The following is a 57671-nucleotide window of genomic DNA, read 5'->3' as shown; positions in this document are numbered from 1 at the left end:
GTCTTATTTTTTAGTTGCATGCTTGAGAATGTCTATCAAATGATCCCAAACCATCTGTACGCTTGGAATATAGAGGCGTTCCTCGGGTGTATGGACGTAGCGAAGAGTTGGGCCGAAGCTCACCATATCTACGTTAGGATACTTCTCTGAGAACAGTCCGCATTCCAAACCTGCATGGATACCCAGTACTTTCGGTTCTTTACCAAATAATCTCTTGTAGCTTTCTACAGCGGTTTTGGTCAATTTACTGTCTGGATTCATCTTCCAAGCAGGGTACTTATCGGTGACGGTAAGTTCTGCACCGGCCAATTGGAATGCCGCTTTGACAGTATTGGTCATATTCTCTAAGTTGCTCATTACGTTACTACGCTGGCTTGCAACGACGTAAATCTCGTTGTCAGAAGTCTGTACACTCGCAACATTGCTTGATGTTTCGACCAACCAAGAGATGGCTTCGTCTTGGCACATGGTGAATATTCCGTTGTCAATGGCTTGCATGGCCAAGATGAACTTATTGGAAATGTCCTGAGGTAGCACCTTTACGGCGTCTGTACTTGACATGGCAAACTGCATCGCTTGGTCGGTTACGTGGAACTCTTCTTCCACTTCCGATACGAAAACATTCCAATCTGCCTTTACATTTTCCTTCATATCGCTCTTGACAGCGAATATAATCTTGCCGTCACGAGGGATAGCATTGTGCATTTTTCCTGAATTGAAAGAAGCTAAACGCAGTCCATATTTCTCGTTGGTAAGGTATAAGAAGCGAGTTAAAATTTTGATGGCATTAGCTCGTTTCTTGTTAATATCGTCCCCGGAGTGCCCGCCTGTCAGTCCCTTTAGCGATGCCTCTAGGAAGAAGTAGCCCTCCGGAGCATCCTCACGGTCAAACTTAAACTTGGCATGTGTGGTTTGGCCACCCGCGCAACTGACGAATATCAATCCCTCGTCTTCTGAATCCAAATTGATTAATTGGGTTCCAGTCATGAATCCGGCAGCCAATCCGTGGGCGCCGGTAAGACCGGTTTCCTCGTCACGAGTAAAGAGACATTCTAGTGGACCGTGCTCTATTTGGTCGTCTTCTAGCACTGCTAACTGCATAGCCACCCCGATACCGTCGTCAGCACCGAGCGTTGTGCCCTTAGCTGTGAGCCAATCTCCATCGACATAAGTCTGTATAGGGTCGGTCAAGAAGTTGAAGTCTACATCCACCAATTTATCACATACCATGTCCATGTGGCTTTGTAGGATGATGGTGTCGCGGTCTTCGTAGCCCTTGGTTGCCGGCTTAGATATTAGCACGTTGCCTATCTCATCGACCTTGGTAGCTAGTCCATGACTCTTACCAAACTCTTTTAAATACTCTATAATTTTCTCCTCGTGTTTCGAGGGACGCGGAATCTGATTTATTTTTGCAAACTGTTCAAAAATGTGTGCAGGCTTTAATTCGTTTTTATTCATTTAATTATGTTATTTTATTTTGTCCTTTTATGGTTTTATATTACCTTTGCGACGTACTAAAAGGGTACATCTTATTCTGCAAAAGTAATAAAAATGGTACAAACATTATTAATGAGCGTGTTAATAATTGCTATCTCTATAGCTTTGTTGAGCGTGAAATTGATATTTAAGAAGAACGGAAAGTTTGCTTCTCAGCATATCCATGACAGTGCTGCCTTGCGTAAACAAGGTATTCATTGCGTCGTAGATCAGGACAAAGAGGCTAGAGCTGCGAACAAGGCATATTAAGAATCATAATTAAATAAAATACAAATGAAAAAGAAAAACATCTTTCTCAATATGGCTCTTGCTGCTACAGCAATTCTTGCCATGACTTCATGTAATCAGTCAGCTCCTAAAGTAGATAACAAAGCTGAGGCTTCTCAGCCTGCTCCTACAAGCTTGAAGATAGCTTATGTAGAAGTAGATAGTATCATGACACAATATAAGTTCTGCAAAGAATTCTCTCTTATCCTTCAGAAGAAGGGGCAGAATATTCAGAATACATTGGCTTCCAAGAACCAGCAATTGCAGGCTGCGGCTGCCAACTTCCAGCAAAAAGTACAGCAGAATGCTTACACTCGTGAGCAGGCTGAGGCTATCCAAGCCGGTCTTCAGAAGCAGAACAACGACTTACAGGCTCTTAATCAGCGTCTAAGTAGTGAGTTTCAAGTAGAGACCGATAAGTATAATAAGGCTTTACGCGATAGCATTCAGAACTATCTGAAGACTTACAATCAAGATAAGAAGTACAGCATTATCTTGAGTAAGGCCGGTGATAACCTACTCTATGCAGACAAGGCATACGATATTACCAACGAGGTAATTGCAGGTTTGAACAAAGCTTACAAGTCTACAGTAAAGGCTGGAGCTGATAAAAAGTAAGAAACAATTTCTAAATATTAAATACCTTCTCGTTTCGAGAGGGTATTTTTTTTTTGTCTATAATCAGTGCTTGCTGTCATTTGTTTTTGTACTTTTGTATTATGACAAGAAAAGAACGATACGAGTATATACTCGATTATTTTCGTCGCGAGAAGCCTAGTGTGGGCACAGAATTGCAATTCGGCAGTGCTTTCCAACTGCTCGTTGCCACATTGCTCAGTGCACAATGCACCGATAAACGTATCAATGAGGTGACTCCGGAACTCTTCCGCCACTATCCGGATGCCCGCTCCATGTCGCAAGCCGAGCCCGAAGAGGTGTTCGAATATGTGCGAAGTGTGTCTTATCCCAATGCCAAAAGCAAGCATTTGGTAGAGATGTCGCGTATGATAGTGAGCGATTTCGGCGGAGAAGTACCTAGCGAAATGACTGATTTAGTGAAACTTCCGGGAGTGGGGCGTAAGACTGCTAACGTGCTTCAAGCCGTTTGGTTTGGTCGTGCAACAATGGCTGTTGATACCCATGTCTATCGGGTGAGCCATCGACTAGGGCTCGTCCCCAAGACGGCTAACACTCCTTTGAAGGTTGAGCAAGTCCTCATGAAGAGCATACCCGACGAGGATATACCCAATGCACATCACTGGTTGTTGCTGCATGGACGCTATGTGTGCCAGAGTGCACGTCCTAAATGCGAAGTGTGTCCATTCGATTCGTTCTGTCCTAAACTGTTGGAAGGAAGTAAATTAGAATAAATAATGTATGGATATAAGGAGAATCAATAAGTTTTTGCAGGCCATTGCAGCCAATAATAATCGCGAGTGGTTTCAAGAACACAAAGCAGAATACGAGGCCTGTAAAGCTGATTTCGAGCAGAGTGTAGACCAACTTATTTTGGCAATAGCCAAGTTTGACCCTTCAATTAGTTATCTGACGGCTAAAGATTGTACCTATCGCTTCTATCGAGATACACGTTTCAGTGAGGATAAGAGTCCGTACAAGACTCATTTCGGAGCTTATGTCAGTGCCAAAGGAAAGAAGAGTCTCCATGCCGGTTATTATCTCCATATAGCTCCGGATGGCTGTATGCTTGCCAGTGGAGCATATTGGTTGCCTACCAATATACTTACCTCGTGTCGCAATGAGATTCTTGGTAATACCGAGGCATGGCTCAAGTGTGTGGAGAATGGTGCCTTTGTCAAGACCTTCGGCTACGCCAATGAGGGTGATATGGAGGTGAAGTCGGGCAAAGGATTCGGCATGACTCGTCTGAAGACTGCACCGAAAGGATTTCCTCGTGATTCGGAATTAGTACCTTATCTACGCATGAAAGATTATGTGTGTTGGCAATATGTGCCGGCTACCCTGTTTGAAAAGGAGAATTGGATAGCTGAGAGTGTGAAGGTATTCAAGGTTGCCAAGCCCATGATGGACTTTATGAACAGCGTCATAGATGACTACGAATAAAATGAAAATGGGAGTTAAACGAGTTTAGTCTTTTCTTTTTTATATGTAGACAAATTCGTTTAATCCCCAATAGTTTTGTAGCTTAGTATTTTAGCTAAATTACGATAATGCCCTTATAATTCTGCATCCGACTTATCAAATGTAGTCGTATTCATATCACCGGTCTCAATACCGAGTTTCAACCATTTCATGCGTTGCTTGCTAGTTCCGTGGGTGAAACTCTCCGGTTGACTATATCCACGTGCTTTTTCTTGCAAGTAGTTGTCTCCAATTACCTGTGCACAGTTAATAGCCTCTTCTAAATCACCCTCTTCCAGACTGTTGTATTCTTCGTTGTCATAGTGTGCCCATACGCCCGCATAGTAGTCTGCCAATAGTTCCAGTCGTACGCTTACCTTATTGGCATCGGCTTTACTCATCGAGTTCATGGCTTGATGGGCTTTGCCGAGTGTTCCTAATAGGTGTTCTACGTGGTGTCCTACCTCGTGGGCTATGACATAAGCGTAGGCGAAATCGCCCTCAGCCCCTAGTTGACTCTTCATCTGTGAGAAAAACGAAAGGTCTATATAAAGCTTTTGGTCGGCCGAACAATAGAACGGACCTACCGATGCCGATGCGTTACCGCAAGCGCTTTGAACTTGTGAGGTGAACAGTACAAGCGTAGGAGGTGTGTATTTACGCCCCATCTTTTGGAACACTTCGGTCCATACATCTTCTGTTCCTGCAAGGATTTGGCGTGAGAATTTAGCTAATTCCTGCTCTTCCGGAGCGAACGATTGTTCCTCTCTTGGTGAGGTCTGATCTTGTAATTGTTCCAATCCTCCTTGTTGTACGACGTTGTTAACGACATCGCCAAGGTTGCCACCCGACATGAATGTGATGATGGCAATGAGGATAATACCTCCTATACCACCTATACCAGCCTTGGCACCTCCGCTCATTCCTCTGCGATCTTCAACGTTGTTGCTCTCGCGTCTACCTGATAATCTCATAACTCTTATTCTAAAACTATGTTAATGTATTTTGTAAACTTACGCAAAAAATCCGAATACAGCATCGTAATGGTGTGATTTTTCTCTCTTTGATTATCGTGCTTTTATTTCTTGTCTCTTTACTTTTTCCCTTTCAACTCATCACTTCTCACTCTTAACTCATCACTCTTTACCATGCTGCAAGGCCTTGGCAGTCTTGCTGTTTGGCTTTTGCAGCGATGTTGAAGAGTCGATGCAGCGATGCTGCGAAGCCCTTGCAGTGAGGTTAGTTTTTAAGTTTATGGATTTATAAGTTATTGAGTTCTGTGGTAAATACAATTTGTTTACACATGGAAAAATAGAAACTTGAATCGTAATCGTTGCATTCTAACGATTTATTCGTTATATTTGCGTAGAGCAACCGAATGTGGAACTAATACTAAAAGCTATGGATAAGAACGAAAAATTTATTATTACGATAAATCGAGAGTTTGGTAGTGGTGGGCATGCTATTGGTGAAGAGCTGGCTCAAAGGCTCGGAGTGAAGTTGATAGACAAGCAGCTGTTACAGGCTGTGGCCGATAGGTTCAGCCTGTCTAAAGAAGAGGCTGAGGCTTTGGAGCAGCGCCGCCCATCTTGGTGGGACGACTTTACACACTTCTATCAGTCGTTTATGGCTATGAACGAGTATCATGTTACCCCTCGCGATATCACGTCTCGACAATTGTTTTTTGCTCAAGGTAAGGCCATGAGCGAGATAGCTAGTCGTGAATCTTGCGTGATAATAGGTCGCTGTGGATTTGATATTTTCAAGGATACGCCTAACGTTTTGAAGCTGTTTGTGCATGCTTCGCGTGATTATAGAGTTCGGCGTATCATGGAACGATATGGTGTAGACGAGCAAAAGGCTATGCAGATGATAGACGATAACGACTATACGCGACAACTTTATACCAAGATTTTCACAGGGCACGAGTGGTATGATGTGCACAACTACGATTTGACATTAAACGTAGGAAAGTATGGGCAGAGTGGTGTCGTAGATTTATTGATGCGATTTATTGACTCATAAAAATGTTTTTCGGGGCAGTATTACAGTAGAAAACTTTTTGCAAAGTGCTGATTTTTTCGTATTTTTGCAACGTTTTTGAGTATACATAAAAATCATTATATAATGAATATTTCTTATAAATGGCTTAAAGAATATGTCGATTTTAATCTCACTCCTCAAGAGACAGCGGACGCGTTGACTTCTTGTGGACTTGAAGTCGGTTCACTAGAAGAGGTACAAACCATCAAAGGAGGGCTGAAAGGCTTGTTTGTTGGTAAGGTGTTGACCTGTGAGGCACATCCAAACAGTGACCATTTACACGTTACTACAGTAGACTTAGGCAAGGAAGCGCCACAGCAAATCGTATGTGGAGCAGCCAACGTGGCAGCCGGACAAAAGGTTATCGTAGCCGATTTGGGGTGCGTGCTTTACGATGGTGACGACTCGTTCACCATCAAAAAGAGTAAATTGCGTGGTGTAGAATCATTGGGAATGATTTGTGCTGAAGATGAAATCGGAGTGGGAACATCTCACGATGGTATCATCGTGTTGCCCGAAGATGCACCGGTGGGTATGCCTGCTGCAGAATATTATCATCTAGAAAGTGACTGGTTAATAGAGGTAGATATCACTGCTAACCGCAGCGACGGGTTGAGTCATTATGGTGTGGCTCGTGATTTGTATGCTTGGTTGTTGCAGAATGGGTATGAAACCAGTCTGCATCGTCCTGATACATCAGCTTTCCAAGTAGACAACCACGATCTGCCCATTGACGTGGAGATACAGAATACGGATGCTTGCAAGCGTTATGCTTGTGTGAGCATCAGCGACTGCGAGGTGAAGGAAAGTCCAGAGTGGTTGAAGAATAAATTGAGCGTGATAGGTCTTCGTCCTATTAATAATATAGTAGATATTACCAATTATGTCATGATGGCTTATGGCCAACCCATGCATTGCTTTGATGCCGACATGGTAAAAGGGCACAAGATCGTAGTTCGCACGCAACCAGAAGGTACTAAGTTTGTGACACTGGATGGCGAGGAACACGAATTGGGCGAGCACGATTTGAGCATTTGCAATGCCGAAGATCCTATGTGTATAGCCGGAATCTTTGGTGGAAGGGGTAGTGGAACATACGAGACAACACGCAATGTGGTGTTGGAGAGCGCTTATTTCCATCCTACATGGATTCGCAAGAGTGCACGCCGCCATGGTTTGAGTACGGATGCCAGCTACCGTTTTGAGCGTGGTATAGACCCTAATGGAGTTATTTATGCACTCCAACAAGCTGCTATTCTTTGTAAAGAGTTGGCTGGTGGCAAGGTGTCTATGGAAATTAAGGATGTTTATCCTGAACCTATCAAGGGCTTTGATGTAGAGTTGAAGTATGAATATTGCGATCGTCTCATCGGTAAGCAGATTGGTAAAGATACCATCAAGCGTATCGTTACAAGTTTGGAAATGGAGATTGTGTCCGAAGATGAAGAGGGCTTGAAGCTTCAAGTACCTGCTTATCGTGTGGATGTACAGCGTCCTTGCGATGTGGTAGAGGATATTCTCCGTATTTATGGCTATAATAATATCGAGATACCTACTCAGTTGAAGAGTTCGTTGACAGTTGCCAGTGATGGCGATACCAAGCATAAACTGGAGAATTTGATAGGCGAACAGCTTGTTGGATGTGGTTTTAACGAAATCTTAAACAACTCGTTGAGCAAGACTGCTTACTATACAGAGCAGGAACTTAACGCTTATCCGGAGGCTCGCACGGTGAAGGTGATGAATCCACTAAGTGCGGATTTGGGCGTGATGCGCCAGACATTGCTGTTCGGTGGACTCGAAAGTCTCGTGCGAAATGTGAATAGAAAGCAGACTAATCTGAAATTCTTTGAGTTTGGTAATTGCTATACATTCGAGAAAGAACGCCAAACCGAGGATGCTCCTATTCGTGGTTATGTACAGCGTTCGCACCTTGGCTTGTGGCTGACAGGTAAGCATGTAGAAGGCAGTTGGATTCATCCGAATGAAGATATGTCGTTCTATGAGTTGCGAGCTTATGTACAGAATATTTTCAATCGTTTGGGTGTACCGGCTGGTAGTGTCGTAATGAAGAAGAGTGAGAATAATATCTTCTCTCATGGATTGCGTCTTGAAAACCGTGGTGGTAAGGTGCTTGCAGAGTTAGGTATCCTAATCAAGGCCTTGCAGAAGAAGTTTGGTCTCGATTCGGAAGTATATTATGCTGATATAGAATGGGATGCAGTGGTGAAAGCCGTGAGCAAAAACAAACTTGAATATCAAGAGATAAGCAAGTATCCTGCTGTAAGTCGCGACCTCGCTTTGTTGGTTGATGCCGGCGTAGAGTTCTCTCAGATAGAGCAAATTGCCCAACAGACAGAGAAGAAACTATTGAAGAAGGTAGAGCTCTTCGATGTATATGAGGGTAAGAATCTGCCTGCCGGTAAGAAGAGTTATGCTGTTAACTTCATCTTACAAGACGAGCAGAAGACACTGAACGATAAGCAGATAGAGGCTATCATGAGTAAGTTGATACATCAGTTGACAACAAAACTGAATGCAGAATTGAGATAATCAGAACATTATAAAAACAATTATATTATAGAATTCCAATGGGAAGAGCATTTGAATATCGTAAAGCTGCAAAGCTAAAAAGATGGGGCCATATGGCTCGAACGTTCACGAAGTTAGGTAAGGAAATCGCTATTGCTGTTAAAGCCGGTGGTCCGGAGCCTGAGAATAATCCGCGTTTGCGTGCCATCATCGCTACTTGTAAGCGTGAGAACATGCCTAAAGATAATATTCAGCGTGCTATCAAGAACGCTATGGGCAAGGATACCAGCGACTACAAAGAGGTGACTTACGAAGGCTATGGACCTCATGGAGTAGCTGTTTTTGTTGATACTTTGACAGACAATACTACCCGTACCGTAGGTGATGTACGTTCTGTATTCAATAAATTCAATGGTAATATGGGGACACAGGGCTCTTTGAGCTTCTTGTTCGACCATAAGGCTGTGTTCTCTTTCAAGAAGAAAGAGGGCTTGGATATGGAAGAATTGATTCTCGACTTGATTGACTTTGGAGTGGAAGATGAGTTCGATGAGGATGAAGAAGAGAACGAAGTAACCATCTATGGTGAACCAACAAGCTTCGGAGATATTCAGAAACATCTGGAAGAGAATGGCTTCGAGATTACTTCTGCCGAGTTTACTCGTATTCCAAACGATTTGAAAGACGTTACTCCGGAGGAGCGCGAGACAATTGATAAAATGGTAGAACGCCTCGAAGACTTCGATGATGTGCAGAACGTTTACACGAATATGAAACCTGCGGAGGAGTAAAATACAACTCTTAAGGTATGAAATAGGAAAGGGAAAAGGCTTAGATGCTTTTTCCCTTTTTATTGTTTGAGATTATTTATATTCCTTTGTGGTGAAGTTATGTTGGTATAATACCGTGTTTGGAGTTTGTGCCGAGTGAACCACATATTGGAAGTTGAAGCCGGCTTCTTTATATATTTTGATACCCGAATTGTCTTTGATGGCTTTCAAGAGTCCGTCGGTGATGTTCTTATTGTTATCTTGAATCACCTTTGCATTGTCAAATTTATCCGTGAACGAGCAGTAGTAAGTATAAGTTTTAGACTGCTTATTGAATACAACACTGTCGGTACGAGTGTTGTTGACAACCGGAGTAGGGCAGTATTTACGAGTGTATTCACTCGCTTCTCTGGCTGCACGGTCTTCTAAACTCTCATGGCATGATGCAAGAACTACGATGGCACCCATGATAAACACACATCGTCTGATGACTAAATATGTTGAAACTTGCATATCGTTTCGTTTGTATTTCTGTACAAATATACGAATAATCTAATGAAATCTTTGTATATTTGCACTTTAAAAGCGCACTTATTAAATGGGTAATATCAACAACATAAGGAATTTTTGCATCATTGCACACATCGATCATGGTAAATCTACGCTCGCTGATAGAATGCTTGAGTATACGCAGACCATTAAGATTACAGGTGGACAGATGCTCGATGATATGGATTTGGAGCGTGAACGTGGTATCACAATCAAGAGTCATGCCATCCAGATGGACTATCGTGCAAGCAATGGAGAGCAGTATGTATTGAATCTTATAGATACTCCGGGACACGTAGACTTCTCTTATGAGGTGTCTAGAAGTATTGCGGCGTGCGAAGGAGCATTGTTGGTTGTAGATGCGACACAGGGTGTTCAGGCTCAAACCATATCTAATTTATACATGGCGATAGAGCATGATTTGGAGATAATTCCTGTTATCAACAAGATAGACATGCCTAGTGCGATGCCCGAAAAGGTAGAAGATGAGATTATAGACCTTATCGGTTGCAAGCGGGAGGAAATCATTCGTGCCTCAGGAAAGACCGGTGAAGGAGTCAATGAGATATTGGAAGCAGTCGTAGCACGTGTTCCTCATCCCGAAGGAGATGCTCAAGCACCACTCCAAGCATTGATTTTCGACTCTGTATTCAATAGTTTTAGAGGTATTATCGCATACTTTAAGATAGAGAATGGAACCATTCATGCAGGCGATAAAGTGAAGTTCTTTAATACTGGAATGGAGTATGTGGCCGACGAAGTAGGTGTCCTCAAGATGGATATGGTGCCTCGCAAGGAGATTACATGTGGTGAAGTGGGCTACATCATCAGCGGTATCAAGGATGCCAAAGAGGTGAAAGTAGGTGATACGATTACCCAAGTCAGTCGTCCATGCGAGCATTCTATCGCTGGTTTTCAGGAGGTTAAACCGATGGTATTTGCCGGTGTTTACCCGATAGATCCATCGGAATACGAGAATTTGCGAACTTCTTTGGAGAAGTTACAACTCAATGATGCGTCGCTGACATTTATGCCTGAGAGCTCCGTTGCGTTGGGGTTCGGTTTCCGTTGCGGCTTCTTGGGACTTCTACACATGGAGATTGTGCAGGAGAGATTGGATAGAGAGTTCAATATGGATGTCATTACGACGGTGCCAAACGTATCGTATATGGTGTACGATAAGCATGGAGAGAGTCGCGAGGTGCACAATCCTTCAGGCTTACCAGACCAGACTTTAATTGAACATATCGAAGAACCGTACATTCGTGCGACCATTATTACAGATACAAACTTTATCGGTCCTATCATGACCTTGTGTCTTGATAAGCGTGGCGAGCTCCTTAAACAAGAGTATGTGAGCGGCAATCGTGTGGAATTACATTTTCTGTTGCCACTCGGCGAGATAGTGATAGACTTCTATGATAAGCTTAAGAGCATCTCAAAAGGATATGCTTCGTTTGATTATCACATCGATTCGTTCCGACCATCTAAATTGGCCAAGCTCGATATATTGCTTAATGGTGAGCCTGTAGATGCTTTGTCTACACTGACACATCAGGACAATGCCGTGACATTGGGACGTAGAATGTGTGAGAAGTTGAGAGAGTTGATACCGCGACAGCAATTCGATATTGCCATACAAGCAGCTATTGGGGCCAAGATTGTGGCTCGCGAGACGATTAAATGTGTGCGCAAAGACGTTACAGCCAAGTGTTATGGAGGTGACGTAAGTCGTAAACGAAAATTGCTAGAGAAGCAGAAGAAAGGTAAGAAACGCATGAAGCAAATCGGTAATGTAGAAGTTCCGCAAAAGGCGTTCTTGGCCGTTTTGAAGTTGGATTAATCATTCTTAAATATGTAGAATAATCAGGAAGAGAGGACATTGAGATGAGAGAACCAGTTAATACTCCCCGTGATATAGCGCGAGAATTAGCTCGCAAATACAGTACTATGACTCATGATGAACTTGATATATTAGAGAGTATCTTAGTACCGATGAAGTTTGCGAAGAATGAAATGATTCTTAAAGAGGGCGAAGTGTGCCGAAACATCTACTATGTGGACCGTGGATTGATACGACAGTTCTATTTTAAGAACGGTAAAGAGGTCACTGAACACCTTGGTGAAGACCGTACCATCTTCATGTGTATCGAGAGTTTATTTAAGGAAGAGCCTACCAAATTGCAAGTAGAAGCCATAGAGCCAACCATAGCTTATGCTCTTCCGAAGCATCGTTTAGAAGAAGTAGCCTTGCACAATGTCAATATTCAAATTTTATATCGCAAGATATTGGAAGAGAGTTTGATAATATCGCAAGTTCATGCCGATCTTGTAAGATTTGAATCTGCGCAAGAACGTTACAAGAAAATATGCAAATTGAATCCGCAGGTAGTGTTGAGAGCGCCATTGGTATATATTGCCAACTATCTACAAATGACTCCTGAGACGCTTTCAAGGGTCAGAGCTTCAACATTACTCGATTGATATAAAAAAGAAAAAAGGATAAGGCAAAACCTTATCCTTTTTTCTTTTATTACCTAGTATAGAGGTAACGCTTAATACTTTTCTTTGGTGTCTTCTCGAATTCCTCCTCATGTATCTCGATAGCCGACAGTTTACAATATGATGGTAGCTTTTGGTTAAGCTCTTGACGGTTTTGTTCCATCACGTTTTGTAGGTCTTCGTTATTAAACGATAGCGATGAGGCTTCTTCGTAATCCGGGTGAACCAATCCTATCAGTTTGTCTCCATCTTGTATCACGACACTCTCGTTTACCAATGCCATGGAGTTCAATTGGTCTTCCACTTCTTCGGGATAGATGTTTTGTCCATTCGCTCCTAGCAGCATATTTTTTGAACGTCCTTTGATGAAGATGTTGCCTTCCTCGTCCATTGTCCCCAAGTCGCCGGTGTGATACCATCCCTCTGAGTCGATTGTTTGCTTGGTAGTTTCCTCATTTTTATAATATCCCAGCATCACATTCAAGCCTCTGGCTAGAATTTCACCGGGCACATTGGCAGGGTCGGGACTGTCTATCTTCACATCCATATGGACCACACTGCGACCACAACTGCCCGGCACGAAAGTCTGATAATCGGCATAAGCGATGATGGGAGCACACTCTGTGGCGCCATAGCCCACTGTATATTTGAACTTGATTTGCTGTAAAAACTGCTCAACTTCTTGGTTTAGAGCGGCTCCACCAATAATAACTTCGTAGAATTTGCCACCGAACGCATCGGTTACAAGGTCGCAAATCTTCTCTTTTACCTTCTTGCTAACCATCGGCATGTTTAGCAACAAGCGCATCTTATTGTTCTGTATCTTCGGGAATACCTTCTTCTTGATAATCTTCTCAATGATGAGTGGTACCGCGATAATGACGTCCGGTTTCACCTCTGAGAATGCTTGTGCAATGATGGCAGGGCTGGGTATGCGTGTCAAGTAATAGATATGACATCCCTTGTTGAACTCAAATAGGAACTCGAACGACATACCATACATGTGTGCCATAGGCAAAATGCTGATGACTTTTGATCCTTTCTTGAGGTGACTACCAAGTACATGCTCTGCAAAATCGTAATTGCTCCACAGTGCACGATAAGGAATCATTACGCCTTTAGAGAATCCTGTCGTACCACTGGTGTAGTTAATGAGTGCCAATTCATCGGGACTCTGTTCTATATAGTAGTTGACATGCTCCTTACGATAGTACTTCGGGAACTTCTTACCGAACATCTCGTTCAGATGTTCGCGTGCGTATGTCAATTTATCTGTACGCGAAAGAATCAGTGAATTGTCCGGTATATAGATGATACCTTCCAATGCCGGCATCTTCGTTGCGTCGATCTCGGTAGTCACAACATCTCCTGCGAAGAGCAATTTCGACTCGCTGTGGTTGACGATATTGTGTATTTGGTCGGCCGTAAACTCGTGTAGAATGGGTACAGCTACGGCTCCGTAAGTAAGTGTAGCAAGGAAAGCTACAGCCCAGTTGGCACTGTTTCTACCGGCAATTGCAATCTTGTCGCCTCGTTCGATACCACAGTTCTCAAACATGATGTGCAGCTTTTCTATCTTTCTAGCTACATCATGGTATTGTAAGGTCATACCTTTGAAGTCGGTCAATGCATCTTGTTCCCAATGATCAACTATTGTTTTCTGAATTAAAGCGTTAAAGCTTGGAATATTCCCTGTCATAGATTATTCGATATTTTGATATAGATACCGTTTGATACTCTTTTTAGGTGTCTTTTGAAATTCTTCTTCGTGTAATTTAATAGAAGACAATTTGCAGAATGAGGGTAAAACAGAGTTGAGCTCTTGGCGGTTCTGCTCCATAATATTTTGTATGTCTTCGTTGGAGAAGCCCATGCTCTCAGCTTCTTCAAAGTCCGGATGTACCAATCCTACAAGGGCGTTGCCATTCTGTACGATGAGACTTTCACTGACCATTGCCATCGAGTTGAGCTTGTCTTCTATTTCTTCAGGATATACGTTTTGGCCATTGGCGCCTAACAACATATTCTTGATACGCCCTTTGATGAAGACATGTCCATCGGCACTTACGGTCGCTAAGTCGCCGGTATGATACCATCCATTATCGTCTAGTACTGCCTTTGTGGCTTCCAAATTCTTGTAGTAGCCCACCATGACGTTTGCTCCACGGGTAATAAGCTCGCCCGGAATGTTCTCCGGATCGCTGCTTTTCACCTTTATCTCCATGTTTTTGACCACCGTTCCACATGAACCCGGCACGAAATTAGTCCAATCGCTATAGGTTATCATGGGCGCAGTTTCGGTCGTACCATAACCCATTGTGATGGGAAAGTCAATGGATACAAGGAATGCTTCAATCTCTGTGTTCATGGGTGCACCACCGATGATAATCTCATATAGGTTGCCTCCAAATGTATCTTTCACCATTTGACAGATTCTTTCTTTCAGTCTTTTCTGTATCACAGGCATTCTCCACAGTAACTTTACCTTGTTGTTTTGAATCTGTGGGAATATCTTTTTGCGGATAATCTTCTCAAGAATAAGTGGTACGGCAACCACAATGGCCGGCTTAACTTCCATCATTGCCTCCTGAATGAATGAGGGACTGGGAAGGCGAGTGAGGAAGAAGAGATGGTTTCCATGGCAGAATTCCAAGATAAACTCTGCCATCATACCATACATGTGAGCCATAGGTAAAATGTTCAGCACATTGCTTCCTGCTGGAATATGCCCGGAGATAGACTCCGAAAGTCCCTCTAGATTACTCGATAAAGTTCTAAAAGGCAGCATTACTCCCTTTGAAAATCCTGTGGTACCACTGGTATAATTGATGAGTGCGAGGTCTTCGTTCTTGTCTTCGTAATACTTAATGTGCTCCGGACGGAAGTATTTGGGATACCGCAGACCGAATATTTCGTTCAGATGTTCGCGTGCATACGTCAGCTTTTCAGAGCGTGAAACGATGATAGAAAAGTCTGGTATATAAACCACGCCTTCCAAATTGGGCATTTGGTTTGGCTCAATCGTGGTTGAAACCACGTCGCCTACAAACAAAAGTTTGGATTCGCTGTGATTTACAATGTGGTAAATCTGGTCGGGAGTGAATTCGTTTTGTATGGGGACGGCCACTGCACCATAGGTCAAAACAGCCATGAACACAACGGCCCAGTTGCTACTGTTTCTACCACAAATAGCAATCTTATCTCCACAGTTAATACCGCTGTTCTCGAACAGTATATGGAGTTTCTCTATCTTTCTTGCTACATCGTGATATTGTAATGTTGCCCCTTTGTAGTCGGTCAGGGCATCTTTATACCAATTTTCTTTGATACTGTGTTCTATATACTTATTGAAGCTGGGTATTAATTCCATTGCACAAAAATCAAAATATTGTGCAAAGGTAATGATTTAGGTGCACAATACAAAACTTTATGTGCAATTTTTAGGGCTGTCTATGAACCTTTGAAAAGGTAATATAGGATATGTAGTCATATCAACTATTCTTGTTCGGATATAGAATACATTGGTATGGAATGACTGCAGGGGCGTGGCAACATCGCTGCAACAACCGAACAGAATTCCTGCAAAGCCGGTTCAGCAATGTTGCCACAGCTCAGCAGTGAGATGAGCGAGTTGTTTGGAGTGAGAAAAGAGTAGTTTCTGCGTAAACAAGTGGACTTGTTTGGCTGTTAGATGTAAGAATTTATGACTGATAAAAGGGTGCTTTGGCAATTGGAAAAATACTTTTATTCATATCGCATAGACTTAGCCGGATGGATATGCGAGATGAGGTAGCTCGGTGTTATCAGTATAAATAGGCTTATCAACAAGGTTGCTACATTTAAGAGAATGATGAGGGGGAAATTGAATTCCACCGGTACGGTGTTGACATAGTATGTGGTTGGGTCGAGCTTCACCAAGTGGGTGAAGTGTTGCAGGGCTATAAGGCCGAGCCCGATAAGATTTCCGATGAGCAGTCCGCGGCCAATAATGAATGCTGCAAACCACAAGAATGTGTGGCGAATAGTCTTGTTTTGTGCGCCCATTGCTTTGAGTAAACCTATCATAGACGTGCGTTCCAATATAATGATAAGCAGTCCGGAAACCATCGTTACACCGGCTACACATACCATTAAGGCCAAGATAATCCATACATTCAGGTCGAGCAGGTCGAGCCAAGAGAATATCTGTGGGTTGATTTCCTGAATGGTTTGCGACGAGTAGGTCTCTCCATATTTGTCAATGCTACGGTTAACCTTGTCCACCATGGCTGCTGCGGTCTCGTAGAGACGATTGAAGTCGGTTACGGTAATCTCTGCTCCAGTGGCTTGATCGGCTTCCCAATTATTCAATTTCACCGCTGTGTATAGGTCGGTAAAGCAGATGGCGTTGTCGTATTGTGATAGATTGGTCTGATAAATGCCCGATATGGTGAACCGGCGTACGTGTATCCCGTTGTTATCAATGAAGTAAGCGAAGATGCGTTGGCCACATTTCAGATTCATTTTCGACGCCATTGATGCCGAAACAAGTATTTTATTGGTCGATTTTTGGTCACTGAAAGTGGGTATACTGCCATCTATCATATTCTGATGGAGGAAGGTGGAGTCGAACTCGGGACCTACACCTTTGAGTAAAACACCCATAAAATCATTGTCGGTCTTGAGTATTCCGCGTGCAGTGGCAAAGCGTTCCACATGCTTGACACCCGGAATGGTCTTAATGACACGTGTCATCGAGTCGCCCATCTGGATGGGGTAGGACTCAGAGGATTGCTGTGTCATGAAGTTAGCTACCTGAATATGGCTGCCAAATCCGATGACCTTATCGCGGATGGTATGCTTGAATCCCAATACTACACATACAGATACTATCATCACGGCAAGTCCGATAGCTACTCCGGCAGTGGCTATTCGGATGGCAGGGAGCGATACTTTGCGCTTATCGCCCGTATCGCTGTAGATGCGTTTGGCTATGAATAAGGGGAAGTTCAAGCTTAATCGTTTTATGGTAGTTCCTCGTCTACGCGACCGGGATAGGCCTCCAACGCCTTGCGCAAGACGATGAGGGCACGCTCCAAGTCTTCTTTCTTAAGTACATATGCTATACGTACTTGGTTGATTCCGGCTCCGGGAGTGGTGTAGAAACCTGCTGCCGGGGCCATCATGACGGTTTCTCCCTCGTAAGTAAACTCTTCTAAGCACCATCGACAGAACTTTTCACTGTCGTCGACGGGTATTTTTGCTACGGTATAGAAAGCTCCCATAGGAATGGGGGAGTACACACCGGGAATGCGGTTTAGGCCGTCTATTAAGCATTTACGACGCTCTACGTATTCGTCGTAGACGTCTCTGTAATACGCTTCGGGGGCATCAAGGGAGGCTTCGGCTACTATTTGACCAATCAAAGGAGGTGATAGGCGGGCTTGACAGAACTTCATCACGGCCTTTCTCACCTGTTCGTTCTTGGTGATAAGTGCACCAATTCTGATACCACATTCCGAATATCGCTTGGAAACGGAGTCAATCAAGATGACGTTTTGTTCGATTCCTTCGAGGTGACAAGCACTGATATAGGGCGAACCTGTGTAGATATATTCGCGGTAAACCTCGTCGGAGAAGAGGTAAAGGTCGTACTTTCGCACCAAATCGCGTATTTGATTCATCTCTCGTCGAGTGTATAGATAGCCCGTAGGGTTATTGGGATTGCAAATCATGATGGCACGTGTGTGCTCGTTGATAAGCTCTTCGAACTTCTCAACTTTAGGCAATGAGAATCCCTCTTCAATGGTTGTGGCAATGGTACGAATCTTGGCGCCGGCACTAATGGCAAATGCCATGTAGTTGGCATAGGCAGGTTCGGGTACGATAATTTCGTCTCCGGGATTCAAACAACTCATGAAAGCGAACAAAACAGCCTCGCTTCCACCCGATGTAATAATAATATCATCGGCTGTTACTTGAATATTGTATTTCTTGTAATAATCAACAAGCTTCTCTCTATAGCTCTGATAACCTTGGCTGGGAGAATATTCCAATATCTTTCTGTCAATATGGGAGAGGGCGTCCAAGCCACATTGAGGTGTGGGAAGGTCTGGTTGTCCGATATTGAGATGATAAACCTTGGTTCCTTTCTTTTTAGCGGCTGCAGCCAATGGAGCCAACTTCCTGATAGGAGACTCTGGCATTTCCAGTCCGCGCACAGATATTTCAGGCATCGTTACTAAATTGTTTGTTGAATTGCAAAGGTAGTATATTTAATTGAAACGAAAACCTATGGATTGGATTTTGTTGTGTATCGCCTTATTTTTATGACTATTGTTCACCTCATGGTCAAAAATATATTATCTTTGCAAAGAAGAAAATAAATCAGAAATACATATTATTAGATTATGAGATCAAGGACAGCTTCTTGGTTTGAAACCAAGATTCGTTATGAGAAAACAATGGAAGATGGCATGCAAAAGAAGGTTACGGAGCAGTATGTTGTTGATGCTTTGAGCTTTACCGAGGCCGAAAATGCCATTATCAATGAGATGTCTTCTTATATAAGTGGTGAATTTAAGATTACAGACATTAAGCCCGCGTCGTACGGAGAGATCTTCTTTAGCGATGCAGATTTGGATGATCGCTGGTATAAGGCGAAACTTCAATTCATCACTATTGATGAAAAGACCGAGAAAGAAAAGCGTTCTACGGTTACTTATTTGGTACAGGCAGGTAATGTTCCGGTTGCTGTGAAGCACATAGATGAGATTATGGGCGGCACGATGATAGACTATGTGATAGCCGGAATCAACGAAACCCAAATCATGGATGTTTTTGAACATCAAGTAACAAAGAAGAAACCGGAGGTGAACGATGTGCCGGAATACGAACAACCAACCGAAGAGAAGAAAGAGGGAGAGTAGAGATGGATATTGATGTAGCTCGTAATTTGCACGAAGTACAGTCTCATTTACCGTCTACTGTCAAACTGGTAGCGGTGAGCAAGTATCATCCTAATGAGTACATCGAGGCTGCCTATCAGGAGGGACAGCGCATTTTCGGAGAGAGTCATGAGCAAGAACTCTCCAAAAAGGTGGCGTCGTTGCCCGATGATATAGAGTGGCATTTTATCGGGCATCTTCAAACTAACAAGGTGAAATACATCGCACCATACATCTCTATGATAGAGGCTGTGGATAGTTTGAAGCTTTTGAAGGAGATAGAAAAGCAGGCATCAAAATGTGATAGGGTCATTCGTGTACTTCTGGAACTGCACATTGCCGAAGAAGAAACGAAATACGGCCTTACGTTAGATGCTTGTCGGGAACTCTTGAATGATTCTACATGGCGCCAATTGAAGCATGTACAGATATGCGGCTTGATGATGATGGCTAGCAATGTAGACGATGAAACTCAGATAACGAGCGAGTTTGAGGCTGCTCGCAAGTTCTTTGACGAAGTGAAGTCGACCTATTTCCCAACCGATGATGCCTTTTGTGAGCGTTCTTGGGGGATGAGTCACGATTACCAATTGGCAATCAAACACGGCTCAACGATGGTTAGAGTCGGTACAACAATATTTGGGCCGAGAGTCTATTAAGACTTCCGGCCCAAATTGTTTTATTTTATTGAATTACAACTTTCTTTCTGTTGATGATGTAGATACCCTTGGGTAGTCGTGTCTTATCGGTTCCTAAGTATCGTCCGTCAATCGAGTAGATGCGATTATCTTTGTATAGTTGTTCTGCCACTGTGCCCAGAACACCAATGATTCCAGTCGGTGTGTCGTTATTTTCTTGTAAGAAATTGAACGTGATAACGCCATCAGTTTCAGTGATTTTGTATATAGGTTTAGCTAAAGCTGTCCCATTATAAACTGTAGGTTTCACCGTAGTTTCGTCTGTTAGAGTCGTATTGTTACCCGTTCCGGGGAATGGATCGGCAGCAGCCGAAGCTTTATATGCATATTGAGAAGTAATATCTGTGACATTAGATATATTCAGCAGTGTACCATCGGCAGGCACTAATGTCATTCGTGGATGTCCTAATGTATTGTTGACGGTATTGCTTAGTATACCAGAAGTGAGCGAAAAATGAGCTATACGCCGAATTTTCCATAGCTCATGGCTTTAAAATAGCCTCGAATACTGCCGATATTGGCAGTGTTATTATTCCCAAAATCACTCAGTTTATCAGCATTCAAGTATTCCTTATATGCTTCTATGGGCTTGTTGATTTTAAAAGTTGTGTCTTGAAATTCTGCAAGAATGACTAGTGCTTTAGGGCTATTTAGATGAGGAAAGAAACTGCCACCCGACTTGATAACTTCACGTGTACGAATCTTGTTAGTTCATGTGTTAGTTGCATTTTTGTAAAATACCTCCTTATTTTGACTGTTGATGAGTGTTTGTTCGGTGGCCGAACGTTGCCCAACTTCATGAGCCAATTGGGTGGAAGCCGTCAAATTGCCGTAAGAATCTATTTGGCCGATATAATACTCGAAGCCTACATGCACGAGGATAACGCCATCGTTAGCTGTGTACCATGATACATGTTCGTCTCCATGTCCGGTAACCAAGAGTGTCGTTCCATCTGATTGAGTAACACTGAAAGGCTCACTTAAAATTTTTGCACCCCATGCATATACAGTTATAACCAGTAGAAAAATGATGAGTACGAGGCTTCTTCATATTATAGAATCTATTATTAATACTTGTTTTATTTATAATGATATTGCCCTTTATGGCGCGTCTTGCTGCCGTATTCGATTGCATGATGTGGACAATAGTGATAACATGCAAAACACGTGATACATTTGTCTGCGTGCAACCAAGTTGGTTGGAAGCTGAGTCCGCCTTTGATATTGTCTGTAGGACAGACGTCAGCGCAGATGCCACACTTCACACAACGGCTCTCATCAACGCTGAATGGCTTATCTGTAAGAAGCCTTTTGACAAACAGATTTCCCAAGATATCAGAGTTGATACGAGGCCAATGGCTCTTATGGATAGGAGTAATACCGTTCTCGCAATTTTGAATGCGAGGGATATATTGTCGCAATAGCTTTTCTGATTCCTGCTTTTTAGCCTGTACGATTTGCGGTTTATCTGTGTTCATAAGTGGTAATCCCACATACGTATTAGGCATTTTTAGCGAGAAAGCGGCATGGGTGTGCAGTCCGAGTCGACCGAGTGCCCCGTTGAGGTAGTCTACACTGCGTCCAATATCGTCACCGGCAGTCATGGCCGTATAGCAATAATGAGTATCGGTATCGCCTTTGAAAGACAGGGTAGCAATAAAGTCGAGCATGATTTTTGGCGGTCGCCATCCGTGGACAGGAAACACAAAGCCTATTCGCTCATCATCTTTGAGCGTATAGCAATGGAACACTGGGGCATCACAGATAGATATTATCTCTTCTTGTGTAGCTTGTCCCAGTTCCTTAGCGAGCCATCTGGAGTTACCTGTCGCCGAAAAATAGAAAATCATTCGCTTGTTCTCAATATTACATTTGCAAAAATAAGTATTTCTCTTGGGCCCACCAAGAGCCTTGATAGAATAGATGTATTGTAATGAAAAAACCATCCTGCGGATGCGGGATGGTTTTTTTGTGTATCTGTAAGATTAATATTTTACTATTTAGCTTCTGTCATCACACCCTCAATGTATAGGCGTGTCATCTCTGTTTGGCCATTGGAACGTACAGTAATGCTCTTCTTGAAATGTCCGGGGAACTTTCCTTTACCATTATAGGTAATCATAATTTGGCCTTTCTGTCCGGGCATCACTGGTGTTTTGGTGTAAGAGGGAACGGTACAACCGCAACTTGCGACAGCCTGATTGATGACAAGAGGTGCCTGACCGACGTTGGTAAACGTGAAAGTACATTTCTGTACAGGGTTGTTTTCAGAGAAAGTACCCAAATCTATGGTTACTTTATCAAACTTAATATCGGCTTGATTTTGTGCCGAAACGGCTATCAAACCAATTACCAACATTGTTATGATGCTTAAAAACTTTTTCATTTCTTCTCGTTTTTGATTCTAAAAATTCGCAGCAAAGATATGAAACTTCGTGATAGCAAGCAACTATTCAGTCATATATTTATCTAATTTACGTTAAATGATGAATACTTTTAGCTCTTTATATTATTGATTTGGCAGTTGATAAAGCACAGTTTCTCACTTCCCACTACTAAATCCTCATTCGCTGCAAGAGCGTGTCAATAGTACTGTTTTGGCTTTGCAGCATTACTGAAAAGGCTAGGCAGCAACGTTGCTAAACCTTTGCAGGAAATGAATATTTAGTAGTGAGAAATGAGAAGTGATATGTTTGGAGTTGGTGATAGCTTGCTTTGGAAAGGGAAATAAGGTAGTTCCTCTTTTAATTATGTAGATAAAAGAATGTACGTTCTTTGTGTAATGCTTTTTTTTGTATAACTTTGCATGATACAAAGGAAATATCAAAAATATGTATAGAAGCAATACTTGTGGAGAGTTAAGACTCTCTGATCAAGGTAAGGAAGTTACCTTGGCTGGATGGGTTCAGCGTTCGAGGAAAATGGGAGGTATGACTTTCGTCGACCTACGTGACCGTTATGGTATTACCCAGCTCGTATTTAACGAAGCAGACGATAGTGAACTCTGTGACAGAGCCAACAAGTTGGGACGTGAATACTGTATTCAGATCAAGGGTACGGTGAGCGAGCGTCAGAGCAAAAACGAGAAGTTGGATACCGGTGATATAGAAATATTGGTGCATGAACTCAATGTTTTATCAGAGAGCGCAACGCCTCCTTTCACGATAGAAGACAATACCGACGGTGGCGACGATATTCGTATGAAGTATCGTTATTTGGATTTGCGACGTGCCTCTGTGCGTAAGAATATGGAGTTGCGTCATCGTATGACCATTTTGATTCGTAATTTCTTAGACTCAAAAGAGTTTATGGAGGTGGAGACACCTATATTAATAGGTAGTACACCTGAGGGTGCTCGCGACTTCGTAGTGCCTAGCCGCATGAATCCGGGACAGTTCTATGCACTGCCACAGAGCCCGCAAACACTGAAACAATTGTTGATGGTGGCCGGCTTCGACCGCTATTTCCAGATAGCAAAGTGTTTCCGTGATGAGGATTTGCGTGCAGACCGTCAGCCCGAATTTACACAGGTAGACTGTGAAATGAGCTTTGTAGATCAGGAAGACGTGATAGGTATCTTTGAAGATATGTGTCGTATGCTCTTCAAGGAAGTCAGAGGCGTAGAGCTACCGGCTAAGTTACAGCAGATGCCATGGCACGAAGCGATGAGGCGTTTCGGTAGTGATAAACCCGATTTACGCTTCGGTATGGAGTTCGTTGAGTTGAAAGAGGCTTTCTCAGGTAAGGGAAACTTCTCTGTATTCGATGAAGCTAAATATATAGGTGGTATCTGTGTACCCGGTTGTGCAGACTATACTCGCAAACAACTTGATGGTTTGACCGATTTCGTGAAGCGTCCACAAGTGGGTGCCAAAGGCCTTGTGTATATTAAGTATAATGCTGATGGCACTATCAAAAGTTCGGTAGACAAGTTCTACTCGCCCGAAGAGTTGGCTGAAATCAAAAAAGTGATGAATGCTAATGATGGAGATTTGGTGTTGATACTGAGTGGTGACAATGCAAACAAAGCTCGTGTACAGTTGTGTGCGCTCCGCTTGGAGATGGGTGACCGTCTTGGTTTGCGCGATAAAAATAAGTTTGAATGTCTGTGGATAGTCGATTTCCCCTTGTTTGAGTGGAGCGATGAAGAGCAGCGATTGATGGCTACGCATCATCCTTTCACCATGCCTAACCCCGATGATATTCCATTGTTGGAAGAACATCCGGAACAAGTGAGGGCCAAAGCATACGACTTTGTCTGCAACGGCATTGAAGTAGGTGGTGGAAGTCTTCGTATCCATGATGGAAAATTGCAAGAACGTATGTTCAAGATATTGGGTTTCACTCCCGAAAGAGCCATGGCACAGTTCGGTTTCCTTATCAATGCGTTCAAATATGGTGCTCCTCCTCACGCTGGTTTGGCTTTCGGACTCGATCGTTTCGTTAGCATTATGGCCGGTTTGGACTCTATTCGCGACTGTATTGCGTTCCCGAAGAACAACAGTGGTAGGGATGTGATGCTCGATGCTCCATCAGAAATAGATGTCAAACAATTGGACGAATTGAACTTGAAAGTCGATTTGAAAGATTGATGTAAATCAAGAAAAAGAGCTACATAGTTGTTATTGAGATGTTTTGTGTAAAAAAATGCACGAACATGGAAAGATTGTCGTACTTTTGTAGTGATAAATAGAGTAATCTGATTCCTAATATAAGGAATTGAGATGAAATTGTAATCAAAATAAGAATATGGCAGAAAAAAAAGCAACAAAGGTAGTAGCAGCTCCTAAAAAGGAGACTACAAAGAAGGTAGCAGCAAAGAAACCGGCTGCACGCAAGGTGGTAGTAGCACTTAATGCAGAGAGTGTGGGCTTCCGCGCCGGCGATGTTTATCAGGCTTTGGCAGCTGCTGGAAAGGCTCTTAGTGTTAGCGAGATTTCCAAAGCAGCAAAGATTAGCGCTGAAGAGACCTATCTTGGAATAGGTTGGCTACTTAAAGAAGGCAAAGTAAAAGGCGACGAAAGCCTAGTAGCGTTGGCTTAATTTAGATTAAGAATAACCAAATAAGGAGCTGCATTGTTATAATACAGCTCCTTTTTTATGTTTTGTAAATAGTGTACATGAGTTACGATGCAGCGATATTACAGGTATTGGCAGAAGCCGGCAACGATGGTTTGTCGGTCAGGAAGATTGCACACCATGTATTGAATGCATGTAATTCGCTGTTTGAACCAGTCGAATATACTACCGTACATGCTTATGTACAGCAATTTCTTATTAGAAATTCTAAAACCACGAATGCTCTTATAGAGCGTACTGAGACGCGTGGAAAGTATCGGTTGAACTTGAATAATGTCGGAAATCAGCAGTTAATGCTCCAGTTTTGCGATGAGGTTGAGATAGAAGAAGAGCAGAATTGTCCGCCGGAAGACCAGTCGCTGAGCTTGTTTTGAGTGTTCGATGATTTCTAATGATTTTTAGGGAACACATGTTTTGATTCGTATTATACAATATATATAATATGAATCTTATGTCAAATAGATATTTATTGGGCTTTGATGTGGGTAGTAGCTCGGTTAAAGCCTCTCTTGTAGAGGTGGAAAGTGGGCAGACTGCGGCCACAGCTTTTTATCCTAAAAGCGAAGCTCCCATGCTTGCAGTGAAGACGGGATGGGCAGAACAGGACCCACAAATGTGGTGGGACAATGCTAAACTAGCCTTAAAGCAGGTCATGGCTGATAGCGGTATCACTGGTGAGGAGATTCTTGCTGTTGGTATTTCTTATCAAATGCATGGCTTGGTTTGTGTAGATAAGAATCGGGAAGTACTTCGCCCAAGTATTATTTGGTGTGACTCTCGTGCTGTACCTTATGGTGAAAAGGCATTCAAAGAGCTGGGGACAGACTATTGTCTGGGTCATTTATTGAATTCACCCGGTAATTTTACGGCCTCCAAATTAGCTTGGGTAAAGGCAAATGAGCCGGTACTTTACGAGCGTATAGATAAGATTATGCTGCCCGGAGATTACATTGCGATGAAGCTATCCGGTGATGTTTGCACCACTATTAGTGGCTTGTCTGAGGGCATGATGTGGGACTTTAAAGACAAATGTCCGGCCAAATCGCTTTTGGATTATTATGGTTTTGATGAGCATATATTGGCTCATATTGTCCCGACTTTTGCCGTACAAGGTGAAGTTTCTAGTGAGGCGGCTGCCGAAACCGGTTTGAAGAAAGGTACACCTATATCTTATAGAGCTGGCGACCAACCCAATAATGCGGTGAGTTTGAATGTCTTTAACCCCGGTGAAATAGCTTCTACGGCGGGTACTTCTGGGGTGGTTTATGGTGTTTTGGGCGATGTAAATTACGACGTAAAGAGCCGGGTCAATACTTTTGCACATGCCAATTATACATTAGAAGAGGACCGTTTGGGTGTGTTGTTGTGTATCAATGGTACCGGTATCTTGAATGCTTGGGTACATCGAAACGTTACTCCTGACATCAGTTATGCCGATATGAACAAAATGGCAGAGACCGTTCCGGTCGGATCAGAGGGCGTGAGTATCATCCCGTTTGGTAATGGTTCTGAGCGTGTGTTGGAGAATAAAGAAGTCGATTGTTCTATCCATGGCTTGAATTTCAATAAGCATTCGAAGGCTTATATCGTCAGAGCGGCTCAAGAAGGCATCGTCTTTAGCTTCTGTTATGGCATGGAAATCATGCGGGATATGGGTATGGACATTCGTAAGATACATGCTGGTCATGCTAATATGTTCCTAAGTCCGCTGTTTAGAAATACTTTGGCAGGAGTCAGCGGAGCCACCATTGAACTCTACGAGACCGATGGTAGCGTTGGAGCTGCAAAAGGAGCTGGTATTGGTGCAGGTATTTATAAGAATCATGATGAGGCATTTGCTACGCTCAAAAAACTGGCTGTGATTGAACCGGAAGAGCATTTGAAGACTTCGTATACCGATGCTTATGAGCGTTGGAAATCAATATTGAACAAAAATATAAATCAATAAGAACTTAAATTAAGAAACTACAAGATGATGACAAAAGAGTATTTTCCACAGATTGGTAAGATTCCTTTCGAAGGAACAGATAGCAAAAATCCCCTAGCATTCCACTATTACAACCCAGAAAAAGTTGTTGCTGGGAAGAAAATGAAGGACTGGTTGAAGTTTGCAATGGCTTGGTGGCATACGCTCGGAGCCGCAAGTAGCGACCAATTTGGTGGACAAACCCGCGATTATGCATGGGATCATGCCGACAGTGCCATCCAACGTGCCAAGGATAAGATGGATGCTGGCTTCGAAATCATGGAGAAGTTGGGTATCGAGTATTTCTGTTTCCACGACGTAGACTTGTGTGATCCCTCTGATGATATTGTTGAGTATGAACAGAATATGAAGGAGATTACCGATTATGCTCTTGAGAAGATGAAGGCAAGTAACGTTAAGTTGCTTTGGGGAACAGCCAATGTGTTCAGTGATAAGCGTTATATGAATGGTGCCGCAACGAATCCTAACTTCGACGTAGTGGCTCGTGCTGCCGTTCAAATCAAGAATGCTATCGATGCAACTATCAAACTTGGTGGTACCAATTATGTGTTCTGGGGCGGTCGCGAAGGCTACATGTCTCTGCTCAATACACAGATGCAACGTGAGAAAGACCATTTGGCTCAAATGCTTATAGCGGCTCGTGACTATGCTCGTGCTAAAGGTTTTACAGGTACATTCCTTATCGAACCGAAACCTATGGAGCCTACAAAACATCAGTACGATGTAGATGTAGAGACCGTTATCGGGTTCTTGCGTGCTCACAATTTAGACAAAGATTTCAAGGTAAATATCGAAGTTAACCACGCAACATTGGCTGGTCATACCTTCGAGCATGAATTGGCTGTTGCTGTAGATAATGGTATGTTGGGTAGCATTGATGCTAACCGAGGTGATGCACAGAACGGTTGGGACACCGACCAATTCCCCATTGACAATTTTGAATTGACTCAAGCCATGATGCAGATTATCCGTAATGGTGGCTTAGGCAATGGTGGTAGCAACTTCGATGCAAAGATTCGCCGTAACTCTACCGACCCTGAAGATATATTTATTGCCCACATCAGTGGTATGGATGCCATGGCACGTGCGCTTGAGAATGCCGCAGCTATTCTTGAAGAGAGCGAACTTCCTCAAATGTTGAAGTCTCGTTATGCTAGCTTCGACAGCGGTATGGGCAAGGAATTTGAGGATGGAAAGGTCAGCTTGGAGCAGTTGGTAGACTATGCAAAGAAGAATGGTGAGCCTAAACAATTGTCAGGTAAGCAAGAACTTTATGAGACTATCGTAGCTTTATATTCTAAATAAGGCACGATAAAGATTACGCTATAAACATGGATAGGAGAGACCTTTGATCGGGTTTCTCCTATTTTTATGCCTAATACAGAGACTAAACGGTAAATAAAATTTTGTATCGATGCAGGTATGGAATATTTTGCCTATATTTGTAACTATATAAAATGAAGAATTAATCTTATGGTTATCGCAAACAATCATTTAGTCATTATGGCTGGTGGTGTAGGAAGCCGATTTTGGCCAATGAGCACCGAAGAACTTCCAAAACAGTTTATAGATATTCTAGGTGTAGGAAGAACACTGCTCCAACTCACTTTTGATCGTTTTAAAGGCCTTTGTCCTTCGGAGAATGTTTGGGTTGTTACGAATCGAAAGTATGAAGCACTTGTTAAAGAACAGTTACCTGAAGTTCCGGTAGAAAATATATTGTTAGAGCCTTGTCGGCGCAATACGGCACCTTGTATTGCCTATGTTAGTTGGCGTATCAAGGCCAAATCTTCCAAGGCAAATGTCGTCGTATCGCCTAGCGACCATATTGTTACCGATATCATAGAGTTTCAACGGGTCATCTCTTCGTGTTTACAGTTTACCAGTGAGACCGATGCTATTGTCACATTGGGTATGAAAGCTGACCGTCCGGAGACGGGTTATGGCTACATACAAGCTGATTTGACAGCACGTTCGCCGCGTAATAAAGAGATATTCCGTGTTGACTCGTTCCGCGAAAAGCCAGATTTACAGACTGCAACAGAATATATACGACAGAATAACTATTACTGGAATGCAGGTATATTCTTGTGGAGTGTAGAGACGATAGTCAACGCTTTCAGAGTTTATCAACCCACGATGGGTAAGTTGTTTGAGAGTATGCTGCCTGTATTGGGAACTCCTAAGGAACAGGAAATCATTGATCAGCGTTATGCAGAATGTGAGAATATCTCCGTTGACTATGCTATCATGGAGAAAGCCGAAGAAATTTTCGTGTGTCCGGCAAACTTCGGTTGGAGCGATTTAGGTACGTGGGGGAGTCTCTTGATGAAGAGTCATAAAGACTTATATGGAAACTGTGGTATTGGTGAAAATATTCGATTTTTTGATAGCCACAACTGTATAGTGCATACTATGCAAGAAAAGAAGGTTGTCGTCCAAGGACTTGATGGCTATATTGTAGCTGAGAAAGACAATACACTCTTGATATGTAAACTATCTGAAGAGCAGAAAATCAAACAGTATAGTGAGTAAAAATATAATAAATGATGGATAAAAAAGTAGCATTAATTACAGGAATATCAGGCCAAGATGGCAGTTATTTGGCAGAATTTTTAATATCAAAGGGATACGAAGTGCACGGCTTGCTACGTCGTTCTTCTTCTTTCAATACCGGACGTATAGAACATTTATACTTGGATGAATGGGTTCGCGATATGAAGAAACAACGCCTTGTCAATCTGCATTGGGCAGATATGACCGATTCTTCATCTTTGATACGTGTCATTTCTGAGACTAAGCCTACTGAAATCTACAATCTAGCGGCACAAAGTCATGTGAAAGTATCGTTTGATGTGCCTGAATATACGGCCGATACAGATGCTATAGGTGTATTAAGACTCTTAGAAGCCGTACGTATTTGTGGGTTGGAGCACACTTGTAAGATTTATCAAGCAAGTACATCAGAACTGTTTGGAAAGGTACAAGAGGTTCCTCAGCGCGAAACTACGCCTTTTTATCCGCGTTCACCTTACAGTGTAGCAAAATTGTATGGCTTTTGGATTATGAAGAATTATCGTGAGAGCTATGGTATGTACTGTTGCAATGGTATTCTTTTCAATCATGAGAGCGAACGTAGAGGTGAAAATTTTGTTACTCGTAAGATTACTTTGGCTGCTTGCCGTATAGTTCAAGGATACCAAGAGAAACTGTATTTGGGGAATTTGGATGCTCGACGTGACTGGGGGTATGCCAAGGATTATGTGGAATGTATGTGGTTGATGCTGCAACAATCTCAACCTGACGATTTTGTAATAGCTACCGGTGAATATCATACCGTCCGAGAATTTGTTACAATCTCATTCCGGCATGTGGGAATAGAATTGGAATGGCAAGGTGAAGGTATTGATGAAAAGGGCATTGACAAGGCTACCGGTAAAGTGTTGGTAGAAGTAGATCCCAAGTATTTCCGCCCGGCTGAGGTTGAGGAATTGCTGGGTGATCCTACAAAAGCAAAGACTGTATTAGGTTGGAATCCTGCCAAGACATCTTTTGAAGAACTCATTCGTATCATGATAGAACATGATATGAAGTTCGTGAAGAAGCTATATTTAAAAGCAAAGTTGCCGGAATGATTCTAGACAAAGACAGTAAAATATATATAGCCGGTCACTGTGGATTGGTGGGATCGGCTATATGGAGGAATCTAGAATCTAGAGGATATAATCATTTAATAGGGCGTACACATCTAGAACTAGATTTAACGAATCAGCAGGCAGTCACGGAATTCTTTGATCAAGAGCAGCCTGATGTCGTCATATTGGCAGCTGCCTTTGTTGGAGGAATCATGGCAAATTCGCTTTATCGTGCTGATTTCATCATGCAAAATATGCAGATGCAATGTAATGTGATTAGTAATGCTTATTCACACCATGTAAAGAAGTTGTTATTCTTAGGCTCTACGTGTATTTATCCGAAGAATGCACCACAGCCAATGAAAGAAGACACCCTGCTGACTTCACCTTTGGAGTATTCTAATGAAGAGTATGCGATAGCCAAGATTGCCGGTTTGAAAATGTGCGAAAGTTATAACTTGCAGTATGGCACTAATTATATTGCAGTTATGCCTACTAATCTCTATGGACCTAATGATAATTTCCATTTGGAGAATAGTCATGTGATGCCGGCAATGATGCGTAAGATTTATCTAGCAAAATTGATACACGACGATCAATGGGATGCCGTTCGCTGCGATATGGATAAACGTCCGGTGGAAGGTATTAGCGGTGTATCGGATAAGCAGGAGATTCTTAAAGTCCTAGCAAAGTATGGAATAGAAGACAATCGAGTGACTCTTTGGGGAACTGGTTCGCCATTGCGTGAATTCCTGTGGAGCGAAGATATGGCTGATGCCAGTGTGTATGTATTGTTGCATGTAGATTTTAAAGACCTGATAGGAATAGAGAATTACAGTTCCGTATTTCTTGGAGCCAAGATCGACGGAGTCGTAGATCGAAATCATAGTGCAGGTAGAGGTGGAGCAATACCGCAATTGGGAGAAATTCGCAATTGTCATATTAATGTAGGAACAGGTAAAGAACTTACTATCAAAGAACTTTCTCAACTAGTTGTTGATACTGTCGGGTTTACGGGAGAAGTGTATTTTGATACTTCAAAGCCGGATGGAACACCACGGAAATTAATTGATGTGTCGAAGCTACATCAGTTAGGTTGGAAGCATCATGTTGAGATAGAAGATGGTGTTCGACGCCTTTTTGATTGGTATAAGCAGTCATTAGAATAGTTTTTGTACTCTATATTTCTTATAAAGTACAATCTAGTTGAATCATTGCAATGGCTTGGCAGAATCGCTGTCAAGCCGTTGCTGTTTTACTGTTTGGACTTTTCAGCAATGTTGTTGGGGCTTTGCAGTAATGTCGTTGATAAGTAGACGAGTAGACAGGTAGGCTTGTTTAGTAATTGTTATATTCCTATATATAAGTTAACTATATTATACTGTAATATTAAAAAGGTGGCAATAACATATATGCTATTGCCACCTTTTATACTAGGATGATGTTTATTTCGACTCTCTTTCGGTTATGAGACCGTGCCGATAAGCATAGAGTAGTTTCTCAAGATCTTTGATTTGGCGGTTTAACTCTTCGCCCTTGTCAGTATTAGCCACCAACATACGTTGACTACTTAGCTCAACAATCTGCGTTGTGCTCTTGATATCGGTTCCTCGTTGTACTGCATCGGCTGCGCTCGTGAAGGGTTCGTGTTGTACCAACTGGAGTCCGCGGCTATGGTATACAAGTGTATATCCGGCTATACCAGTCTCTTTGTGGTATGCTTCTGAGAAGCCGCCATCTATCACCATCAGTTTTCCGTTGGCCTTGATGGGATTTTCTCCGCTGCCGGCATGCACCGGTACGTGCCCGTTGATGATGTGCCTATTTGTACCATTTACACTGAAAGCATCTAGTATTCGGTCGGCTACAGCCTCGCTATCCCTCAGTTTGAAGTAGTTTCCTTTCTCTTCTTTGTGTGTAGCTTTGTCTTCGATGAAATATCGTTCGAATGTAGCCATTTTGCTTTTATCGAAGAGTGGGCTATCGGGACCGCACCATAGATAGAGGAAATAGTCGATAGCATATTGACGTTCGGCTGGCGGAGTGTCGTTTTGGAATGCAGAACGAATGAGCATTCCGGTGTGATGCATGAGCTCACGTCCTTGATATACTTGTCCTTTAGCTATTTCTACGTCCTTGAGGCTACCGTCTTCGTTGAGCGGAATAGAAGCATGGAAGAGCAAGTTGTTATTATAAATGGCATACATACAACCATGCTGCAGGAGCAGGCGGATATGTTTGTGAAGTTTTTCGCACACCATGAACGAATGATGTAGCTTGCTCATCAGTGCAGTTTCTTCTTCTGTCATGTCGCACGGATGCTCCGGGTCGATGGTAGGGAAGTTGTTGCTGGTTAGTGGATACTCTTTACCGGTGAGCATGATGGTGCCTTTCTTGTAGTCGATGTTTTTGAATAGCTCTCTATCTTGCATGCCCCATGACGGATTTCGTTCGAAGAGTTGAGCCTCGGCTTTGAACTGTAGCACGGCAATGGCTTTGTGCATGAGTGCCATGAGGCGCACTGATTTATCATCAGTATTCTTATTATCGCCTATCAGTTTGGGTATAAACTCCTTGCATTCATCGTCTCCATAAGTCTCCATGGCAAATGTTGCCAATGAGATAAGGTTGATACCGTATCCCTCTTCCAGTGTTGTCAGGTTGGCATAGCGCAGAGACAGCCGGATGACATTGCAAATACATGCATCGTTTCCGGCACAGGCTCCCATCCAAAGTATATCGTGGTTGCCCCATTGCATGTCCCAATTGTGGCGCGAGGCCATGGTGTCGAGAATGATATGAGCACCCGGACCACGGTCGAAGATGTCGCCGAGAATGTGCAAGCGGTCAATGGCTAGCCGTTGAATGACATTGGCGATGGCAATAATAAAGTCATCGGCTCGTCCCGTGGAGATAATAGTATCGATGATGACATTGACGTATGCCGTCTTATTTGTGTCTTCGGTACGCTCGTGGAGGAGTTCCTGAATGATGTAAGAGAATCCGTTTGGTAATGATTTCCTTACTTTCGAGCGTGTATATTTGCTTGATACGTCGCGGCATACAGCCACGAGTTGATGGATGGTGATTCTATACCAGTCAATGATATCCGTCTCTTTGGACTTGACAAGTTCCAATTTTTGTTCCGGATAGTAGATGAGTGTACAAAGTTCTCGTTTCTCGTATTCGCGTAAAGAGTTGCCAAAGAGCTCGTTGACTTTTCGTTTGATGTTACCCGATGCATTCTTCAGTACGTGCTGGAAAGCCTCATATTCACCATGAATGTCGGCTAAGAAATGTTCCGTTCCTTTCGGAAGATTCAAGATGGCTTGCAGGTTTATAATCTCTGTACTGGCTTCAGCCACTGTCGGGAATGATTGCGCCAGCAGCTGTAAATATCTCATGTCCTTGTTAATTGTATCTTGTTTTGTCATTTTAGCCTAATATTTTTGTGTTATCATTTCTACTATTTTTTGTGCTCTTCGGTCGTTGATGGCCGGAATAGGAATGAATCCTTCGGTGAGAGAAGTCTCTTGTAGCATGGCTTGTTCAAGACTTGCCACAAAAGGATGTATCTTTAATTGCTGTAATATCTCGCCCATTCGGTCTTCATCGTAATCGGATGTTAGCATCTCATTGGTTAGTTGTTGGACGAAAGTGGGGGTGAGCCCATCTCTATTGAATAAATATTGGGCGTACAAGAACTCACTACATAGTTTATGTATTGGTGAGTCTGTACTATCAAACTTATCAACTTGTTGCTTGATTTGGCTACGTATCTGTTGATCGTGTGCGGTTGTTACCTTTATATATAGGTCTAATAATTGCCTGTATAAGTCGTTGCTTGCTTCGTCGTTTGTAATGATGGGGTTTTTGACCAGATATACTTTATGTGTTTGGAAACGTTGTTGGATGTATTGTTTCTCATGTCTGCCCATGGCATGGAATGTGAGATTGCGTCGTTTTAATGAATGTTGAAGCGGGGAATGGTGCCATGGAACCATGGATGCCAGTGGACTATAGAGGATGGGAATCAATTTTGAATTAGCTGTTTTGATACATTGAAGCCTCGAAAAATCCAATTCTCCCATGACATGAATAAGGTCTACGTTCTTGCTTTCCGCGAAGTTTACACCTTCACGGGATAACTCATGCTGTATCGTAGAGATGTATTGTGCAGCGAGAGATTCCCTTTTAATAACAGAACTTGTTACGACCTGTATTCTCATAGTTTATGACTTGTAAATTCGTATTTGTCAGCAAAGTGATGTTTGATGGCGTATCGACAGTTTGTCCATACACTTCTCAACTGGAAGAAAAAGAGTTTGAATGGGGAAATATGGGTACTGAATTTAGCTAAAGCGCTAGAGCAGGCGAGTGTACGCCAAATAAACAAGATGAATAAAGCAGCGATAGAGGCACCCAGCAATATCCAATTATTGATGATAGATGCATAGATGATAGATGCAATATTAGCCAAAAAACAGAAGTGAAGCAACAGATTGTCCATGAATATAGGAAATTTATATCTGAAACTTCCACGCATATATTTCTTTGATTCACGATAGAAAAGCCGGTTGTTGGTCCATGTTTTGGGACTCACGTCCATATCGGTGAGCCAACAAGTTGGCGAGATTGCTAAGGAAGAGTTGTCTTCCGTGGAGAATTTGTTGACGATAAAATCATACTCTCCACGTATTAAATGAAGATTGCCAAGGAATCCATTGCCTTCCATAAAGACTGTTTTACGGAATGCTAGATTCGCACAATTACATCCATAGCTATGTCCACGTTGTATGGAACGGAACATCTGTCTAGCTTTAGAGAAGTGTTGGAAGTGTTGATAGTCGGTTACTTTGTCGTCGGGGAAGTGAGTATATCCCATCGCGATAGCTTTATCTTCGTGCATGGCGGTGGCCATTGAAGCAAGCCAAAAGTCACTATCGGGTCTGCAACTAGCCTCGGTTAATAGACACCATTCGTATTTAGCGGCCTTAACACCGACGGTTATGGCAAGTTTTCGTCTGCTCATGTACCGGGAAGACATGGGAAGGAAGGTGGCATAGAGTTTGTCGCTGGCTCCTAATCTCTTGAGTACATCTTCTGTATCTGTATCTCCCTTCTCAGCCACCACCACCACTTGGAAAGGTGAGGTATATTGTTGTTGTAAGAAATAGGGGAGGTTTTCTTCTAAGAAAGCAGCTCCTTTATGAGCCGGAATAATGATACTGATTCCCGGTAAAGGTTGTTTTTGCTCACCGGACAAATCGTCTTCTTCGGTATTGATGGTCAATTTGCGAAGAAAAGGACTTGCCAACGATGCAATAACAGATAATAAAATGAGGGTTCCTCCAATATATATAGTGGTCAGGAGAGTAAGCATGATAGTCTATAGAATTACAAATCTTCAGTAAGATAACCTTGAGGGAGTGTGCGACAATTGTATTGGCTGGCCATAATTTCACCATAAGCCCCCGCACTTCTGAGCGCTATCAGGTCGCCACGGTGGCATGCGTTGAGCTTAATAGCCTTGGCAAACACATCGCTGGATTCGCAAATAGGTCCCACAACATCGTATGTTTCGACTTTATCTTCGCTGCTGAGATTCTCTATTTTATGAGAAGCTTGATACAAGGCTGGACGGATGAGGTCGGTCATGCCGGCATCCACAATGGCAAACTGTTTGTATGTACCTTGTTTGATATACAGTGTCTTGGTGATGAGTGAACCGCATTGGCCTACAACCGCACGTCCTAATTCAAAGTGTACTTGCTGTCCTGCACGTAATTCCAAATGTTTAGCGTAGGTATCGAAATATGATTTGAAATCAGGAATCGGGTTCTCATTGGGATTATCGTAGTCGATTCCCAAACCACCTCCGACGTTGATATTTTCTACAACGATGTGATGTTCTTCCAATTGAGATTGCAATTGGTTGATTCTATCGCATAGTGCGATGAAGTCGGACATCTCTAATATCTGAGACCCGATATGGAAATGTAGACCTATGAACTTGATATTCTTGAGTTTCTTGGCCTCAGTTATTACGTATTCCATATCCTCCATGGCGATACCAAACTTGTTTTCGGCAAGTCCGGTGGTAATATTGGCATGCGTATGTGCCCCAACATTGGGATTAATACGGAATGCTACCTTGGCAATCTTGCCCTTCTGTTCGGCAATTTCATTAATGACCATCAACTCCGGGATGCTCTCTACATTGAAACAATAGATGTCATGGTCGAGTCCGAGTTCTATTTCCCAATCGCTTTTACCCACACCTGCATAGACAATATGAACAGGAGAAAAGCCCGATTGAATCGCTGCTCTTATTTCACCACCACTCACACAGTCGGCTCCCAAGCCAGATTGGCAAATGATATTCAATATTTTGGCATTGGCATTGGCTTTGACTGCATAGTGAACTATGAAGTTGGCGTGCTTGCCAGCTTCTTCTTTGATGGTATCTAAGGTCTTTCTCAAGACCGCAGTATCATAATAATAAAATGGAGTTGGAATCTTTTGAAACTTGTCAATAGGAAATATTCCTTTACTCATAGTGTCTTGTATTGAAAGGAGAGTGTGTACTTGAGCGGTACACACTCTTAAAAATAATCTTCTTATGCTTCGAAAAGAGTGCGGCTGAGATTCTGTAATGCTCTCTTCTTATCAGCTTCACGAATTAAGAAAGAGATATTGTAGTTTGAGCCACCGTATGAAATCATGCGCACAGGAATGTCTTTCATAGCATCCAATGCCACTGTCTCAAAGCCGACATTACTCCAGTCAAGGTCGCCGACCACGCAGATAATACACATATCGGAATCCACTGTGACAGTGCCATACTTCTTGAGTTCGTCTACAATCTCATTGAGATGAGTTGGATTATCCACGCTCATTGATACTCCTACTTCTGATGTTGTAATCATATCAATAGGCGTTTGATAGCTCTCGAAAATCTCAAATACCTTTCTTAAGAAGCCTGTAGCTAGCAGCATTCGGCTCGATTTTATCTTGACAGCAGTGATATTATCTTTCGCAGCTACGGCCTTAATCTTGCTTCTAACGATGACATTATCAATGATAGTACCCTCTGCATTCGGGGCCATTGTGTTCTTTAAGCGAACGGGAATACCTGCATATTTAGCCGGTTGAATGCAAGTGGGGTGAAGAATCTTGGCTCCAAAGTAAGCCAATTCAGCTGCTTCTTCAAAGTTCAACTGCCTTACTGCCTCTGTTTTCTCGACGATACGAGGGTCGTTATTGTGCATGCCGTCGATGTCGGTCCATATCTGTATCTCCTCTGCCGGCAATGCTGCGCCAATCAACGAAGCTGTATAGTCAGAGCCACCACGTTCCAAATTGTCTACTTCTCCATATGCATTGCGGCAGATGAAGCCCTGTGTAATGTAGATTTGGTAGCCCGGATTATTCGCCATAATCTCTGTTAACTTCTCCTTTATATATTGTGGATCTGGCTCAGAGTTTTTATCTGTGCGCATGAAATCAAGCGCACTAATGAGTTTAGCCTTTACCCCTGTCTCCTGAAGATAGTTTACTACCATGTTGGTACTCATGATTTCACCTTGAGCAACAATGTTCTTTTCCTCGAAACTTGTGAACAAATCCTTGGTGAAAGAACGTATATATTCAAACTCTTCGTGCAAGAAATCAGCGGTTTGGGTCTTCTTTTCTGCTGTAGTATATAGTTCTTCTACATGCTGGGCATACTTTCTTTCCAGTGCATTGATGACTTCGTTTGCGCCTTCGGGGTTCTTTTTATATAAGTAATTGCTGATTTCAATGAGCGAATTAGTAGTTCCGCTCATAGCAGATAATACGACAAAGGTGGGTTCCCCTGATTCTGTGATTAATGAGGCGACATTCTTCATACGTTCGGGTGAGCCAACGGAAGTTCCTCCAAATTTCATTACTTTCATACCGCAATTATTTTGTTGATGGATTATCTAATTCTTATTCTGGTTTGGCCGATTCTGTATGGTCAGCTATTTCGTTTTCTTCCTCTTCATCGTTGATAAGGTCAAGCTGGTTGTGTTCGCCTGTTACATCTTGTAAAGTTTTGTCCTTACATTGATATACGATGCCGGGGAACTGGTCTAGCATAGAAATATTATGCGTCGTCATGATAACTGCTGCCCCCGTACCTGTAATGTCTTTCAGCAGCGACACGATGTTTCCGGCCGTCTCTGCATCCAAGTTACCGGTCGGTTCGTCGGCAATAATCATCTTTGGCTGGTTCAGAATGGCACGCGCAATGGCAATGCGTTGCTGCTCGCCACCGGATAACTCGTGTGGCATCTTGTCTATTTTGTCTTGCATACCCACTTCTTTCAGCACGCTTTCGATGCGTTTGTTGATTTCATCTTTGCCTTTCCAGCCTGTAGCTTCAAGTACAAAGCGGAGGTTTCTGCGTACACTTCGGTCGTGCAATAGTTGGAAATCTTGAAAGATAATGCCTAAATCTCTACGCAATGCCGGTACTTCTTTCCTCTTCAAATCAAATAGGTTTCGACCAAGCACTTCTGCTTTCTGGTTTTCGTTTTCCTGTTCTAAGTCGAGTTCACAGTATAATGACTTCAGCAAAGAACTTTTACCGGTTCCTACCTTACCTATTATATAGATGAATTCTCCCTCATTCACTTGCAAGTTTACATCTTGTAGAACGAGGTTGTCGGCTTGATATACATTTATGTTTTGGTAATCTATTAACATCATCCGTTAGTTTTAATCGTGTTTATGCCAGTTAGGATCATGGCGAACTTGCAACTCTTTGGCAATATCCTCAATTCTTAACCCCTTGCTTGTCAGTAATACGATGAGGTGATAGAACATATCTGCGCTCTCATAGATGAGGCGTGAATCCTCTCCATTGGTTGCTTCGATGACGGCTTCCAAAGCTTCTTCGCCCACTTTCTGAGCCATGCGGTTCAGTCCATCCTTAAATAGACTGGTGGTATATGAGCCTTCTGGCATCTCTTCATGGCGTTTCTCTATGAAGTCTTGCAACTCTGTCAAGAAGAGTAGGGGATTTGCGTTGTTGTCTTCTCCCCAACAAGTGTCGGTTCCTTTGTGGCAAGTTGGTCCCTGTGGATGCACCATGATGAGCAACGTATCGTTGTCACAATCGTTTTTGATGCTCACTACGTTTAGGTAATTTCCCGATGTTTCGCCCTTTGTCCACAGGCAGTTGCGAGTCCTACTCCAAAAAGTCACCTTTTTAGATTCTAATGTTTTCTCGTAGGCCTCTTTATTCATGAAGCCCAACATCAGTACTTTGTGGGTTATAGCGTCTTGTATAATAGCCGGCACAAGGCCGTTTAGCTTCTCAAAGTCTATCTCTGTCATATCTTAATCTTGTTTTTATTTCTTTATAATCTTATATTGATGTCCCTTTGGGATAAGTATTCTTTCAGTGCCGGTATCTTGATTTCGCCGAAATGGAATACACTGGCAGCCAGCGCAGCATCGGCTTTACCGCTGATGAAAGCATCTCTGAAATGTTCCATTGTGCCTGCTCCACCACTTGCAATGACCGGTATATTGACCTCTTCGCTCAACTTTGCTAGTGCTTCATTGGCGAATCCCTGTTTCACTCCGTCGTGGTTCATGCTCGTGAAGAGTATCTCTCCGGCTCCTCTATCGGCAGCTTCTTGTGCCCATTCTATCAATCCGCGCTCGGTACGAACCCTTCCGCCATGCGTATAACAGTGCCATCCGTCTTCGTCCAGCCGTGCATCTATGGCGCAGACGCATACTTGTGAACCGTAGTTATGGGCTATCTCTTCGATGAGTTCGGGGTGGGCGAGGGCGGCACTATTGATACTTACCTTGTCGGCTCCAGCGTTGAGGAGCCTGTCTACATCCTTCAATTCGTTGATACCTCCACCAACCGTGAAAGGTATATTGATTTCACGAGCCACCCGTGTCACCATCTCGGTAAATGTCTTTCGGCCTTCGAAACTTGCCGTGATGTCTAGAAAGACGAGTTCGTCGGCTCCCGCATTGCTGTAAGCCTTGCCTAGTTCAACCGGATCACCGGCACTCCGCAGATTCACGAAGTTGATTCCTTTAACCGTTTCTCCGTTCTTTACATCAAGACAGGGGATGATTCGCTTGGCCAATCCTCTATTTGTCATACGCTTATCATGCGGTTTAGTTCTTGTATATCAATTCGTCCTTCATAGAAGGCTTTGCCGAATACCACTGCAGGGATACCGGCTTTGTCGAGTTCCATGATGTCTTGGTTGCCCGAAATACCGCCACTTGCAATGAGATGCAACTGTGGATAGGTTGCCATTATCTGTTGATATAGCTCCGTGGCCGGCCCGGCAAGTGTCCCGTCTTTGCTGATTTCCGTGCATAGTACGTTCTTCACACCATGGTCGGTATAGGTCTTTAGGAATGGCAACAACTCCATTTCTGAATCTTCTTTCCATCCATTGATGGATACTTTTCCCTGTCTGACGTCGGCGCCCAGTATGAGTTTGTCGGCTCCATATTTGTCCAACCATTGCAAAAACAATTCCGGTTGGGTCACGGCAATAGACCCCACGGTCACTATTTCAGCCCCACAAGCAAATGCAGTCTGAATATCTTCATCGGTCTTGATGCCACCTCCGAAGTCGACTTTCAGCTTTGTGGCTGTCGTAATAGCTTTGAGTGTTTCAGAGTTGACGATGTGTTTAGACTTTGCCCCGTCCAAATCCACGATATGCAATCGCTTGAATCCCATCGATTCAAAGCCCTTAGCTACCTTTACCGGGTCACTTTCATACACCGTTTTACGGGCATAATCTCCTTGGGTCAGTCTTACACACTGTCCTTTGATGAGGTCTATGGCAGGAATTAGTTCGATGTTCATCTTCTTACAATATCAATGAAATTCTTTAATATCTGTGCCCCCACATTACCACTTTTCTCCGGATGGAACTGGGTGGCATAGAAGTTGTCCTTGTGCATGGATGCACTGAAAGGCTGGACATAGTCAGCTGTGGCTATCGTATGCTTGCAAAGAGGTACATAGTAGCTATGTACGAAGTAGGTATACGGATGTTCTGGTATGTCGGTATATAGTTCCGACTTCAAGTCGTAAATCTCATTCCATCCGATGGCCGGCACTTTATCCTCGTGCCGAGTAGGTGTAAAACGCTTTACTTTGGCATCGAATACACCGATACAGTCGGTATCTCCTTCTTCAGAGTGTTTACAGAGCAGTTGTTGACCGATACAAATACCCAATACTGGTTGCTTTAGATTTGCAATGACTTGATCCAATTTATGTTCTCGCAGATAAGCCATGGCATGATGAGCTTCGCCCTGTCCGGGGAAGAGTACTCCGTCGGCGCGTTGCAATTCCTCTATGTCGTCGGTTAAGGTTGGGCTTATTCCCAATCTTAACATGGCATTGACGACCGAGTAGATATTGCCGGCATTGTATTTTACGATTGCTATCTGCATGTTGTTTCTTGTTTAACTGAAGATGATGGTCTTGTTGTGATAGGTCAATATCTTACGCTCTATATGTTTGGTCACGGCTCTAGAGAGTACTATCTTCTCCAAGTCTTTGCCTTTTAATACCAGACTTTCGGGCGTATCTTTGTGCGTAATGCGCGTCACATCCTGCTCGATGATGGGACTGGCATCTAATTCTGTGGTAACATAGTGACTGGTCGCGCCAATGATTTTCACTCCGCGCTCCCATGCTTGATGGTAGGGACGCGCACCGATGAACGCCGGCAAGAACGAGTGATGGATGTTGATTATCTTGTTAGGGTAGGCCTGAATCATGTTGTCGGTGATGATTTGCATGTAACGAGCCAACACGATGAATGTCACTTTCTCCTTTTTGAGCAACTCCATTTCGGCTTTCTCCACCTCTTCTTTGTTACTGTGGTCTTTCTTGATAGCCCATACATGGTAGGGAATATCAAACTGTTCGGCTACATATCTCAGGTCTTCATGATTGCTTACGATGCAAGGTATCTCTACGTTCCACTCACCGGCTTTGTACCGAGCAAGCAAGTCGTATAGGCAATGGCTCATCTTACTGACAAAGATTGCCATTCTCGGACGCTCGTCATTGAAGTATAGGTTGAATCCCATTTGGTAGCGTTGAGCATATAGAGTGGAAATATAGTCTTCTATCTTTGCCCTAGGAATCACGAAGTTATCCAATTCCCATTCTATGCGCATGAAGAACATACCATCTTCACGATCCACATACTGGTCAAGGTACACAATGTTTCCCTTGTTATCAGTGATGAACTTGGTGACCTCGGAGATGATCCCCTGTTTGTCAGGGCAGTGAAGGAGCAATATTGCCGTCGGTTTCATCCTCAATTATTCAATTTATACCGTAAATAAGCTTATGCACTTTAGCCTTGCAAGGCTATGTAGCCTATCTTATGCAATGATAGTGCCAATGAGTGTAATGTGAGTTTACTCACGTATTACCGAGTGCAGCCTATCTTATGCAAAGGTAGCATATTAAATTGATAATTGATAATTGAAAAATGAAAAAATAGATACATCAGCCGAATATCATATCCGGATGGAATAAATATGCATTGTAAAATCGGAAATAGCTATTATTCTGTTGTTTCGGGAGTATGCAATATGATGCTTGTGGCGCCGATGGTAAAGAGACTCCCATCTTCTAATATTCGACGCTCCTTGTCGCCCAATATTTCGTTGTCTACGAATGTTCCGGTGTAACTGGGGCCATCTCTTAGCACGTATTTCAGCTTGCCTTTCTTGTCTCTGCTGACCGTTACGACACAATGGTTCATATCAATACTAGGGTCAACGGTTTCGATGGGGCAATTGGTTTTACTGCCTTTCATGTATCGCCCCAGTACGTTGTCGCCCATTCGTAGAGGAATGACCTGTTTGTAATGGAATACATTCTCGATGACGGTTAAGGTTCCGTATTCTCCGGTGGGAACTTCGTCGGTGTTGGATTCTTCTTTTTGGGTCTTTCTTAATTTAGAAACGCCCATTCGGATACTGAATTGCTTGCCACATTGCGGACACTCAAATACCAAGGATTGTCCTGTCTGGTATTTGGTCTCGTCGAATATGATAAAGTTGTCGCATTTAGGACAGCGTACTCTCTTCATTTAGTTGATTTTACTAATCCAACAATCTGCAAACTCACTATTGTCGTTGAGTTTGTTCATAGCTTGACGAGCTTCTTGCTCTGTAGCGTATTTGCCGTAGACTACTTTTCGGTTTTGTCTCTTCTCCAGTACGCTTGCTTCTTTGTATCCTGCCGCTTTGAGGCGAGCTACATAAGCCTCAGCGTTGTGTCGAGTCACTTTGCTGGCTAATACCAAACTATAATATGGTACATCAGTGGCTTTGTTTTCGCGAACTCGCGAGGCTGTGGAAATTGAATCGGCAGCTTTTGCTACGGCTTCTTGGATGTTTTTTGGAGTGATAAGGGACTTGCTGTTTCTGTCGCCAATAGTCATATCGCTAGGCATAATCTTGAGTAACAGACTCGTATCGGGAGTTGCGTTCGACAGCATCTTATCGTTGTTGAGCGGAGCCGGAATGAGCAAGAATGCCATCAATATGATGCATGCCGCTGCAATATTACGTAGGATGCTAACCTTGATACTGACAACTTTTTCCTCCTCATCTTCTGCTATGACAGTGGAAGTCTCGGACAAATGGCGTGTGCCAACATCTCCCGACATTGGTTTGAGTGGAATAATGGCAGCCTCTTCTGTCTGAGTTTTCTGTTGTCCCAAGGCTCGCATTTGGAACGAACTCAATCCATATAAACTAGGCGTGAGAATACCTGCTTCGCAAGGAGTAAACTGGAGGTGCCCGTCTTTATCTAATGAAAGGGTACCAATATCATTGAATTCATATTCTCCTTGGTTGTCAAGGATGAGCCGAAGTTCTGCTACTTCCTGCTGGATTCGGTCTAATGCCTCCGGGTAACTGATGTCGTATGCCTCAATATACGACTGTGCTAGAAGCGAATCGTTCAATTTGAGTTGCGGATTAAATCCTACTGTACGCGAAGGGGGGAGGAAAACACCGTCTCCCTCGTCATACCTTGCTTCCACATGATGTGCCATAAATCCACCGAATCCGGGGATTATCACACAATCATTGTTCAGCAATAGAATCTCTATATGTCTTTCAATTCCTAGCACGTTTGCAAAATTACCAATTTATTACGAGAAAGACAAGTGAATCAAGCAAAAATAGTTTCGTCATTTTCTGAATAATCTTTTGTCGTCAATTTTATTTGTAGTATCTTTGCGTTGTTACAATTGCTGTAGTAAGCTTGTTACTTCGTAACTTTGGAAGTTAGTGGAAGGTAACGGAAGTTAAATTCTCTAGGAGGAGAGGAGTCGACAGGCAAATGTCAATAAACTCCACCTAGTACTGCGACATCTATTAAGTGTCTAACTCCTGATGATTCTGAGGTGAGGCATTATAGCAACGTTTGGACAATGTAGTTAAATTATGGAATATCAAGAGACCGAGATAAAAGGAGTCTTTATCATCAAACCGAAGGTGTTTAACGATGCTCGCGGCTATTTTTACGAGGCGTGGAAGCTAGCGGAATTCAATGAGCATGTGGGACAAGTGGACTTTATTCAGGATAATGAATCTAAGTCGTCTTATGGCGTTTTAAGAGGATTACATTACCAGAAAGGTGAATATTCGCAAGCCAAATTGGTGCGTGTGATTCGTGGTCGTGTGCTCGATGTGGCTGTAGATATTCGTCGTAGTTCACCTACTTTCGGCAAACATGTGATGGTGGAATTGAGTGAAGAGAACAAACAACAACTTTTTATTCCGCGTGGCTTTGCCCATGGCTTCTTGGTATTGAGTGATGAGGCTGTCTTTACTTATAAAGTAGATAATATTTATGCACCTGAACATGAAGCTGGTATACGGTGGAATGATGAAGCACTCAACTTGCAATGGCCTATAGATAAGAAAGATGTGCTGACGTCGGAGAAAGATTTGAAGGCTAGCAGTTTGAAAGATGCCGTGTTGTTTGATTGATATACGCGGTATGAAATGCTATTGAATGAATTTGAGAATAGAATTTTAGACTAATATGCATAGGCAAATTAATATCACTTACATTCTCGCGAGCGCTGTATTGCTAACCTTACTACTCTTGGTATCATCTTGTAAAGAAAGAGGGCAGAAAGCTATGGCGGTGGAAAATCGTGTAGCAAAGAAGATGTTGCAGGGTGTTTGGGTGAACGAAGATGAAGATGAGCCGGCTTTTAGAGTGAAAGGTGATACCATCTATTATCCTGATTCTACTTCAATGCCTGTTTATTTCCAAGTGGTAAAAGATACGTTGGTACTCCGTGGAACAAATGTGGTGAGTTACCCAATCGTTAAGCAAGTGGCTCATTTATTCGTCTTTCGGAATCAGGTGGGCGACGTGATTACGTTGCAGAAGACGACGGATAGTGCTTATCTGCGGTTCTTTCAAACCAAGAAAGTGGTTGTGCTCAACCAACAACGACTTATTAAGCGCGACTCGATAGTGATGCATGCTGATGAGCGGTATCATTATTATGTGCAGGTGAATCCCACATCCTATAAAGTGGTTAAGAGTTCATTCAACGATGATGGGGTAGAAGTGGAGAATGTTTACTACGACAATATTGTTCATCTAGGTGTCTTCAATGGTAATCGTCGACTCTATTCGCGTGATTTTCGTAAACAAGATTTTAGTTTGAAAGTTCCTGAACAGGCGCTCAGGCAAAGCGTATTGAGCGATATTGTATATGTGAAGTCCGACTCCGAAGGGCTTCATTTCTCAGCTTCTGTTTGTATTCCTGATAGTCCAAGTAGTTATGTTGTTGAACTTATTGTGGATTATCAAGGACGTATGAAGATGCAAATAGCATAATATTACAACTTCACTTGATTTGCTGTCGAGTCTTTACAAGAATGCTGTAAAGACTCGGCAGCATTGTTGTTAGGGCGGGGCAGCAGTGTTGCCAAAGTTCTGCAGCGAAATAAGTGTGTGAATTGTTAAGTTCGTGAGCTATTGATTTGGTAGCAAGAAGTGAGAAGTTGGATACAAAGAGCGATGATTGCCGCCTGCTTACGCCTATTATCATACACTTAATATCATTGTTTGTGTGGGTGAATCCAACTCGCCCCTACATGCAGATTTTTGTTTGAAGAACCACGATCGTTTCAGCCTTAATCCCTCATTTTTAGTCTCTTTTTCTCCCTATATTATAAAAGAAGTGTAATCATTGCAATATTTTTATAAAAAATATATATCTTTGTACGTCAAATAGGACCGTCTTTAATGATGCGTTCTCTGCGAGTTATAACAGGCTCAGATGTGGAGACGAGTTCTCTGGAGTAGCGCGTTTATCGTTGCGTTATATTAACCTCCATGCTATTTGTATGAAGGAGAGGAGTCTCGTCTCATAAAATCAAGGAAAACATCTGTTTATTTACTTGCTGGATATTGCGAAAATCCATTTCCCATTTTATTTTTTTTCTGTTTTTGGAGTACAAGCTTGTGGCCCAAAATGGAAAGCTAGTGGTATTAGAGGACGCTGATAAGGGAGGGTAGATTATATTACTAAGTGTGTGAAGAATAGGGTAATCATACAAAAATACATGGTAGCGCAACGTGATATAAGTATGGATTTGGCAAAAGCTATTGCAATCATGTTGGTATGTATTGGGCATGCTTATATTCTTACGATAGGTTATTATAGCCTTTTACGTCCAATTATTTATTCTTTTCATATGCCATTATTTATGATGATATGTGGTTATTTTTCTCACCACTCGCTTATGCTTCCGTTATGTGATATATTGGTTAAGAAAGCTAAACAATTACTGTTACCCACTATGAGTGGTATTCTACTAATATGTGTGATTGAATTTTTATTAAATAGTAAAGTTGATGTGGTGATGGAAATTATAGGAGGATTATGGTTCCTTAAAACATTATTTATCTGTTATCTCATTGTTGCTGTGTTTAAACAATTGCGATTGTCGGATGCCATGACTTGTCTTTTTTCATGTATAATCTTGCTTCTTATTCCGAAGGGTAGTTTCTTACAAGTCAATTTTCTGCTAATTATGTTTTGGGCAGGTTATTTTCTGCGGAAGTATTTGGATTGGTTTACTAGAAATTATCAATCACTGACAATTGTTGGTATTGTCTTGTTCTGTATTTTTATTTATTTGGGTTATGACGATGCTCCCGAACAATTGACTTATAATTATATCATCAATAATTATTGGGTTGTTATTATTCAGATACTAACAGGGCTTATTGGTAGCATAAGTGTTATCGGTGCTTCTAAGTATGTGTTAAATAGTAATAGAGGGGGGCGTTTTGTTTACAATATTTCGATTTTAGGGCGTTATACCTTGGGAATTTATGTTGTACAATCAATTGTGATAGAAAGAATTATTAATCATTATCTACATATTAATCCCAATGCTAGATGTAGTCTGCAAATTTTAGATTGGATAATTACCCCATTGTTAGGATGTGTGCTCATGTTTTTGTGTTATGGAATCGTCAGATTATTGGAGAGGAATAAGATTATTAACAGTATGCTGTTTGGAAAAGTCTAATAGCTAGTTGTATTATTCAAAGATGATTCGTATTTGGTTTAAAAGATATTTTAATTTGCCATGTTTAGTGTTCTTTATACTAGCAATGGTGTCTTTGGTAAGATTATATAGCCTGTTTACTACACCTTTAACTTATACAGAATGGGGAGTAAGTGAATGGATGATTAATTATGCTGGAGGGTTTGTTAGAAGAGGATTGAGTGGCCAGGTTCTTTGGTTTTTATATAATATTCATCCTTTTAATCTGCTTATGGGTATAAGAATGATAATATTTCTAAGTTCCATTTTAATCTTAATTTTGGTTATTCGGGTGTTTTGGAAAGAAAAACTTTCTTTGCTATTACTTCCAATAGGTTGCTTCTTTAATTTTACACTATTCAGCACTAATGCGCGGAAAGATTTCTTGCTTTTGTTATTTGCTTATGTGTTATTTTATAGTTTTCATAAGTTGATAACAAAGAGTACTTCGTGGAGGTGGGATTAGTATTCTTATTGTCTTCTGTAATAATGTTACTTATACACGAAGCATCTTTCTTTTTTACGTTTCCATTTCTTGCTTTATTTGGGTGGTACTATTGGGATAAAAAGGATAAGAATATTTTGTATCGAATTTTGTATTTTATTCCATGTGTAGTCGTGTTTATTATGGTGATAAAATACAAAGGGGATTCAATAATGGCTCAAAAGATATGGAATTCATGGGCCTCGTCAATTAATTCCTATCCAGACAATGGGGGACAGGAGGTTTCTCAAATTGGTTTAGGAGTTGCTGCATTAGGATGGAATGCCATTGAAACTTTTAAAAATCATTTAAGTTGGTCTTATTTAGGGATACCACCATCTTTGTTGAAGACCCCATTTGTCTTTTTTAATTTGTTTAGCTTATATTATTTAGTGACAAGAGTCAATACAGCTAATCCACGTTTTTGGAAATTAGGACAGGTAGATACTATAGCATTAAGTAATATTTTAATTGTGCAATTTATTTTCCTCCTTCCCATGTATACAATACTGTCGTGCGATTGGGGAAGAACTTTACCATATATGGTAATTACGACATTCTTCCTATATCATATATTTAAAAATATTGAAATAGTTCCAATAGTAAGATTTTCTGAGATAATTCAGAAGAAGATAGATGATATAAGATTATTGAACTCATCCTATTTCTATATTTTTATCTTAATATTTACCCCATTTTCAGCTTATCATGCGCCGAGTTTAGAAAATGAGCTCTTATATAGAATGCTACATTTGGTAGGTATAGGTTGATTCTCTATATTTTGTGAGTATAGATATTTGATAGATGGATAAGAAAATTCATTCCTTATTAGTACGTATCTATGATATATTAGTGCGTGAGCCGAGAATGATTTGGCATCGTTATCGTCCTTGCTCTTTTTGTGTGAAAAGGGAGGATATATATATATTCATGGTAGATGGCGTGATACCTCATGGGGGAATGTTTGATCGGCTGAAGGGTATGATTACCATCTACGCTATAGCCAAGAAACAAGGTAAGAAATTTAAGTTGCATTTTACATATCCATTTCGTTTAGAGGAGTATCTTGAGCCTAATACGTACGATTGGAGGATAGCTGATGAAGAAATTTACTATAGTTATCCTGTAAGTAGACCTGTAATAGCTTATGGTGAGATAGATAATCCATCTAGATTGCTGAAAAATCGCCATCAGGAGACTCATTTTTATTATGGCTATAATTCTTTGGAGGAGGTAAATAAGTATTATAATACAGATTATGAATGGGGAAACCTATATTGTGAACTCTTCAAACCTACACCTCGGTTACAGCAATATATTGATAAATATAGAGCTGAGATAGGCAAAGAATATATTGTGATACACACTCGTTTCCTCAATCTACTTGGAGATAAAGTAGAAACGGCAATCAATTCTGAGCTATCTGATGGTGATAAGTGCCAACTTATAGCCCTATGTCAAGAAGAAATAGGACGTATCATCCATTTGGAGCAAGCCAAGAAACCATGCCGTTTGATGCTTGCCTCCGATAGTATGACTTTTATCTACGCTATGCAACAAACTTTTCCCGATGCATACGTAGTACCGGGCGAGGTGAGACATATCGACACCGCTGGTCAAACGGCTGATGATGAAAATTTAAAAATGTTTCTCGACTATTATCTTATCGCTTCTGCTCGCAAAGTTTATAACCTAGTAGGTCCCAATATGTGGCCTAGCGCTTTTCCGGAATATGCAGCGAAGATTGGGAAAACAGGGTTTGAGAGGATATGTTTATAAAAAAGATTTTTATTGTATGGTGAGAATACATATATCTGTATATTCTTTTTGAAGTTTGTTTAACTATGATAACTTTTATTGTTCAAGCTAGAGTAGGTTCTACTCGGTTACCACAAAAAATCCTTTTACCTTTTTATGAGGGGAAGTCTATTTTAGAGTTATTGATAGCAAAACTTCGACTCGTATCGAACACCCAGATTTTGATAGCAACATCTGATGATTCTAAGAACGATGTTATCGAGGAAATAGCACTGAGCAATAATGTAAAGTGTTTCAGAGGTTCGGAGAATGATGTTTTGCAACGTTTTATAGATGCTGCAGAATATGTTGGAGCTGAACAAATTATTAGAGTTTGTTCTGATAATCCTTTTTTAGAATTAGCTTCTATCCAAACTTTGGTTAATCGTGTCTCGGATGAGAAATGTGATTATATGAGTTTTTGGGTTGATGGTAAGCCTTCGATTAAGACCCATTTTGGTTTTTGGACAGAATATGTTACTTTGAAGGCACTTAAAAAAGTACGAGTATTAACAGAGGATTCACTCTATCATGAACATGTAACTAATTTTATCTATTCTCATCCAAAAGATTTTGTCGTATCATGGATAAATGGACCTGATGTGTTGAAAGGGAGAGATGATATTCGACTTACCACTGATACCATTGAAGATTTTAAGACGGCTCAAACTGTATATTCAAGATTAGTAGGAGTGCAGATTTATCCCACAATAGCTCAGGTAGTGAGTTTTTTGGATCAACATGGTGAATTATTACAGTCTATGAAACAACAGATTCATATAAATAGTAAATAGAATATGAAGCATACATATATTATTGGCGAAATAGGACAAAATCATAATGGTTCTGTTGATATAGCTAAATTGTTAACAGAATTGATAGCACGTCCAATCAGGGAAGCTACTTTTGGTTTGGAACTAAAACCTATAGACGCTGTAAAATTGACAAAAAGGGATTTAGAGGAAGAATTATCTGAGACACAAATGAATCGTGTCTATGATAGTCCCAATTCATTTGGTCGTACTTATGGAGAACATCGTGCTTTTTTAGAACTTTCTGATGAAGAGCACTATGAAGTTTACAAATTTGCCAAGCAGCTTGGCTTAGAATTTGTTGAAACATTATGTGCAAAGAAATGCCTATCATTATTAAAACTATTTACTCCCGACAGATTGAAAGTAGCAAGTAGAGATTTAACCAATCTTCCATTATTGGAAGTTATGGCTGAAACCAAAATTCCTATTATTCTTTCTACCGGAATGTCGGGGAAAAAAGAATTAGATGATGCGTTGGAGATTATAACAAAATATCATGACGATATTTCTATCTTACATTGTGTTTCACAATATCCAACGATGCCCGATAATTTAAATTTACTTACTATTAAATATCTTCAGAAACATTATGGACAATATACGATAGGCTTCTCTGATCATACAATAGGGATAGCAGCACCTATAGTAGCGGTAGGTATGGGGGCACAAATTATAGAAAAGCATATAACAATTGATCGAGAGATGAAAGGGACTGACCAAAAAGGCTCCTTAGGACCGGATGGTGTGCGCCGTATGGTTCGTGATATTCGTCTTGTAGAACGTTGGATGGGAGAAGAAAGCCTTTATATAGATAAATGCGTGACAGAATCTAAAATTAAACTAGAGCGTTCGATAGCATCTAATAAAAGATTAGAAGTAGGGCATGTCATTACTGAGGATGATTTACATATGCTCAGTCCCGGAGATGGGTTTAAATGGAGTCAAAAAAATGAACTCATCGGTAAAATGATTGTTAATGCTGTGTCCGAGAATGAGGTAATTTATCCAAATATGATAAAGTAATTATTCATGTCGAAGATAAAACTGATTGTTACAGATATTGATGGAGTTTGGACTGATGGTGGAATGTACTATGATCAGTTAGGTAATGAGTGGAAAAAATTTCATACATACGATAGTGCTGGTGTTTTATTTGCTCATAAGGCGAACATACCTGTGTGCATTATGACAGGAGAACAAACAGAGATAGTTGAACGTCGAGCAAAGAAGCTGAAAGTAGATTATTTATATCAAGGTGTTCATAATAAACTAGAAACCTTGAATAGACTTTGTGCAGATTTACAGTGCTCGATAGATGAAGTGGCCTATATTGGTGATGATTTAAATGATTTGGATTGCCTGATGCAGTGCGGTTTCACGGCAACTCCGGCAAGTGCACCTGTGTATATTCAACGTAAGGCACAGTTAGTATTATCAAAAAGAGGTGGTGAAGGAGTATTTCGAGAATTTGTAGAATACTTATTAAATAATGTAGAAAGAATAAATTTAACGCCTTTGTTTACTAGAGTGCTTTAGTAATAGAAGTATATTGTATTTATGATAAGTTTTAGAAAGTATTGCATATTAGTTGCGCGTTGGGGGTATCAATTTGTACGTCCAAAGCCCGTATACTATCATAAAGTAAAAGACTTAGGTATAGCCTCTCATCAAGGTACCCCACAACTAATAGTTTCGTTGACAAGTTTTCCTGCACGTATTAAGACGGTGAGCTACACTATAGAAAGTATCATGCTCCAAAATAAAAAGCCTAATATGATCATTTTATGGCTTGGCAGTGATCAGTTTCCTAATAAAGAAAAAGATCTTCCCAAACGTTTATTACGCCTAAAGCAATTTGGGTTAACCATCAGATGGTGTGAGGATATCCGTTCTTATAAAAAACTCATTCCCTCTTTAGAGACATTTCCTAATGATATTATTGTTACAGTGGATGATGATACTTGGTATCCGCCAGAATGGCTAGAGCGATTGTACACGTCATACCAAAAAGAGCCGCAATATATTCATGCGCATCGTTGCTTACAAGTAACTACAACTCAAGGTACTATCAATAAATATATAGATTGGAAGTTCCACAACTATGCTCCTCAACTACCATCTTATTGTTGGCATTTTACAGGCACAGGGGGTGTACTTTATCCTCCGCATTGTTTCCATAAGGACATTTGTGATCGAAGTAAGTTCTTAAAGATGGCACCGAGTGTAGACGATATTTGGTTTTGGGCCATGGCAGTATTGAATCATACTAAATGTAAAATAGTGGATAATAATATCTTCACTTTTGAGGGTGTTTTCATTGTCAATAACACGTCACTTTGGTCAAGTAATGTATTTGATAAAAATGATGAAGCTCTTAAGTTGATTATGGAAATGTATCCGGAGCTTGAACCTTTCGTATTAGAAGATGTTAATGATAAATTGTTGCAAGATGTATGAAAAATTAAAAGGATTGCCAACCCTTTTTTGTCTTAGCGGCTCACCTTTTCAAGCTTTGTGTATGATAGAGGCAATACATTCTTTTGATATTCGGGATTATAAAGTCTTATTATGCTTGTCGGAGACAGAATTGCCGCGTAAGGCTCAACTAATAGAATTGTTGAATAGTTATCGTATTTCATACGAAATAGAGAGTATCAATTATCACATTACAAAAAAGGCTCGTTTTCAGGTTCTTCTTCCGAGATGTAATCAATATAAGTTGGCTTTTATTGGAGATTGTAATAATGAGCTGTTGATATTCAAGGCATTTCAATATGTCTCAGATGGAGGACATTTAATCTATTTGGACGATGGAATTGCTACTATCCAATTTTTCAACGGTCTATGTCAGTTAGATGGGAGATTAAAATATTATTACGATTTTGTGTGTAAAGTCCGCCATATCAATTTTGATAAGTATTTCTATACTATCTATCATGATCTGAAAGATGGGAAACATTTATGTATAGCGAATAATTTTGATTATCTTGCAAAACTTCAGCAGAGTAAGGAAAATATAAGTCATGTGCTCTTGTTAGGTACATGTACGAACGATTATTGTTATGCAGAACAGATTGGAACAGATGTCTTTATGTCTGAATTAAAAAAAATCATGATAGAGCTTAAACAAAAGTATCCTCATGAAGATATTATTTATGTTCCACATGGTAGAGACACCTATCACGAACCAGAACGCTTCTGTCATGAACTAGGCATCGTATATCAGCCAACATCCATATCTGTAGAAATGTTTTTGTTAAATGCTGTTTATCAGCCTTTAGCCGTATATGGATTTACATCTTCCGCTTTATATAATCTGAATATCTTTTTCCCCGATACTAGTGTGTACAATATTACCTTTTCAGGTAATACACCTCTAAATGATAGAATCAATATTTCTTCTATATATTTTATTAAACATGGTATTCGACGGAACGAGAGGAATATTAAATTATGATATTTATTTCTAAGTGCCTTTCTAGGTTTAAATGTTGGTATTATACGAAGCAAGCAAAACGGGTTTTTCGCTCTTGTGGTATTGCTCTTCGAGTTAATGGGGTTTGTTCTTTTTCTGGGCATGAATATGTTGGTAATTATTGCAATTTTAATGGGATGGTAGTTTATAGTTCGGGCATCGTGAAAATTGGTGATTATTTTCATTCTGGGGAGAAATGCGTTATTATGGGACAGAATCATAATTACGATTCCGGTGATGCTATACCTTATGACAATAGTTTTGTAAGTAAGGATGTTATTATAAAAGATTTCGTTTGGTTAGGTTATGGTGTTACAATAGTTGGTGGTGTTACAATTGGAGAAGGAGCTGTTGTAGGTGCAGGGGCTGTTGTAACTAAAGATGTGCCTGATTATGCAGTTGTAGGTGGTAATCCGGCTAGAATCTTGAAATATCGCAATATAGAGCATTTTAAAAGACTTAAATTGGCAGGTAAATTTCATTAATAATAGTTTGATTTATACAGAAAGACTAAAATCTCTATGTATCGCTTAAAAATTATAGAGAAAATCCATAATCATACTAATTTAGCAAAAGGAGTCCTTTATTCTGCTTTTGCCTTTTTCGGACGTGGTGTTGGTTTTATATTACTTGTGATTTTAGCAAATTATATTGTTCCAGAAGATTATGGCAAGCTTAGTCTTTATAATACTTTTGGGAGTGTTGTTGCTCTTGTAATGGGATGCTGTACAAGTGGGTATTTTAGTATTTCTTATTTTCAAAATTCATTTGAGGAATTCAAAAAGGATTTTACTTCTATTACCCTAATTTATATTGGCACCTTTATTTTATTATCTTTTTTACTTCTTTTTGTTCAAGATAAACTTAGTAAATTTATAGGACTCCCTCCTTATCTACTCTGGATAGCCTTAGTATTGGGTATTCTTAGTTTTTTCTTTAGCATACATCAAGATTGGTATCGAATCAGAGAACAAATATGGAAATATGGAGCTTGTACTTGTGGTAATGCGGTGGGTGATGCTCTTTTCTCTATTATTTTTGTTATATTTTGCACTTGGGGATGGATGGGAAGAATATATTCCTCTATTGTATGTACTGTGATTCTAGCAATTTTTTCAATCGTAATTTTTGCTCGGGAGAATCTATTTACGTTTGATTTTTCCAAAGAACGTTTTAAGAAAATTCTTTTGTTTGGGATTCCTTTGTTGCCACATTCATCTATTTTTTTTCTGACTCAGGGATGTGATCAATATATACTTAATTATTACTTTACAACCTACGAAGTTGGAATTTTTAGTTTTGCACTAAACTTGACTAGTGTAATCTTAATGCTAGGATTCTCATTTAATGCTTCAAATTCAATAGCTATATACAAGATATTAGGAAGTAAAGATATACAAGAAAAGCAAGCGGTATTAAAGACTGAAACTCGGAATATGTTTTTTATTTATCTTATAGCTTCTGTGGGCTATACGATAATAATGACTATTATAGTTCCCTTTGCTATGCCGAAATATGAAGGAGCTTTACCATATTTTTGGATTCTTTCAGTTTATGGTTTCCTCCACTGTATCTACTTACTCTATTGTAATTATTTCTTCTATTATAAAAAGACTAAAAGCTTTATGTATATTACTTTTTCAACTTCAATTTTGCATTTGCTTTTGTCGTTGATATTTACCAAATACTCTCTCTATGCTCCCGCCCTTATTTTTGTAATTATACATGCAGTTTTTGTCTTTTCAATTTATCATAGGAGTACGAAACTTCTTAGAATTAATCTTTGTTAAATAGGAAAGTATGTGTATGAAAACTCGTTTGGTATTATTTCTGAAGAATCATCCTGTTGTCATGGATGTAGTCTCTTTTTGCTTTAATCTTTTTTTTTCTCCATCATTACTGAAATTTTATTTTGATAATAAGCATGTATGTATAAAAGGGACTTTTCTAAAGCATGTAAAAATAAAGAAAATAGGAGAAAAATCTCATACCCATATTTACATAGGCCCAAAAACTTTGATGAAAGATAGCCTTATTACTGTAGAAGGTGATGGTAGTTGTATAATGATTGAGGGGAGGGGTACTAATATCAGCAATAGTTCTTTCGTTGTGGGACAGGATGGAAGTAAGATTGTAATATCTTCAGGTTTTACGACGGAAGGATGTCGTTTAAAGGCGCATGAAGGTAAAACCATTAGTATTGGTCAGGATTGTATGTTTTCTGCCGGTATCAATATGTCTACAACAGATTTTCATCCAATAGTTTCATTAGTTGATGGAACTCGATTGAACTCTGCTAAAGATGTTGTGATTGGTAACCATGTATGGTTAGCAAGAAATGTAAGTGTGCTGAAAGGCTGCTCCATTGCAGATGATGTCATTATCGGTATGAATAGCATTGCAACTGGTAATTTGTCGGATTCTCATGCAATCTATGTTGGTAATCCTATACGTAAATTACGCGATGGTGTGAGTTGGAGACGCTCTATAGCTTACTAAAATAGAATAAAACTTTTAATACGATAAGCATTATGAAAGTACGTAACAAATATAGATTAATTATCCTATTATATACTCCTTTATGGCTTGTTCATGTTATAGCCTATTTATTTTCTAGTAAGAAGACGAGGAGACTGATAGATGAAGATATACATATTAGACCTATTCCCGAATCGGGAAGTAAAGTCTATAATTTAATATTTCATCTTGTGATGTCACCTGATTATCGTGCTGTGTTTTATCTTCGAATAGGACATATTTCACATTTCTTGTCTTTGTTTCTTCATCCAGTAACTATTCAGCGACACCTTGCACCTTAATCCACGTTTGAAATAAACAGGAAAAGACCTATTAAAAGACAAAACAA

Annotated in this window: 57 protein-coding genes (1 of these 57 running past the window's edge); 32 read left to right on the top strand and 25 right to left on the bottom strand. The window is 41.2% G+C overall.

The window, feature by feature from the left end; genetic code table 11:
* Positions 1 to 20, bottom strand: the beginning of a protein-coding gene (locus tag AC1EK4_RS08950; protein ID WP_036897974.1) for a hypothetical protein. 358 nt of this gene lie to the left of the window's left edge; the window shows 20 of its 378 coding nt (coding positions 1–20); it begins with the start codon at positions 18 to 20; its stop codon lies beyond the left edge, outside the window.
* Positions 4 to 1461, bottom strand: a complete 1458-nt coding sequence (locus AC1EK4_RS08945; RefSeq protein WP_036897977.1) for an aminoacyl-histidine dipeptidase — start codon at positions 1459 to 1461, stop codon at positions 4 to 6. The genes AC1EK4_RS08950 and AC1EK4_RS08945 overlap by 17 nt, the downstream gene beginning before the upstream one ends.
* Before the next feature lie 93 nt (positions 1462 to 1554).
* Here AC1EK4_RS08945 and AC1EK4_RS08940 point away from each other — a divergent pair, with 93 nt between their 5' ends.
* The 4 genes from AC1EK4_RS08940 to AC1EK4_RS08925 all read left to right on the top strand — a co-directional run bounded on the left by AC1EK4_RS08940 (position 1555) and on the right by AC1EK4_RS08925 (position 3849).
* A complete protein-coding gene (locus AC1EK4_RS08940) occupies positions 1555 to 1749 on the top strand; it encodes a hypothetical protein (RefSeq protein WP_036897980.1) in 195 nt (64 codons plus the stop codon).
* Positions 1750 to 1773: 24 nt separating this feature from the next.
* Positions 1774 to 2385: an OmpH/Skp family outer membrane protein gene (locus AC1EK4_RS08935; RefSeq protein ID WP_036897983.1), complete on the top strand. Its 612-nt coding sequence runs from the start codon at positions 1774 to 1776 to the stop codon at positions 2383 to 2385.
* Positions 2386 to 2486: 101 nt separating this feature from the next.
* Positions 2487 to 3137, top strand: a complete 651-nt coding sequence (gene nth / locus AC1EK4_RS08930; protein ID WP_036897985.1) for an endonuclease III — start codon at positions 2487 to 2489, stop codon at positions 3135 to 3137.
* Between the two features lie 7 nt (positions 3138 to 3144).
* Positions 3145 to 3849: a DUF2461 domain-containing protein gene (locus AC1EK4_RS08925; protein WP_036897988.1), complete on the top strand. Its 705-nt coding sequence runs from the start codon at positions 3145 to 3147 to the stop codon at positions 3847 to 3849.
* A gap of 113 nt (positions 3850 to 3962) precedes the next feature.
* Here AC1EK4_RS08925 and ypfJ read toward each other — a convergent pair whose 3' ends face one another.
* Positions 3963 to 4841 (bottom strand): KPN_02809 family neutral zinc metallopeptidase, encoded by an 879-nt coding sequence (gene ypfJ, locus AC1EK4_RS08920; protein WP_062434378.1) that lies wholly within the window; start codon positions 4839 to 4841, stop codon positions 3963 to 3965.
* A gap of 427 nt (positions 4842 to 5268) precedes the next feature.
* Here ypfJ and AC1EK4_RS08915 point away from each other — a divergent pair, with 427 nt between their 5' ends.
* The 3 genes from AC1EK4_RS08915 (at position 5269) to AC1EK4_RS08905 (ending at position 9233) form a co-directional block, all read left to right on the top strand.
* Positions 5269 to 5892: a cytidylate kinase-like family protein gene (locus AC1EK4_RS08915; RefSeq protein WP_062434454.1), complete on the top strand. Its 624-nt coding sequence runs from the start codon at positions 5269 to 5271 to the stop codon at positions 5890 to 5892.
* Positions 5893 to 5994: 102 nt separating this feature from the next.
* A complete protein-coding gene (gene pheT, locus AC1EK4_RS08910) occupies positions 5995 to 8463 on the top strand; it encodes a phenylalanine--tRNA ligase subunit beta (RefSeq protein WP_480357959.1) in 2469 nt (822 codons plus the stop codon).
* Between the two features lie 38 nt (positions 8464 to 8501).
* On the top strand, positions 8502 to 9233 hold the full coding sequence (locus AC1EK4_RS08905) for a YebC/PmpR family DNA-binding transcriptional regulator (RefSeq protein ID WP_036897997.1): 732 nt from the start codon (positions 8502 to 8504) through the stop codon (positions 9231 to 9233).
* Between the two features lie 72 nt (positions 9234 to 9305).
* Here AC1EK4_RS08905 and AC1EK4_RS08900 read toward each other — a convergent pair whose 3' ends face one another.
* Positions 9306 to 9725, bottom strand: a complete 420-nt coding sequence (locus AC1EK4_RS08900; RefSeq protein WP_480357957.1) for a hypothetical protein — start codon at positions 9723 to 9725, stop codon at positions 9306 to 9308.
* Positions 9726 to 9819: 94 nt separating this feature from the next.
* Here AC1EK4_RS08900 and lepA point away from each other — a divergent pair, with 94 nt between their 5' ends.
* Together lepA and AC1EK4_RS08890 are read left to right on the top strand one after the other, a co-directional pair.
* The gene (lepA, locus tag AC1EK4_RS08895) at positions 9820 to 11604 is read left to right on the top strand and encodes a translation elongation factor 4 (protein ID WP_062432961.1); all 1785 of its coding nucleotides are present in this window, start codon (positions 9820 to 9822) and stop codon (positions 11602 to 11604) included.
* Between the two features lie 44 nt (positions 11605 to 11648).
* Positions 11649 to 12245 (top strand): Crp/Fnr family transcriptional regulator, encoded by a 597-nt coding sequence (locus AC1EK4_RS08890; RefSeq protein ID WP_036898001.1) that lies wholly within the window; start codon positions 11649 to 11651, stop codon positions 12243 to 12245.
* Between the two features lie 49 nt (positions 12246 to 12294).
* Here AC1EK4_RS08890 and AC1EK4_RS08885 read toward each other — a convergent pair whose 3' ends face one another.
* From AC1EK4_RS08885 to AC1EK4_RS08870, 4 genes are all read right to left on the bottom strand, one after another.
* Positions 12295 to 13962, bottom strand: coding sequence for an AMP-binding protein (locus AC1EK4_RS08885; protein WP_036898005.1), 1668 nt, complete (start codon positions 13960 to 13962; stop codon positions 12295 to 12297).
* Between the two features lie 3 nt (positions 13963 to 13965).
* On the bottom strand, positions 13966 to 15633 hold the full coding sequence (locus AC1EK4_RS08880) for an AMP-binding protein (RefSeq protein WP_480357954.1): 1668 nt from the start codon (positions 15631 to 15633) through the stop codon (positions 13966 to 13968).
* Positions 15634 to 16007: 374 nt separating this feature from the next.
* Positions 16008 to 17255 carry an ABC transporter permease gene (locus AC1EK4_RS08875; RefSeq protein ID WP_480357952.1) on the bottom strand — a complete coding sequence of 416 codons (1248 nt, stop codon included), beginning with the start codon at positions 17253 to 17255 and terminating at the stop codon, positions 16008 to 16010.
* Positions 17256 to 17266: 11 nt separating this feature from the next.
* On the bottom strand, positions 17267 to 18478 hold the full coding sequence (locus tag AC1EK4_RS08870; RefSeq protein ID WP_036898013.1) for a pyridoxal phosphate-dependent aminotransferase: 1212 nt from the start codon (positions 18476 to 18478) through the stop codon (positions 17267 to 17269).
* 174 nt (positions 18479 to 18652) lie between these two features.
* Here AC1EK4_RS08870 and AC1EK4_RS08865 point away from each other — a divergent pair, with 174 nt between their 5' ends.
* Both AC1EK4_RS08865 and AC1EK4_RS08860 read left to right on the top strand, forming a co-directional pair.
* On the top strand, positions 18653 to 19171 hold the full coding sequence (locus AC1EK4_RS08865) for a DUF4494 domain-containing protein (protein ID WP_036898016.1): 519 nt from the start codon (positions 18653 to 18655) through the stop codon (positions 19169 to 19171).
* A gap of 2 nt (positions 19172 to 19173) precedes the next feature.
* Entirely contained in the window at positions 19174 to 19848 is a 675-nt protein-coding gene (locus AC1EK4_RS08860; protein WP_036898019.1) for a YggS family pyridoxal phosphate-dependent enzyme, read from the top strand.
* Positions 19849 to 19873: 25 nt separating this feature from the next.
* Here the strand turns inward: AC1EK4_RS08860 and AC1EK4_RS08855 are convergent, their stop codons facing one another.
* The 4 genes from AC1EK4_RS08855 to AC1EK4_RS08840 all read right to left on the bottom strand — a co-directional run bounded on the left by AC1EK4_RS08855 (position 19874) and on the right by AC1EK4_RS08840 (position 22273).
* Positions 19874 to 20281, bottom strand: coding sequence for a hypothetical protein (locus AC1EK4_RS08855; RefSeq protein WP_062432764.1), 408 nt, complete (start codon positions 20279 to 20281; stop codon positions 19874 to 19876).
* Between the two features lie 317 nt (positions 20282 to 20598).
* A complete protein-coding gene (locus AC1EK4_RS08850; RefSeq protein WP_480357949.1) occupies positions 20599 to 20826 on the bottom strand; it encodes a hypothetical protein in 228 nt (75 codons plus the stop codon).
* A gap of 140 nt (positions 20827 to 20966) precedes the next feature.
* Positions 20967 to 21737, bottom strand: coding sequence for an EFR1 family ferrodoxin (locus AC1EK4_RS08845; protein WP_480357947.1), 771 nt, complete (start codon positions 21735 to 21737; stop codon positions 20967 to 20969).
* Between the two features lie 146 nt (positions 21738 to 21883).
* On the bottom strand, positions 21884 to 22273 hold the full coding sequence (locus AC1EK4_RS08840) for a DUF1573 domain-containing protein (protein ID WP_036898031.1): 390 nt from the start codon (positions 22271 to 22273) through the stop codon (positions 21884 to 21886).
* A gap of 445 nt (positions 22274 to 22718) precedes the next feature.
* On the opposite strand from AC1EK4_RS08840, the gene aspS reads away from it, so the two are divergent.
* The 8 genes from aspS to AC1EK4_RS08800 all read left to right on the top strand — a co-directional run bounded on the left by aspS (position 22719) and on the right by AC1EK4_RS08800 (position 31757).
* Positions 22719 to 24479, top strand: a complete 1761-nt coding sequence (gene aspS / locus AC1EK4_RS08835) for an aspartate--tRNA ligase (protein ID WP_480357946.1) — start codon at positions 22719 to 22721, stop codon at positions 24477 to 24479.
* 157 nt (positions 24480 to 24636) lie between these two features.
* Entirely contained in the window at positions 24637 to 24930 is a 294-nt protein-coding gene (locus AC1EK4_RS08830; protein ID WP_036898037.1) for a winged helix-turn-helix domain-containing protein, read from the top strand.
* 77 nt (positions 24931 to 25007) lie between these two features.
* Positions 25008 to 25340, top strand: a complete 333-nt coding sequence (locus AC1EK4_RS08825; protein ID WP_036898040.1) for a hypothetical protein — start codon at positions 25008 to 25010, stop codon at positions 25338 to 25340.
* Between the two features lie 77 nt (positions 25341 to 25417).
* Complete coding sequence (locus AC1EK4_RS08820; RefSeq protein WP_062432913.1) at positions 25418 to 26914, top strand: xylulokinase; 1497 nt, start codon at positions 25418 to 25420, stop codon at positions 26912 to 26914.
* Positions 26915 to 26938: 24 nt separating this feature from the next.
* Positions 26939 to 28258 carry a xylose isomerase gene (gene xylA, locus AC1EK4_RS08815; protein ID WP_480357942.1) on the top strand — a complete coding sequence of 440 codons (1320 nt, stop codon included), beginning with the start codon at positions 26939 to 26941 and terminating at the stop codon, positions 28256 to 28258.
* A gap of 168 nt (positions 28259 to 28426) precedes the next feature.
* Positions 28427 to 29488 (top strand): mannose-1-phosphate guanylyltransferase, encoded by a 1062-nt coding sequence (locus AC1EK4_RS08810; RefSeq protein WP_480357941.1) that lies wholly within the window; start codon positions 28427 to 28429, stop codon positions 29486 to 29488.
* Positions 29489 to 29502: 14 nt separating this feature from the next.
* Complete coding sequence (gene gmd / locus AC1EK4_RS08805; protein WP_480357969.1) at positions 29503 to 30588, top strand: GDP-mannose 4,6-dehydratase; 1086 nt, start codon at positions 29503 to 29505, stop codon at positions 30586 to 30588.
* Positions 30585 to 31757 (top strand): GDP-L-fucose synthase family protein, encoded by a 1173-nt coding sequence (locus AC1EK4_RS08800; RefSeq protein WP_480357939.1) that lies wholly within the window; start codon positions 30585 to 30587, stop codon positions 31755 to 31757. The genes gmd and AC1EK4_RS08800 overlap by 4 nt, the downstream gene beginning before the upstream one ends.
* Before the next feature lie 276 nt (positions 31758 to 32033).
* Here AC1EK4_RS08800 and AC1EK4_RS08795 read toward each other — a convergent pair whose 3' ends face one another.
* The 13 genes from AC1EK4_RS08795 to AC1EK4_RS08735 form a co-directional block, all read right to left on the bottom strand.
* Positions 32034 to 33992 (bottom strand): fructose-1,6-bisphosphatase, encoded by a 1959-nt coding sequence (locus AC1EK4_RS08795; protein ID WP_480357938.1) that lies wholly within the window; start codon positions 33990 to 33992, stop codon positions 32034 to 32036.
* 36 nt (positions 33993 to 34028) lie between these two features.
* Complete coding sequence (locus tag AC1EK4_RS08790) at positions 34029 to 34817, bottom strand: hypothetical protein (protein WP_036898051.1); 789 nt, start codon at positions 34815 to 34817, stop codon at positions 34029 to 34031.
* Complete coding sequence (locus AC1EK4_RS08785) at positions 34814 to 35905, bottom strand: glycosyltransferase (RefSeq protein ID WP_480357936.1); 1092 nt, start codon at positions 35903 to 35905, stop codon at positions 34814 to 34816. The genes AC1EK4_RS08790 and AC1EK4_RS08785 overlap by 4 nt, the downstream gene beginning before the upstream one ends.
* Before the next feature lie 80 nt (positions 35906 to 35985).
* Positions 35986 to 37146, bottom strand: a complete 1161-nt coding sequence (gene lysA / locus AC1EK4_RS08780; RefSeq protein WP_480357934.1) for a diaminopimelate decarboxylase — start codon at positions 37144 to 37146, stop codon at positions 35986 to 35988.
* 62 nt (positions 37147 to 37208) lie between these two features.
* Positions 37209 to 38528 (bottom strand): aspartate kinase, encoded by a 1320-nt coding sequence (locus tag AC1EK4_RS08775; protein WP_480357933.1) that lies wholly within the window; start codon positions 38526 to 38528, stop codon positions 37209 to 37211.
* Between the two features lie 34 nt (positions 38529 to 38562).
* Positions 38563 to 39321 (bottom strand): cell division ATP-binding protein FtsE, encoded by a 759-nt coding sequence (locus AC1EK4_RS08770; protein WP_052052887.1) that lies wholly within the window; start codon positions 39319 to 39321, stop codon positions 38563 to 38565.
* A gap of 12 nt (positions 39322 to 39333) precedes the next feature.
* The gene (hisIE, locus tag AC1EK4_RS08765) at positions 39334 to 39954 is read right to left on the bottom strand and encodes a bifunctional phosphoribosyl-AMP cyclohydrolase/phosphoribosyl-ATP diphosphatase HisIE (RefSeq protein ID WP_062432788.1); all 621 of its coding nucleotides are present in this window, start codon (positions 39952 to 39954) and stop codon (positions 39334 to 39336) included.
* Positions 39955 to 39977: 23 nt separating this feature from the next.
* Positions 39978 to 40745 (bottom strand): imidazole glycerol phosphate synthase subunit HisF, encoded by a 768-nt coding sequence (gene hisF, locus AC1EK4_RS08760; protein WP_480357929.1) that lies wholly within the window; start codon positions 40743 to 40745, stop codon positions 39978 to 39980.
* Positions 40742 to 41470: a 1-(5-phosphoribosyl)-5-[(5-phosphoribosylamino)methylideneamino]imidazole-4-carboxamide isomerase gene (gene hisA / locus AC1EK4_RS08755; RefSeq protein WP_480357927.1), complete on the bottom strand. Its 729-nt coding sequence runs from the start codon at positions 41468 to 41470 to the stop codon at positions 40742 to 40744. Before hisA ends, hisF begins: the two co-directional genes overlap by 4 nt.
* The gene (hisH, locus tag AC1EK4_RS08750; RefSeq protein WP_480357926.1) at positions 41467 to 42066 is read right to left on the bottom strand and encodes an imidazole glycerol phosphate synthase subunit HisH; all 600 of its coding nucleotides are present in this window, start codon (positions 42064 to 42066) and stop codon (positions 41467 to 41469) included. Before hisH ends, hisA begins: the two co-directional genes overlap by 4 nt.
* 12 nt (positions 42067 to 42078) lie before the next feature.
* Positions 42079 to 42942 (bottom strand): formyltetrahydrofolate deformylase, encoded by an 864-nt coding sequence (gene purU, locus AC1EK4_RS08745; protein ID WP_036898077.1) that lies wholly within the window; start codon positions 42940 to 42942, stop codon positions 42079 to 42081.
* 254 nt (positions 42943 to 43196) lie between these two features.
* Complete coding sequence (locus AC1EK4_RS08740; protein WP_036898080.1) at positions 43197 to 43727, bottom strand: FHA domain-containing protein; 531 nt, start codon at positions 43725 to 43727, stop codon at positions 43197 to 43199.
* A complete protein-coding gene (locus tag AC1EK4_RS08735) occupies positions 43728 to 44777 on the bottom strand; it encodes an HU domain-containing protein (RefSeq protein ID WP_480357924.1) in 1050 nt (349 codons plus the stop codon).
* A 316-nt stretch (positions 44778 to 45093) separates the two neighbouring features.
* Between AC1EK4_RS08735 and rfbC the strand changes: the two genes are divergently transcribed.
* The 13 genes from rfbC to AC1EK4_RS08670 all read left to right on the top strand — a co-directional run bounded on the left by rfbC (position 45094) and on the right by AC1EK4_RS08670 (position 57304).
* A complete protein-coding gene (gene rfbC / locus AC1EK4_RS08730; RefSeq protein ID WP_036898086.1) occupies positions 45094 to 45642 on the top strand; it encodes a dTDP-4-dehydrorhamnose 3,5-epimerase in 549 nt (182 codons plus the stop codon).
* A gap of 55 nt (positions 45643 to 45697) precedes the next feature.
* Positions 45698 to 46510 (top strand): DUF4738 domain-containing protein, encoded by an 813-nt coding sequence (locus AC1EK4_RS08725; protein WP_036898090.1) that lies wholly within the window; start codon positions 45698 to 45700, stop codon positions 46508 to 46510.
* 731 nt (positions 46511 to 47241) lie between these two features.
* Positions 47242 to 48216 (top strand): acyltransferase family protein, encoded by a 975-nt coding sequence (locus tag AC1EK4_RS08720; RefSeq protein ID WP_480357921.1) that lies wholly within the window; start codon positions 47242 to 47244, stop codon positions 48214 to 48216.
* A gap of 675 nt (positions 48217 to 48891) precedes the next feature.
* Positions 48892 to 49488 (top strand): hypothetical protein, encoded by a 597-nt coding sequence (locus AC1EK4_RS08715; protein ID WP_480357920.1) that lies wholly within the window; start codon positions 48892 to 48894, stop codon positions 49486 to 49488.
* Between the two features lie 34 nt (positions 49489 to 49522).
* Positions 49523 to 50497 carry an O-fucosyltransferase family protein gene (locus AC1EK4_RS08710; RefSeq protein ID WP_036898099.1) on the top strand — a complete coding sequence of 325 codons (975 nt, stop codon included), beginning with the start codon at positions 49523 to 49525 and terminating at the stop codon, positions 50495 to 50497.
* A 65-nt stretch (positions 50498 to 50562) separates the two neighbouring features.
* Positions 50563 to 51309: a cytidylyltransferase domain-containing protein gene (locus tag AC1EK4_RS08705; RefSeq protein ID WP_062432809.1), complete on the top strand. Its 747-nt coding sequence runs from the start codon at positions 50563 to 50565 to the stop codon at positions 51307 to 51309.
* Between the two features lie 3 nt (positions 51310 to 51312).
* The gene (locus AC1EK4_RS08700) at positions 51313 to 52353 is read left to right on the top strand and encodes an N-acetylneuraminate synthase family protein (protein ID WP_480357918.1); all 1041 of its coding nucleotides are present in this window, start codon (positions 51313 to 51315) and stop codon (positions 52351 to 52353) included.
* Between the two features lie 6 nt (positions 52354 to 52359).
* Entirely contained in the window at positions 52360 to 52866 is a 507-nt protein-coding gene (locus tag AC1EK4_RS08695; RefSeq protein ID WP_480357917.1) for a KdsC family phosphatase, read from the top strand.
* A gap of 21 nt (positions 52867 to 52887) precedes the next feature.
* Positions 52888 to 53787, top strand: coding sequence for a hypothetical protein (locus tag AC1EK4_RS08690; RefSeq protein ID WP_480357915.1), 900 nt, complete (start codon positions 52888 to 52890; stop codon positions 53785 to 53787).
* A complete protein-coding gene (locus tag AC1EK4_RS08685; protein ID WP_480357914.1) occupies positions 53780 to 54787 on the top strand; it encodes a hypothetical protein in 1008 nt (335 codons plus the stop codon). The genes AC1EK4_RS08690 and AC1EK4_RS08685 overlap by 8 nt, the downstream gene beginning before the upstream one ends.
* Entirely contained in the window at positions 54784 to 55290 is a 507-nt protein-coding gene (locus tag AC1EK4_RS08680; RefSeq protein ID WP_480357912.1) for an acyltransferase, read from the top strand. Before AC1EK4_RS08685 ends, AC1EK4_RS08680 begins: the two co-directional genes overlap by 4 nt.
* Positions 55291 to 55326: 36 nt before the next feature.
* Positions 55327 to 56595, top strand: coding sequence for a lipopolysaccharide biosynthesis protein (locus AC1EK4_RS08675; RefSeq protein WP_480357910.1), 1269 nt, complete (start codon positions 55327 to 55329; stop codon positions 56593 to 56595).
* Between the two features lie 16 nt (positions 56596 to 56611).
* Positions 56612 to 57304, top strand: a complete 693-nt coding sequence (locus AC1EK4_RS08670) for an acyltransferase (protein ID WP_480357909.1) — start codon at positions 56612 to 56614, stop codon at positions 57302 to 57304.
* Positions 57305 to 57671: the final 367 nt, after the last annotated feature.

This window comes from Prevotella sp. C0026C3 (genome assembly GCF_056590795.1).
The sequence above is the reverse complement of the archived record's forward strand: the minus strand, read 5'-3'. Positions and strand labels throughout refer to the sequence as shown.

Excerpts from the sequence above, each read along its gene's own strand:
- AC1EK4_RS08720 (WP_480357921.1), top strand. The coding sequence starts at position 47,242 with ATGGTAGCGCAACGTGATATAAGTATGGATTTGGCAAAAGCTATTGCA.
- lysA (WP_480357934.1), bottom strand. The coding sequence starts at position 37,146 with ATGAGTAAAGGAATATTTCCTATTGACAAGTTTCAAAAGATTCCAACT.
- AC1EK4_RS08865 (WP_036898016.1), top strand. The coding sequence starts at position 18,653 with ATGAGATCAAGGACAGCTTCTTGGTTTGAAACCAAGATTCGTTATGAG.
- AC1EK4_RS08680 (WP_480357912.1), top strand. The coding sequence starts at position 54,784 with ATGATATTTATTTCTAAGTGCCTTTCTAGGTTTAAATGTTGGTATTAT.
- hisIE (WP_062432788.1), bottom strand. The coding sequence starts at position 39,954 with ATGACAGAGATAGACTTTGAGAAGCTAAACGGCCTTGTGCCGGCTATT.
- AC1EK4_RS08770 (WP_052052887.1), bottom strand. The coding sequence starts at position 39,321 with ATGTTAATAGATTACCAAAACATAAATGTATATCAAGCCGACAACCTC.
- ypfJ (WP_062434378.1), bottom strand. The coding sequence starts at position 4,841 with ATGAGATTATCAGGTAGACGCGAGAGCAACAACGTTGAAGATCGCAGA.
- pheT (WP_480357959.1), top strand. The coding sequence starts at position 5,995 with ATGAATATTTCTTATAAATGGCTTAAAGAATATGTCGATTTTAATCTC.
- AC1EK4_RS08800 (WP_480357939.1), top strand. The coding sequence starts at position 30,585 with ATGATTCTAGACAAAGACAGTAAAATATATATAGCCGGTCACTGTGGA.
- AC1EK4_RS08915 (WP_062434454.1), top strand. The coding sequence starts at position 5,269 with ATGGATAAGAACGAAAAATTTATTATTACGATAAATCGAGAGTTTGGT.
- AC1EK4_RS08790 (WP_036898051.1), bottom strand. The coding sequence starts at position 34,817 with ATGAGAATACAGGTCGTAACAAGTTCTGTTATTAAAAGGGAATCTCTC.
- AC1EK4_RS08675 (WP_480357910.1), top strand. The coding sequence starts at position 55,327 with ATGTATCGCTTAAAAATTATAGAGAAAATCCATAATCATACTAATTTA.
- AC1EK4_RS08945 (WP_036897977.1), bottom strand. The coding sequence starts at position 1,461 with ATGAATAAAAACGAATTAAAGCCTGCACACATTTTTGAACAGTTTGCA.
- rfbC (WP_036898086.1), top strand. The coding sequence starts at position 45,094 with ATGGAATATCAAGAGACCGAGATAAAAGGAGTCTTTATCATCAAACCG.
- AC1EK4_RS08880 (WP_480357954.1), bottom strand. The coding sequence starts at position 15,633 with ATGGAATTAATACCCAGCTTCAATAAGTATATAGAACACAGTATCAAA.
- AC1EK4_RS08845 (WP_480357947.1), bottom strand. The coding sequence starts at position 21,737 with ATGATTTTCTATTTTTCGGCGACAGGTAACTCCAGATGGCTCGCTAAG.
- AC1EK4_RS08715 (WP_480357920.1), top strand. The coding sequence starts at position 48,892 with ATGGCTCAAAAGATATGGAATTCATGGGCCTCGTCAATTAATTCCTAT.
- AC1EK4_RS08925 (WP_036897988.1), top strand. The coding sequence starts at position 3,145 with ATGGATATAAGGAGAATCAATAAGTTTTTGCAGGCCATTGCAGCCAAT.
- AC1EK4_RS08900 (WP_480357957.1), bottom strand. The coding sequence starts at position 9,725 with ATGCAAGTTTCAACATATTTAGTCATCAGACGATGTGTGTTTATCATG.
- AC1EK4_RS08710 (WP_036898099.1), top strand. The coding sequence starts at position 49,523 with ATGGATAAGAAAATTCATTCCTTATTAGTACGTATCTATGATATATTA.
- aspS (WP_480357946.1), top strand. The coding sequence starts at position 22,719 with ATGTATAGAAGCAATACTTGTGGAGAGTTAAGACTCTCTGATCAAGGT.
- AC1EK4_RS08855 (WP_062432764.1), bottom strand. The coding sequence starts at position 20,281 with ATGACATTAGTGCCTGCCGATGGTACACTGCTGAATATATCTAATGTC.
- AC1EK4_RS08885 (WP_036898005.1), bottom strand. The coding sequence starts at position 13,962 with ATGACAGGGAATATTCCAAGCTTTAACGCTTTAATTCAGAAAACAATA.
- AC1EK4_RS08890 (WP_036898001.1), top strand. The coding sequence starts at position 11,649 with ATGAGAGAACCAGTTAATACTCCCCGTGATATAGCGCGAGAATTAGCT.
- AC1EK4_RS08705 (WP_062432809.1), top strand. The coding sequence starts at position 50,563 with ATGATAACTTTTATTGTTCAAGCTAGAGTAGGTTCTACTCGGTTACCA.
- AC1EK4_RS08810 (WP_480357941.1), top strand. The coding sequence starts at position 28,427 with ATGGTTATCGCAAACAATCATTTAGTCATTATGGCTGGTGGTGTAGGA.
- AC1EK4_RS08690 (WP_480357915.1), top strand. The coding sequence starts at position 52,888 with ATGATAAGTTTTAGAAAGTATTGCATATTAGTTGCGCGTTGGGGGTAT.
- AC1EK4_RS08670 (WP_480357909.1), top strand. The coding sequence starts at position 56,612 with ATGAAAACTCGTTTGGTATTATTTCTGAAGAATCATCCTGTTGTCATG.
- AC1EK4_RS08840 (WP_036898031.1), bottom strand. The coding sequence starts at position 22,273 with ATGAAAAAGTTTTTAAGCATCATAACAATGTTGGTAATTGGTTTGATA.
- AC1EK4_RS08700 (WP_480357918.1), top strand. The coding sequence starts at position 51,313 with ATGAAGCATACATATATTATTGGCGAAATAGGACAAAATCATAATGGT.
- AC1EK4_RS08725 (WP_036898090.1), top strand. The coding sequence starts at position 45,698 with ATGCATAGGCAAATTAATATCACTTACATTCTCGCGAGCGCTGTATTG.
- AC1EK4_RS08795 (WP_480357938.1), bottom strand. The coding sequence starts at position 33,992 with ATGAGATATTTACAGCTGCTGGCGCAATCATTCCCGACAGTGGCTGAA.
- AC1EK4_RS08695 (WP_480357917.1), top strand. The coding sequence starts at position 52,360 with ATGTCGAAGATAAAACTGATTGTTACAGATATTGATGGAGTTTGGACT.
- xylA (WP_480357942.1), top strand. The coding sequence starts at position 26,939 with ATGATGACAAAAGAGTATTTTCCACAGATTGGTAAGATTCCTTTCGAA.
- AC1EK4_RS08905 (WP_036897997.1), top strand. The coding sequence starts at position 8,502 with ATGGGAAGAGCATTTGAATATCGTAAAGCTGCAAAGCTAAAAAGATGG.
- AC1EK4_RS08775 (WP_480357933.1), bottom strand. The coding sequence starts at position 38,528 with ATGAAAGTAATGAAATTTGGAGGAACTTCCGTTGGCTCACCCGAACGT.
- AC1EK4_RS08940 (WP_036897980.1), top strand. The coding sequence starts at position 1,555 with ATGGTACAAACATTATTAATGAGCGTGTTAATAATTGCTATCTCTATA.
- nth (WP_036897985.1), top strand. The coding sequence starts at position 2,487 with ATGACAAGAAAAGAACGATACGAGTATATACTCGATTATTTTCGTCGC.
- hisF (WP_480357929.1), bottom strand. The coding sequence starts at position 40,745 with ATGACAAATAGAGGATTGGCCAAGCGAATCATCCCCTGTCTTGATGTA.
- AC1EK4_RS08860 (WP_036898019.1), top strand. The coding sequence starts at position 19,174 with ATGGATATTGATGTAGCTCGTAATTTGCACGAAGTACAGTCTCATTTA.
- hisH (WP_480357926.1), bottom strand. The coding sequence starts at position 42,066 with ATGCAGATAGCAATCGTAAAATACAATGCCGGCAATATCTACTCGGTC.
- purU (WP_036898077.1), bottom strand. The coding sequence starts at position 42,942 with ATGAAACCGACGGCAATATTGCTCCTTCACTGCCCTGACAAACAGGGG.
- AC1EK4_RS08935 (WP_036897983.1), top strand. The coding sequence starts at position 1,774 with ATGAAAAAGAAAAACATCTTTCTCAATATGGCTCTTGCTGCTACAGCA.
- AC1EK4_RS08870 (WP_036898013.1), bottom strand. The coding sequence starts at position 18,478 with ATGCCTGAAATATCTGTGCGCGGACTGGAAATGCCAGAGTCTCCTATC.
- hisA (WP_480357927.1), bottom strand. The coding sequence starts at position 41,470 with ATGAACATCGAACTAATTCCTGCCATAGACCTCATCAAAGGACAGTGT.
- AC1EK4_RS08740 (WP_036898080.1), bottom strand. The coding sequence starts at position 43,727 with ATGAAGAGAGTACGCTGTCCTAAATGCGACAACTTTATCATATTCGAC.
- AC1EK4_RS08830 (WP_036898037.1), top strand. The coding sequence starts at position 24,637 with ATGGCAGAAAAAAAAGCAACAAAGGTAGTAGCAGCTCCTAAAAAGGAG.
- AC1EK4_RS08825 (WP_036898040.1), top strand. The coding sequence starts at position 25,008 with ATGAGTTACGATGCAGCGATATTACAGGTATTGGCAGAAGCCGGCAAC.
- AC1EK4_RS08685 (WP_480357914.1), top strand. The coding sequence starts at position 53,780 with ATGTATGAAAAATTAAAAGGATTGCCAACCCTTTTTTGTCTTAGCGGC.
- AC1EK4_RS08820 (WP_062432913.1), top strand. The coding sequence starts at position 25,418 with ATGTCAAATAGATATTTATTGGGCTTTGATGTGGGTAGTAGCTCGGTT.
- gmd (WP_480357969.1), top strand. The coding sequence starts at position 29,503 with ATGGATAAAAAAGTAGCATTAATTACAGGAATATCAGGCCAAGATGGC.